This window comes from Arsenophonus endosymbiont of Aleurodicus floccissimus (assembly GCF_900343025.1).
In the GTDB taxonomy this organism is placed as follows: Bacteria; Pseudomonadota; Gammaproteobacteria; order Enterobacterales; family Enterobacteriaceae; genus Arsenophonus.
Genome location: NZ_OUND01000003.1, coordinates 1 through 57,671, shown reverse-complemented (window position 1 = coordinate 57,671; position 57,671 = coordinate 1). Strand labels below are relative to the sequence as shown.

Here is a 57,671-nt window from a genome sequence, read left to right as displayed (position 1 = left end):
ATCATAATCACGCCTAACACCAAAACCATTAACATACATAGTCGCGAGTCTAAATTGTGCATCTGCATTACCTAATTCAGCTGATTTCAAATACCAAACGACAGCCTGCTTGAAGTCCTAAGAAATTCCTTGTCCACGGAAATATTTTTCCCCCAGTTCATACTGAGCTTTATCATTACCATGTTCAGCTAATTGCTGTAATTGTGTTATTCCATTAGATTTTGTAGTTGTTATATTAGCAGATACTAAAGAACCATAACTTATTATTCCTAGCGTAAATACCAGAATTAATTTTCTCATATCGCCAGCTCCTTTTTATAACTAACACTTCAAAAATTATATACTAAGATACTAATCTTAGTATCCCTTTATTTCACACTATACAAATCACAACTCAAAAATAGATTTAAGCAATTTATTTTCCATAATATAAATTATAATAAATCCTGAAAATTCATTATTAATTAACCTGTTGATATAATTAAAAACGGAAGCACTGCAACAAATTAATAATAAATTATTCTGTTATTTTCTAAAGTGAACTCCCGTAACCTCAATTTACATGGTTTTTATTTACGCCAAATATTTAAATACCACTATAAAGTCGACGTAAATAATAGGAAACGGTTTCTTCTTCATTAGAACCAATAATTTCCATATCAGGTAAATTATCTCGTAATAATTGATGTGAGTTTTTCATAATGCAGCCTTTTCCCCCATGGTTAACATTTCATAATTATTCATTCCGTCACCAAAAGTGATACAATCCTGCAAAGTATAGCCTAATAAATCCGCTACTTGCTTTAGTGCATTTCCTTTGGAAACACTACCATTCATAGCCTCTAGACAACATGGTAATGAAAAACTAACGTTAACACGATCACCCCAACGATTTCTTATTTGTTCCTGCGATAACAGTAACTGCCGATGATCTTCACAAGTAAAATAAACTTTGCTCACATCCATCATCGAAAAATTATCGCGCTCAAAAAGTTGATAGTGAAAAACAGACTCTTGAAAATATGCTTTTGCTCCGGGCTCTCCAGATTAATTAACCAATTATCGCTAGAATAGTAGTTGGTCAGAATATTTGGATTCTCAAACTCCATTAAATAGAGCTCATGAACAATATCATGATCAAGATTATGCGTTAAAATCAGCTCTCCATTGGTGTTATGTACCCTAGCGCCATTAGATGTGATCATATAAGCATTAATCCCTAACCCATTACAGATCTGATCAACATCAATATAGTGGCGACTCGTAGCAAAAATAAAATGAATATTTTTTTCTACCAATAATTTTAACGTTTCTTTTGTATAAAGGGGTAAAGTGTGGTTAGGAGACGGTAAAGTACCATCTAAATCTGAAGCAACAACAAAATACGTCATTGTTTTTCCTTGGTTAATCAATGTTGATCAAAAAAATCACAAATTACATTAAGTGCGATAGCACGTAATGCATCGTTTTCAAATAATATTTCATGGTCTGTCCCTTCGATAATTAAAGGTAGCTTTTCCTCTCTTCCCATCTGCATTTTTTGCCGAGCGACACAAAATCTCTGAATATCCCGATTATTAACGACCTTATCTTCACTCGCTTCTAATACCATCAGCGGAACCGCAATCTCTGCCGCTTTTTCAATTAAGCTAGCACCAAATTGCAGACTCTACCCAATCCAATGATAAGTTGGCCCACCAAGACGTAGTTCAGGATAATCGGCATAATAGCGTAAATAACGCCGATAACGTTCATAACTATGGGTCAATACATTAATAATAAAGGGTAATGGCTGCCATCTACCGGTTGATACTGCATAATCATCACGGGTATTAGATCTCGCCTCAGCACATTGAATGATAAAATTTGCCAGCCAACGTGAAGCCGGTAAATTAATGCCTATCATCGGAGCACATAAAACCGCAGCATTAAAAGTCAGACTATCATCAGCAAGAATAGCCCCTCTATTGAATGGGGAGAGTGCATAACAAAGTGAATAGTGTCGTGATTTGATCTCAAGAGAAATAAAAGATTCAAAATCATCAATATAATCAGTAAATTTTTCGACGTGCCCCTTTTGCGGATCGGCCAACATTCTTCCCGAAAGACCTTGTCCACGATGATCTATGATAAAAATATCATAACCAAGATGATAAAGATCATAAGCGACTTCAGGATATTTTACATAGCTTTCACTACGCCCGGGAAAAATGACAATCGCTTTATCATGCTGAGCAGAATAAAGTTTTGCATAACGAATAGGAATATTATCAACGCCAATAAATTCTGCTTCATCATGCATCTTCCAAAAATCTAAAAGCAGACCATTAGCAAACGCTAAAAACTGAGATTCACGTGTCAGCCAACTCGCTTTTAGCATGTCAGGCGTCATAATTATTCCTAAACTTATTCAAAACCTGCCAGATGATCGCGAATCAATGTCATAAATACCTCACCAAATCGCGCTAATTTTCTTTGACTACACCATTAATCAACAGTAGTTCATTTATAGCCCGACAGGACATCGCTCCGCCATCTCTATTCAAGTGGCATCGTTAAAAACCACAAAAGGTGGAATATTTTCTTCATTAGCAATCACTTTTCTTAATTGACGTAATTTAGCAAATAATTTTTTATCGTAACGGCCTTGGTAGTTTTTATTTTGCTGATTACGGCTTTTTTTCGATAAAACTCTAGCAACAGCCAATTGTAATGGTACCTCGCCGCGCAATATCGGCCTAGCTGCTTCTATCAATTGTAATGCTGAAAAATGAGCAATATTTTGGTTCACTAAACCCATATGAATAAGTTGTTGCCGACACACACTCACCCAATGCTCATGACTCTGTTCTTTAACCAAGCCATAAACTGGCAACTTATCATGATCAAATTCACGTATACGTTGATGATTTGCGCCGCGCAAAATGTCAGCAATATAGCCGATACCAAAACGCTGCCCTGTCCGATAAATACAAGAAAGTACTTTCTGAGCATCAATTAGGCCATCATACTGTTTCGGTGGATCTAAACAGATATCGCAGTTACCACAAGGTTGGTGCCTATTTTCACCAAAATAATTTAACAATACTAGACGGCGACAGGTTTGTGTCTCGGCAAAAGCACTCATAGCATTTAGTTTATAGCGCTCAATCTCTTGTAATTGTCCAGCAGGCTTTCCGCCAAACAACAACACAACCAAGATAAATCAGCGGGATTATAAAATAAAATGGCTTCTGCAGCTAAGCCATCGCGCCCAGCTCTACCGGTTTCTTGATAATAAGATTCTATATTACGGGCAATATCAAAATAGACGACAAAACGGACATTAGATTTATTAATTCCCATACCAAATGCCACCGTTGCAACCACCACTTGCAAGTCATCTTTTTGAAAAGCATCCTGTACTTTTGCGCGTTGTGTATTATCAAGACCCGCATGATAGGGGGCCGCACTCAAACCCCGTTTATGCAATCGCTCAGCTGTTTCTTCAGTTTTACTACGGCTATTGCAATAAACAATACCGCTGTTACCCTTTTGTCCTTTAATAAAAAACCAAAGCTGATCAAGAGGCTTATATTTTTCTACTAAAGTATAACGAATATTAGGTCGATCGAAGCTACTGATATGGACAAGTGGTTCACACAGTTCAAGCCCGTGAATAATATCATTACGCGTTGTTTGATCAGCAGTAGCTGTTAAGGCAATAACTGGTAACTGTGGAAAACGACGCCGCAATTGCCATAATGCTCTATATTCAGGGCCAAAATCATGGCCCCACTGTGAAATACAATGAGCTTCATCGACAGCCAATAAAACTGGATTTAATTTCGGCAATTGATCAAGAAAATTATCCATAACCAACCGCTCGGGGGCAATATAAAGTAATTTTATGTTGCCTTGCCGACAATGCTCAATTTACCTGCTTTTGCTGTTGTCCGGTTTGGCTTGAATTAAGATAATTGGCCTCAATACCATACTGAGAAAGCTGATCAACTTGATCTTTCATTAATGAAATCAGTGGAGAAACCACTATGATTAAGCCAGGTAAAATTAAAGCGGGTATTTGATAACAGAGAGATTTTCCTCCGCCGGTTGGCATGACGACCAAAAAATCTTGATTTATAAGTATAGTATAGTATTAATAATTTGTTCTTGGCCTGGCCGAAATTACTGATAATCAAAAATCTGCTGTAACACTTGCCGAACCGGGGATGTAATATTGATAATTTCCGCAAGATAACTGGTATCCTTAATAACCGTGACTAATCAATTTTGATAAAAAGCGGTAAATAAATATATGCTACCCCCTGACTCTGATAAGAATTACAGCATCCTATTAATTTCCGCTATAAAATAAAGAAGTTAGAAGAAAAAAAAGTCACTCTTCATTATGCCAAATAACCATTTATTTTTACCTATTCATAATAGCATAACCATAGAAAAATTGCCAACCTTTGCATAATAACAATCGTTGATTAACATAATATCTAATAATTAAGAGAATATTTATGAATACGCCTGCCCTTACATTGGACGATGCACAGAAACTTATAATTGGAAAATATCTTCAAATGTAATTCAACCAATTATTAGGTTTTGAGTTTTTATCCTTTGATAGCACCGAGATCAAGTTAATTTTTAACGACAAATCACAATTGATAGGAAACTTTGAACAACAAATCCTACATGGTGGTGTAATTGCTGCAGTGTTAGATGTTGCTAGCAGTATAATTTGCTTTTGTAATGCATTAAATCGAAATAACTTCATTGTCAAAAAAAACGCTCAGAGAACGTTTATCAGCCTTTGCGACCATGGATTTAAACATTAATTACTTGCGTCCAAGTCGTGGTAAAAAATTTATTGCGAGGGGAAAAATCATTCGCCCTGGTAATAAGATTTCTGTTGCCCGAGCCGAATTGCATAATAACGAAAATAAACATATCACAATAGGCATAGCCACTTGTTTCATGAGTTAAATAAAAATAATCAAGCTAAGACCATAATAAAAATCTATTTTAAATAAACATTATATGAAGCTTACGTTATTAAGCTGGCCTTTCTACTTTGCTCAAGTTATCTTTATTTATCTGATAAATTCAGAGCCAATTCTTACGTTTAAAATAAAGATAAGGTGCTAGCCCGGCAATAATCATCAATATAATTGCTGCCGGATAGCCAAAACGCCAGCCTAATTCAGGCATAAATTCAAAATTCATACCATAACTGGACGCCACCAGCGTTGGCGGTAAAAAGACCACAGAAACAACGGAGAAAATTTTAATAATTCGACTCTGCTCAATATTAATAAAACCCATTGCCGCTTGCATAAGAAAATTTACTTTTTGAAATAGTGATTCATTATGAGGTAGCAGTGATTCAATATCACGTAAAATATCTCTCGCTTGCTCTAATTGACCTGTCGGCAATCTTGCTCGGCGGATCAAAAAATTTACTGCTCGTTGACTGTCCATCAAACACAACCGCACTTTCCAGCCAATATCTTCTTGTTCCGCTAAATTAGAAAGTGCGCTATCGAGTTCATCACCTTGTTTGCCTTCCAAAATAATCCGGCTTAACGATTCCAATACGCTATAAATATTTTCTATTACATCAGCAAGTTGTTCAATTTTAGTTTCAAATAAATCTAAAAATAACTCATAAGCATTAGCATCGATCAGCTTTTGGCTTCTTGAACGCATACGATACAAACGAAAAGCCAGCAGATCACGCTCCCGCAAGGTATATAAACGGCCATCACGAAAAGTGAAAGCAACTGTCGAATTACTAACATGTTCATCGCTATCTTGATAATAAAAAAATGAATGAATATGTAAACCATCCTCATCCTCAAAAAAACGAGCCGATACTTCAATATCGGTTAATTCAGATGGGGTTACTAATAATTGTTTCAATTCAGTTTGCACTGTTTGCCGTTCTTTTTCGTTAGGCTCCATTAAATCAACCCATACCGCATCGGTTAGTTTTTCACCTTCATCAAGCTCAAGGCGAGATAAACGGTGGTTGTCTAATTTAAATGCCAGCAGCATATTATCAGGCCTCCTTCAGAACCCCAAATAGCAAAATAATAGCCAGTTAATTAGTAACAAAAACTCCCTTACTTCAAGCATTCTTTATTGCAACTCTAATTTAGCATAAGCTGCAACCAGCCATTTGATCCCTTCGCCCTGAAAAGCTATCTGCAAGCGGCAACGCTCACCATCCCCTTCCAAATTAATAATAGTTCCTTCACCAAACTTAGGATGACGAACCCGTTGACCTAATGTATAGCCACTATCATTTCGATTAATTGGGGTACCAAGTCGTTGATGACTAATAGGGCGAGAAACCGTTGCACGTAAACGAACTTCTTCAATACATTCAGTCGGTAATTCGGCAATAAAACGCGAAGGGCGATGGTAGACTTCTTTACCATATAATCGACGGCTTTCCGCATAAGTCAGCGTCAATTTCTTCATCGCTCGTGTCAATCCAACATAAGCCAATCGCCTTTCTTCTGCCAGCCTTCCGCTCTCTTCCGCACTCCTTTGGCTTGGAAACATACCTTCTTCCATACCAACAATAAAAACCAATGGAAATTCTAGACCTTTTGCCGAATGTAGCGTCATTAACTGAACGGCATCTTGATGTAACTCCGCATGCCCTTCACCGGATTCCAACGCAACATGAGACAAAAATGCTTGCAGTGGCATTAAATCTTGATCTTCATCTTGATAACTAAATTGACGAGTAGCAGTGACTAACTCTTCAAGGTTTTCAATTCGCACTTGCGCTTTTTCGCCTTTTTCTTGTTGGTACATCGCCCGCAGACCTGAGTCGCGGATCACGCGATCAGTTTGAACATGTAACGGCATATCCGTCGTTTCTTTAGCCAATGCATCAATTAACTCAAGAAACCTTTCAATCGCTCCGGCCGCCCGACCTCCAAGGACTTTTTCAGCTAATAAATATTCACAACTTTCCCAAAGCGTGAGTTGTTTTTCGCGCGCGGCCTGACGAGCAGTGTCTAAAGTTCGTTCGCCGATACCTCGAGTTGGTGTATTAACAACTCGCTCAAATGATGCATCATCATTACGATTAGCAACCAAACGTAAATAAGAGAGCGCATCTTTAATTTCCTGCCGCTCAAAAAAGCGTTGGCCACCATAAATACAATAAAGCATTGAAGACTGCAACAAGGCCTCTTCAAGCACCCGTGACTGTGCATTGCTACGATAAAGAATTGCGCACTGCTTTAAAGCGCCACCTTTCTCATACCATTGTTTAATGCGACTAACAACATAACGCGCTTCATCTAACTGATTGAAGCCACAATAAAGCGAGATAGGTTCACCATTAGCCCCTTCTGTCCAGAGATTTTTTCCTAACCGGTTATTATTATTGGCAATCAGTGCATTAGCCGACTTCAAGATATTCTTAGTCGAACGATAATTTTGTTCTAGCCGAATAGTTTCCGCTGCCGGAAAATCTTGCAAGAAACGTTGAATATTTTCTGCCTGTGCACCACGCCAACCATAAATTGACTGATCATCGTCACCAACAATCATCACCTTGCCAGTATCACCGGCTAAAATACGTATCCAGGCATACTGGATACTGTTGGTATCTTGAAATTCATCAACCAGAATATTGGTAAAACGTTCACGATAATGTTGTAGTATATGCGGTTTCTTTAGCCACATTTCATGGGCACGCAATAAAAGTTCAGCAAAATCAACTAATCCGGCCCTATCACACGCTTCCTGATAAGCCTGATAAACTCGCAGCCAAGTAGCCTCTGTTGGATTGCCATAACTTTCAATATGCTGTGGCCGCAAGCCTTCATCTTTTTTTGCATTGATGTAACACATAGCCTGACGTGGTGGCCACTTACTCTCATCTAGATTAATGACCTTGATAATTCTACGCAATAAACGATATTGATCATCACTATCTAAGATTTGGAAATCTTGCGGTAAATTAGCATCCAAATAGTGAGCCCGTAAAAGACAATGCGCCAGGCCATGAAAAGTTCCTACCCACATACCGCCTTGATCACTACCTAATAACGCATTAATACGATGACGCATTTCAGCCGCTGCTTTATTGGTAAATGTCACCGCCATAATGGAGAAAGGCGAAACCTTATCAACCGCCAGTAACCAGGCAATTCGATGAACCAATACCCGTGTTTTACCACTACCTGCGCCAGCAAGTATTAACATATTCGTTCGAGGAGCAGCAACAGCTTCGCGTTGCTTATTATTTAAGTTTTCAAGTAAATATGAGGCGTTCATGGTTACCACTAAATTAAGAGAGCAGTCAATAAATCACTACTGTGTTTTTAATTAGATGATAAGATTATATCAGCGCAATGAGTGAAGCTAAACCGGTGATCTCAATATGAGGTAATATGTCATTCTCATTGGTGGCTAGTAAGTTGCTATTGTTAGTATTGATCCAACAAGCTTGCATGCCACTGTGTAAAGCACCTTGAATATCGGTTGTTAAATCATCACCGACAGGTAAAATTTTATCCATTACAATATTAAATTTCTGCGCGGCAAGATAATACATATCACTAAATTGTTTAGCCCGTCCATCTTGCCCCGCTTTTAAAACAAATTAAAAATAATCACCTAATCCACAAGCATACGGATCTGCATTGCCATTAGTAATAACCGCTAGTGGGAATTTTTCGGCTAAGGTAGATAAGATTTTATGGGTCACGTCTGGGACTGCAATTTGACTACGCCAATAAGAAAAGTGTGCCATTATATCGTCAGCACCACCAGCAGATCCTTCTCGATCGTAACCATACTGACAAAGTAACACCTTGACTGCTAACCAACGCCACTGTGTAACATCATGATAAATTTCAGGATACTGATTAACAATTAACGTTTAATAATTTTTCAAATCGGCAAATTGAAGTTTATTAAAGCGATCGTCATAGCAACGAATAAAATCTAATAATTCCTGCTCAGTTTTAGCAATAACAGGGCGATTATCATACAATCTATCATCCAAATCAAAGGTAATCGCTGCAATAGAAGTTAATTGCCGATAAACACGCATTCAAGGTTTCTCTCTTTTTGCCCTTGGGTGAGTCACATCATAAACCTTGGCTAAATGCTGAAAATCTAGGTGAGTATAAACTTGAGTGGCAAAAGAGTGACGAAATTTATGAGAATGAATATGACTTCTAACATTCTAACGAATTCCCCATAATGCAAAACGCTTTTGCACATTCCGAGCGGAAATACGTTTTCCTCTTTGAATTGAGATAAAAACAGCTTCGTCTTGCTTAACATATTGCTGACGCATTTCAAGCCAACGGATTAACCATTCTACCGCGATACGTCCTAATGGTACCTTCCGTTCTTTACTACCTTTCCCCATAACCCAAACTTCACCATTAGGTAAATCCAGATGTTAGCAATTCAAATTAACCAGTTCCGATAAACGTAATCCTGCGCCATACATCACTTCCAACATGGTTCTATTACGTACAATAGCGGATCTGCTAAATCAATATTTAACAACTTATTGACTTCATCTACATCGATATTTTTTGGTAAATGGCGTTTATTTTTCGGCGTTATAACGGTTTTAGCTGGATTAGCGGTTAATACGCCCTGCTCAACCAATCCAATTTAAAAAACTTCTTAATGACGAAAGACGTAAAGCGCGAGTCGCTGCCTGCAATCCTTGTCGGCGACATTTTGCAACCATCATACGAACATGTAATGTTTCCAATTGCGTCCAATTATTGATGTTCATATTTATAGCCATGTCCATTAACATGACTAGTTGACGTTGATAATTAATAATCGTCACGGGGCTTAGCTGCCGTTCTATACGTAAGTAACGCAAAAAGTCGTTAATTCGCTGCTGCAAGCTTTGCAGTGTTGAATTCATGCACGAGTTACCCAGCGTAACAGCAGATCGGGCAATAATTTAGCTAAGTGGTCAAGCATCGTCGTTCCCATCCCTTTTTGATAATGCTGAGTATCACGGCTACTAAAGATCACCATCCCTAAATTACCATAAAGACCTAATAAAGAAATAGCCACCGAACCGACATGATTTGCGTCTGGCATTAATAATAATATTTCTGGATTATTTAACGTACCAAGATAATGATTTTTTTCACCAAATCGCTGAATACGAACAGGCTCAAATGCCTGATGAGAAATCATAACTTTTTGCGCATCCATTGGTATGCCTAGCTGCCAACAATCACTAAACAAGCGAATATAAGCACCACTCAGACCAAAACTTCTTGACCATGCATATAAACGTTGCTGAAAATCGGCAAAATCGTCTGCCGTTGATAGCTGAATAACCAATTTTAACAGTCGATTAAATAGTATTTCATTATTGCGCGCCTGCTCAACCAATAGTTGCATATCCTGTTCCAGATTTTGGATATAAACTCGTTGGTGTTTCATCGACCATTCAACTAATGAAACTGCATGATGAACCAGATGAGGAACCCGTATCTGTTCAACAGCAGCTGCATTACGAATAAAAAAATGAGGATTGCTTTTTAGATATTTTACGACTGTCTGATCATCTAACAGAGGTTGAGGATCAAATGTTGCTTCTTTTTTATCCATAATAAAAGACCTCTTAACCAAACAAAACTTAGAAATGAATAACACCATCATAAACATGTGTCGCAGGGCCTGTCATAAACAGAGGATGACCCAGTCCATTCCAACGAATTTTTAGCATGCCACCAGGTAAATCAACACGGACATTTTTTTTTAATAAACCTTGCTGAATACCGATAGCAACAGCAGCACAGGCACCACTTCCACAAGCCTGTGTTTCTCCTACACCACGTTCATGTACACGTAATCGAATGTGTTCATGATCAATAACCTGCATAAATCCTATATTAGCTCGTTCAGGAAAACGTTCATGCTTTTCAAGCATCGCCCCTAATAAAGCAACTTTAGCCGTGTCAATATTTTCAACCTGTATTACACAATGTGGGTTGCCGATAGAGACCACGCCACATAATATTGTTTGTTGCTGAGTTCTAATTATATAAGTTTTCTCAGCTTTTTGCGCTTTAAATGCTACTTTATTTGGCTCAAACTCAGGAACTCCCATATTGACACAAACATCTTCATTCTCTGCTACCGATAATGTCAACCTGCCAGATTGAGTACTTACCTTGATATCGCGTTTATTGGTCAGTTTTTTAAGGCGAACAAAACGAGCAAAACAACGGGCACCATTACCACATTGAGCCACCTCACTACCATCGGCATTAAAAATACGATAATGAAAATCAAGATCGGGATCATAAGGTGCTTCAACAACTAAAAGCTGATCAAATCCAATTCCGTTATGTCGATCTGATAAACGACAAATAAGTTCAGAAGAAAAATAAACATTCTGAGTAACGGCATCTACCACCATAAAATCATTACCCAAACCATACATTTTGGAGAATTGCATTTTCTACTCCATCTTAATCAATTGGCTATTTTGTCATTACTCGATTTTTGCAATGTTTCAGTCTGTATCGATTGATGTTCTGTCTCTTTAGAAGATACCGTACTTCAGCCTTTTGCTCCGCTATTGCTTTTGCTGGAAAATAGAGTGGTCCTTTCAAACCACAAGCAGAAAGTAAGGTTAAAAATATCGATGTAATAAATAGCCAAAGTAATTTTTTCATTATGTTAACGCCTGCATGTTTAAATCATTATCCTTTATAATCTATAATCGCAGTTAGGCGTAGAAAAGCAAATAGGAAATTGACGATGACAGACACAGAATTTCATCAATTGGTTGATAAAGTGATGAATAAAATAGAAGAACAATTTGATCAGTATAATGGTAATAATGATATTGATTGCGAAACCCATGGCGGTATTATGACACTAACCTTCGAAAATGATAGTAAAATTATTATCAACCGCCAAGAACCACTCCATCAAATATGGCTAGCTACACGGTCAGGGGGTTACCGCTTTAACTATAAAACAGATAATTGGTATTGTACGCGCAGTAATAAAAATTTTATTCAAATATTAGCCTATGCTATTAGTGAACAAAGTGGTGAACCATTTTCATTTGTTCTCTAACTACGAAAGCAAACAAATATCATTCTTTATTATTAATGTATATAAAAACTAATACCTGATTCTTCTCGACAGACGTTCTCATTGAACGGTGAGTTTGAAAATGAGCCAGACAAATAAGGAATGACTTGATTTTTATCTTCTACTTTTATTATCTGATAAAATTGCGGTAAATTGAAATTGACTAAACTTGCACGGTAGGTAGAACGATAATGTGAGGATGAGTAAAAACGGCTGACATCCCTAACAAGTTCTTCTTTGTTTCCTTCACAGTGTGAATAAATTTCCACCCGGTTTTTTTCATCTAAAATATAGATATTAAAACCATGATTTTCTTCTGTATCCTCAAAGAAGAATTGTACAATCCCTTCACTGGCATAACCATCAACAACTAAAGGTAAATGATAAGTTTCTTTGATATCCAATTTTACCGGCAAGCCATGTAATTTATTATTAGAAATTGCACCATAAAATTCGACTGCATTTTCCAATTTCTGCACTGAAACATTCAAGCGCTCAAAAAATAATCCCCAGGTCTGACCTGCAATACGTAATGCCTTGAAACGCCCTGAGTCATTACAACTGCTTGATAGACGCAATTCAATGCATTCTGAAACCAGCTGTTGAACAACTGTACCGATCAACCCTCTCATATGTTGGCTATAACAGAAAACTTCAACCACATCAGGCAATTCAGCATCTTGATGCATTTTGCCCAGAATCGTTTTTAATGCTTCCAACATAGATTGCTCACCGGAGAAATGCAGTGTTCTTACCTCATTCCAAGAGTTACGATATAGTAGATCAATACTGCTCACTAAGCATTGCGGTGGATCACCAAAACTCAATATGTCTAATTTACATAAATCAAAATGGATAATTTGATCAGAAAACACCGCTGTCGGATCTTTCTCTAAATTAACAATAATGGCTAAATGGCGAATTTCACAGGGACTATATAAAGCTTTTGGTGTGGGTGCAAGTAATCGAATCGGAAAATTTGTGGTTATATCATTAATAAATTGATGTAATTTATTATCATCACATTGTGAACCACTATTATGAATATAAATATGGGATTGCTCTGTCAATAAACCATTGAAGTAAGTCCATGCCACTAATTTACTAAGATAACGGTTATATTCTAAAGGTTGGTGTCCAATGATAGAATCTATAGTTGGCGCCTTATTATATAAGTACCAACCACTGCGATTGGCACGCCCAGCAGGAACATAAATAAAAGTGAGATGACTTTCATATAGATCTGGTGAAATTTGCGGATTAACTAAAGTGACTTTGCCAGGTAATACTTCAAAGGCGGCATACAATTTCCGCGTCAACACACCAATATCTTGTGGGCTGGCACTAATGCGTAAATTATTACGACGGGCAAAGCGAATAAGATTACGATAACTTTGCATCATGGTGTCAAGTAATTCATTATGCGCATCTCGAACCTGCGCTATTTTCCAATAATTTCGCTTGTCGAGGACGCTTAATCGCTCTGTATTCCACTCCCATGAAGTAACAAGTTGAGATAACACATGCCGGCGCCAACTACCCCTCACCGAGGTACTATTTTCATCAGACAATTTTTCACAAACTTTGAGGTAAAAACAGCGACGAATCAAATCAAGACGTTTAAAATCATTGATTTCCATTAAATAACGGGTAACGCGTTCTAACATTAAACAATAGGCATCCAGACCATAGGAAACAATCTCCCCAGCATGCAAACGTTTCTTAAATTCCATTGCCAGCAACATACCATGTGGATAATTCCAGGAATAAGCTTCCAGTAAAATACTTTTCAGTACCGCTTTATAAGGAGAATCAACACTTTTATACAATTGCCACAAGCTAGCACCAAAATATTCTTCAGCCGATAATTCACCTAAGCCGCCTAAATCCAACCACTCATTTGGCGCTAATACTCCCCGCGCGTACAAAAATAAAACATACTCATCATAATTGGTTTCTTCTTCTGCGGGTACCATCATCCATAGCAAACGTTTCCCAGCCATGCAAACCGCTGTACGATAAAATTCATCCAATAGCAATATATGTTGTGTTGTTCCGCAATCTTCGTCGCTCAAACTACCACTCGTATGATGGCGAAAACGATTTTCATCAATTAAAAAGAAAGTAATATCTATACCAAGCGAGGACGCCCACTGCTCAATTAATGTACATTTCTTTTGTAACAGTTGTCTTTCTTCTTGATCTAACCATGATTGATGACATACCCAAATATCTAAATCAGAAACATCACTTTGCCCGACTGATGATGTACTTCCCATGGAATAAATACCTGTAATAGGTAATTCACCATTGGTTTGTTGTGAAGATAGTTCACAACAAAGATATGCCTCAAACTGCTTTAACCAATTAATTTGCTGAGCATCAGGCGCAAAAAAACAGACACCAGCAGGTACATTACCTTCTATATAACCAGGTAACATGGGATGATGATAATTTAATAAAACTGGCAGCAATCCATATACATGCTTGAACGCTTCATTCATAGAAGATGATGCTCGTTCCAGTCGTAATTGATTGATCGCATCCAATCTTTGCTTTAGTGTCTCAATATAAAGATACAAAAGTTTTGCCTGAATTAACTTTTAAAAAATAGTAACCTTAACTCAGCCATTGGTTCCTTGGTATTGGGGAACGATAACAGCGATAAGCTTTTTGAATAGGTTGCCAGAAACGTGATCAATTTAACATTTTGTAACAAAAGGGTAAAGTACATTACATCTACACTAAATGTAGATTTTTCACACTAAATGCTTCAATTCTTTTACCTAAAAATTTTTTTCGTTTCTAAGAATTACAAATAGATGATCTGTATAAAAAAAGGAAAGGAAAAAATTAATTAAATTTTCTTATAAAATTTTTATAATTACTCCATTAATAAATATTCAGATAAATATAAAAAAAAATTAATTAAATATGTATTTATTTGCTTTAATCCAATAACAAAAAATCACGTTGCAGCTGTTGCAAGCTATTTTTTTTCTGTTTACAAATTGCACTATGCATTAGCTATATTTATTTAAGTGTCCAGCTACAACTGGAAAAAAACTTACCAAAATGTTAAAATTGTCTACCTTTCTTTTATAATTCACTGATAATCTAATTTTACCTAAGAAAAATAAAAATATGTCAACACAAACACTGCGTATCGCAACAAGGAAAAGTCCATTAGCAATGTGGCAAGCAATTTTCATAAAAACACAATTAGAAAAGTATCATCCAACACTAACGATTGAACTTATTCCCATGAGTACTCAAGGTGATATCCTACTTGATACTCCCCTGGCAAAAATTGGCGGCAAAGGACTTTTTGTCAAAGAATTAGAAAATGCACTGTTAGAAAACGGAGCTGATATTGCTGTTAATTCTATAAAAGATATTCCTGCTACTTTCCCTAATAATTTAGGATTAATGGCTATTTGCCAGAGAGGAGATCCTCTTGATGCTTTTGTATCTAATCAGTACGATTCCCTTGATGCGCTTCCAGCTGGGAGTATTATAGGAACATCAAGCCTACGCCGCCAATGCCAACTACGTCATACTTATCCCCACTTGGTTATTCGAGATCTGCGTGGTAATGTCGGAACACGGTTGAGTAAATTAGATAATGGTGAATACGATGGTATTATTCTTGCTGCCGCTGGCTTAAAACGTCTAAGTTTAGAAACACGCATACGTATGCCTCTGCCACCAGAGCAGTCATTACCAGCAGTTGGGCAAGGCGCAATTGGTATTGAATGCCGTCTTGATGACTATCACACACAACATTGTCTAGCATCATTACATCATCATGATACTGCTATCTGTATTCAAGCAGAACGAGCCGTCAACAATCGATTGGAAGGTGGTTGCCAAGTCCCAATAGGTGGTTATGCTATTTGGCAAAATAAACAGATTTGGCTTAGAGCGCTAGTTGGTGCGCCCGATGGTTGTCAAATTATTCGTGCAGAAAGATATTTTACGCCTGAAGACGCTCAACAAGCTAGTATTGAACTTGCGGAGGAGTTACTCAATAACGGTGCCAAACAAATTCTTAACAAAATTTCGCCAGGAGCATTTTCTCGATGAGAATATTGGTCACCAGACCAAACCCCAGCGGTGAAAAACTTGTTAAACGTATTAGGTCATTAGGAAAAATGGCATTTCATGCTCCACTGATTGAAATTATGCCAAGTAATGAACTAGCCCTTCTGCCGACTAAATTAGCCGGGCTAACTAATGGTGATCAGGTTTTTTTCTTATCGCCAAATGCGGTATGGCATGCTAATTCAGCACTTTATTTAGCAGGACGAAAATGGCCTGATACGCTATCCTATTATGGTATAGGGCATTCAACAGCATCGACTTTTCACCGAATAACTAATTTGCCTATTCAACTATCTCAAGCTGGTGAAACTAGTGAGACATTAATTGAATTACCTGATTTACAATCAATATTAGGCAAAAAATCTTTGTTATTGCGGGGTAACAGTGGACGTGAACTACTCGCCGCAACGTTAAAATCGCGCGGAAGTCATATTGATTATTGTGAGTGTTATCAACGTCAACCAATAAAATATGATCGACAAACTTTCGATTTGCAATGGCGGCAAGCAAATATTAAAACAATTATTGTTACCAGTGGCGAAATGTTACATTTATTATTTAACTTAATTACAGATGATGTTAAACCTTGGTTACTTTCTCGCCACTTGATTATTGTCAGTGAACGTTTGGCCAGTACTGCTTACCAATTAGGATGGCAATCAGTCAAAGTAGCCAAAAGTGCTAATAATGATGCTTTAATTCAGGCATTAATGTAAAGCGATATTAAGATATTAATTATGACGGAACAGAATAAACCGAATGAGGTGAATGAAAACCCATCAAATGCCTCAAAAATAGCAACGCAATCTACTACCCAAAATAGTACCCCCCATAGGCAAAAGCGTTCTGGTCTGTTTGGTAGTATAATTACTATCGTTCTTATTATCATACTCGGTGGTAGCTTCTATTATTATCTTAATCTAAAACATCAACAAATAATCAATGAAAGCAGTGAATTACAACAACAAATAAATGAATTATTACGTCGACAAGAAACAGAAAAACAGCAAATTAACCAATTGGTTGAATCCCAGCGTATTAGCCAGTTAGATAAGAAAGAATATGAGCAACAACTTGAACAACGCGTCGAAGAATTACAAGCACAAATTACAACACTTTCAAGTACAAATGTAAAACGCTGGTTACTTGCCCAAGCTGATTTCTTAGCCAAAATGGCTGGCCGAAAACTTTGGAATGACTATGATCCCGTTACTGCGATTGCCTTATTAAAAAGTGCTGATGCAAGTCTAGCAGAAATGAATGATCCTAATTTAATTGAGATCCGAAAAACGCTTAATAATGATATCAGTGGGCTATCAGCCATTACCCAAATTGATAATGACAGAATTATTTTAAAGCTTAATCGACTTAGCAGTGATATCGATAATTTACGCATAAATGATAGCGCTCCCGATGGTAACCCCATGGAGGATGAAGATAGCACGGAACTTTCCAATAATCTTGCCGATTGGAAACAAAATCTTAGCCAAAGTTGGAAAAGTTTTAGTAAAAATTTTATTACCATTCGTCGTAGAGATTCTCATGAAGCGCCTTTACTTGCACCAAATCAGGACATTTACCTACGCGCCAATATTCGAGCACAACTACTTATTGCCGCCCAAGCCGTAACTCGTCATCAAGAGCAAATTTATAAGCAATCTTTAGAGCAAGTTTCAACCTGGATTCGAATTTACTTCAATACCAACAACGCGGCAACAAAAGCCTTCCTTACCGAAGTCGATAAACTGATTGAACAACCGATTACAATGGATATTCCCAGCGAGTTAAAAAGTTTATTACTACTCGATAAAGCGTTGCAAAAACGTATTCAAGGGCAAATCCCTTCTTCTCCAACACCGAAACCGCAAAAAACGCAACCAACCAACGAAAAGAGAACAAATCATGACATAAAAATAGTTCCCCCCCCTGCTCCAATAGAAGAAGCCGTAAAACCTAGCAATAAAACCGCCCAGGAGGAGGGAACTGCATGATAAAAGTACTGATCCTTTTTATTATACTGATTGCTGGCATCATTATTGGTCCCATTATCGGCGGGCACCAAGGTTATGTACTGATCCAAACCAACAACTACGATATTGAAACCAGTGTAACCGGTTTAGTCATCTGTTTTATTATTTTACAATTTATTTTCTGTTTGCTTGGCTGGTGCTATCGTCGTATTCGCGGTACCTCATCGTTTACCCATAATTGACTAAAAAGCCGTAAATATCATAAAGCACACAGTCAAACATAAAAAGCATTACTAAAATTAGCGGAAGGTGATTTTTCACAAGTCGAAAAACTACTGACAGGTCATGCTGACTATGCAGAATAACCGGTTGTTAACTATCTGCTGGCAGCAGAAGCAGCTCAACAACGCGGTGATGAGTATCGTACCAATCAATATCTTGAGCGCGCAGCAGAAGTTGCGGGTAACCATCAACTTCCTGTTGATATTACACGCATGCGTATACAACTTGCTGAAGGTAAAATTCATGCAGCACGTCACGGTGTTGATAAATTACTGGATCAGGCACCGTAACGCCTGAAGTCTTAAGAATGGCAGAACAAGCCTATCAACGTTCAGGAGCTTATCAAGCGCTTATTGAACTTTTGTCTATTATGCAAAAAGAAAAGTTATATAGTGCAGAAGAGATCGATAAATTACGTAAAGACGCCTATAAAAGTTTGATTAATCAATATATGGCTGAAGGTGGCAACGAAAATTTAAAAGATTGGTGGCAGTCTCAAGGACGTAAAATACGTCATGATCCGGTACTAAAATCGATCGTTGCTGCTCGCCTTATTGAATGCGACTATAGTGAAGCCTCAGAAAAAATTATTATTACAGGCTTAAAACAGCAATATGATGAGCATCTTTTATTGCTAGTTCCTCGTTTACAAATTAGCGATAGCAAAGCAATGAATAAAATCCTGACCAATCTAATAAAACAGTCAGGTGGTGCCACTCCCTTACTAAATAGTACATTAGGTCAATTTGCATTACACCATGGCGAATGGCAAGAAGCGGAAAAATATTTTAAGTCTGCTTTAGCGCAACGTCCTGATGCTCACGACTTTGCCTGGCTTGCTGATGCTTTAGATAAACAACATAAAGCGGAAGAAGCAGCGCAAATTCGCCAACATGGCTTACTTTTTTCATTAAAGCATGAAAATTGATCACTATCTCTTCTCTATTGTTTTGACGCCACTTCTTTTAATTTACAGAGGCTTTTTACTTTTATCGATTGATTTGACATTTTTAACGTAAAAACATCTGGATCAAATAGCATCAATAATACTATTTAGTAATTACCGGTTGAATAAAATCTTAGCTTTGCTAAATAATTAACAAAATAATTTTATTATTTACTTTAATTGCCCCACAATTCACGATACGCATTATCAAACTGTCTCTTATTAGAGACGTTATAGCAATATTTATATTTTTTCTTTATTTTTCATCAAATAAAATGTCTCTATATTGAGACAATAATTACTAGCTTTGTTGTTAAAACACGACAAAATTTTGAAAATAGATAAAAAAATAACATTTTAAATACAATTATGCTATTTTTCGCTATAAAAATGGGGAATCGATGTTGACAGATAACGAGTATAAACTAATTTATTCACACTTATTTGTTTAATTAAATATAATGGTATAATTATAGCCGCTTATTAGGTCTCTGCTGGCTTCTCACTCCGGCTTTTACCGCTACCCTTTTGATGCGTTAGGTGAGATCTCCACCAAGTAAAAACGCGTTATTCTTCATCACACAATCACCGTATTTAAGCTGTTTCGCCTTGATAATGAAAGGCTTGTAATTTTTATAGTCCATTCCGCTTGCTTGGCTGCACCTTCTGAGCTCGTGACTTACGCTGCACGCTTACTCACATATTTGGTCGCTTACATGCAATTGCGCCTCACTTAATTTGCTATGATACGCCTATGACAAAATTTTCACTCGCAGGAATGCGTCCATGCGGAACACATAAAAGAAGAAACCCTGCAATTTATTGCAGGGTTTCTTTAAAATTTGGTCGGCGAGAGAGGATTTGAACCTCCGACCCACTGGTCCCAAACCAGTTGCGCTACCAGGCTGCGCTACTCGCCGAAAAAATCTCTATTTAACTACGTTTTTTATGTAATTTTTAAAACTTATTTATATTATGGGTGCCAAAGGGGGAACTTGAACCCTCACATCCGTAAGGATACTAACACCTGAAGCTAGCGCGTCTACCAATTCCTCCACCCTCGCAAACTGCATAAAACGAATATGGGGTGACTAATGGGATTCGAACCCACGACAACCGGAATCACAATCCGGGGCTCTACCAACTGAGCTATAGCCACCGTAAAATCTTTAAAAATTCAATTCATTATATACAACATTAATCTACTACACCGTAGCAGAGCACTGATTAAATGGCGCGCCCGACAGGATTCGAACCTGAGACCTCTGCCTCCGGAGGGCGGCGCTCTATCCAACTGAGCTACGGGCGCTTAACGCCGTTGCGGGTGACGATAGTACGGATTTAATAGCATGCTGTCCAGTGATTTTTTAAATAAAAAGATTCTTTGCTTACGCTTTATCCATTTCAATCATAAAATTAACCTTACCATCATTTTTTAATTAGCAAAACAGGTTATTGCTAATCATTTTTTCATTGCTTTATGACGGAAAAGACGATTCAAAAAATAGATCACAGAAACAATCAATAAAAACACGCCGCCAACAATTAATGATAAACGCGTATCTGGATTAATTGCCATGCCAACAAGTACACACGCCAAAAAAAGCAGGGTCAAATAATTCACGTAAGGAAATAATACTGATTTGAAAGTATATTGGGCTAATTGCTGTTGATGCACTTGCCGAAAACGCAATTGACTCAATAAAATAACAAACCATGGTATCATTCCAGGCAATACGCTTGCACTATAAACATATACAAAAACCGCTTGTGGATCAGGGATAATATAGTTGAGGCCTGAGCCAACAATAAGGCACAAAATTGTTAGCATAATACACCGTGCAGGCACACCATTTGCGGTCACTTTCAATAATGATTTTGGCAGTTGACCATTCTGTGCTAAAGCATAAATCATACGCCCACCACTATACATGCCACTATTACAGCCTGATAATGCGGCTGTAAGTACCACAAAATTAATTACCGCAGCTGCCGATACAATGCCTACTTTGGCAAACATTAGCACAAATGGACTACCATTTTGACCAATCTCTGTCCAAGGAAATAACGTTACAACAATAAAAATAGCACCAACATAAAAAATCAAAATTCGCCATAAAATATTATTAATAGCTTTCTTTAATGTCAACTGCGGATTTTTTGCTTCTCCCGCAGTAATACCAACTAATTCAACGCCTTGATAAGAGGCAACCACAATACAAAGCGCAAATAAAAAACCTTGCCAGCCACCCGCAAAAAACCCACCATGCTCAGTCAAATTTGCTAAACCAATCGGTTCAAAATTATTGCCAATACCAACAAAAATCAACCCTAATCCAATCAAGATCATCACAATAATCGTGGTAACCTTAATCATAGCAAACCAGAATTCCAATTCACCGTACAAACGTACTGCGGCCAGATTAGCTAATGCAACAAGTACAAATGAAATCAACGCAAAAATCCATTGTGGAACCTCAGGAAACCAGAATTCCGCATAGACACCAATCGCTGTAATCTCTGATATACCAACAGCGACCCACATGAACCAATAACCCCATGCCGTTAAATATCCCCAATAAGGGCTCAAATATTTATAACCAAACGAGGCAAAAGCGCCAGTAACAGGTTCAAGAAACAGCATTTCTCCCATTGAACGCATAATAAAAAAGACAAATAATCCAGCAACAATATAAGCCAGTAATGCAGAAGGTCCGGCCCACTTTAACGTACTGGCAGAGCCCATAAATAAACCAACACCAATTGTTCCACCTAATGCAATAAGTTCAATATGCCTCGCTTCAAGGCCACGACTGAGACATTGTTCCGGTTTCCCCATAGCAATTTCCTGCCCTGTCAATAATCACTTAATACCATATGACCTTCATGGTCAAAATGACAGATAATAGTGCCGTAATGAAAACATGTTTTTAATAATAACGAAATAAAAATTTATAAATGTAATCAAAATAGTGTTAATTACTCAACAATGAAAAAACAGTTGGCAGCCAAATACCCTATTTAAAAGAAAACATAGCAGATGGAATTGAAATTTACTACTATTAAAACGAACCTTCACGATAGAAATAATACACAGATAAAAACTACAGTTTGCCACTATAATAGTAACCCAGAAAGCGTAATAATTTTATCTGTCGTTTGATACGACTTGGTTGAGAAAGCAATCTATATAACCATTCCAATCCTAATTGTTGCCATAATTTAGGTGCTCGTTTTACATATCCGGTAAAAACATCGTAAGTACCACCTATTCCCATATAAAGTACATCTGGATATACTTGCCGGCAATCCTGGATAAAAATTTCTTGCCTTGGTGAACCCATTGCTACCGTAACAATTTTTGCTCCACTAGCCTTAATGCGCTCAAATAATATTTCACATTGTTCCGGCTTAAAGTAACCGTCCTGGCTACCGACAATATTTACCTGCCACTGGGTACGAAGTTTATTTTCAGTCTGTTTAAGAATTTCCGCTTTTCCACCAAGTAGAAACACGGGTATAGCTTTTTGACCTGCAATTGCCATCAATGCTTCCCACAAATTAGCACCCGTAATACGTGAAACCTTTGCTTGTGGGTATTTACGACGAATCGCCCTGACAATACTGATACCATCAGCATAGAGATATTCTGCTTCAGCAAGCAACGCATTTAAGTTACGGTCTTGCTCTGCTGTTAGGACTTTTTCCGCATTGATAGCCACCAATGTTCCATGCTTAACTTCTTGATCTGAAAATAGATAATTAAGGAAATGGGGTATATCATGAAAACCCCAAATAAGATGACCTCGAATATCATATTTCGGGATCACTTGTTGCTTCATACATTACTCCAGTAAGCTATTATTTAGCTTATTTTTTACAATCATTCGTGGTATATATGCGAATTAAACCGGCTTTGGCAAATAACCAATAAACCAGTTTGGCAACAAACAAACAAAGCACAAATACCAAGCCAAAAAACACCACCCGCGATACGAAAGAGTCTACCCCTTCACGAACCAGGACAATAATATTAAAAATAGCGCCAAAACAGAAAACTTGCAGAATAACGGCTTTATAATGATTAATTTCAATCTTACTTTTTTCATAAAGCCAATCAAACCATTTAATAATCAAGCCAACGCCAATTGCACCGATAGGAATAAAAATAACCCCACCCATAACCACTAAAGAACCAATTAATGTGGGCGATATAGCTAAACCAGAGTGATTATTAAGCACTTGCCAGGTAAAATAATTGGCTGAATTCAATACCGTATCAGGTCGTTCAGGCCATAGCCAAGTGGGAATAAAAACATAAAAATCACGTACAATAGGCGCTAATCCTTGGAATTCGATTTTGTCATAATTATCTAGTAACAAAGCCAAATTTTCCCATGGCGAAAAGGTATCACGCGTTAAATAGAGAAAAGTATAAAAAGCTTCCGCACCACTAACATCTAATCCATAACGCTTTAATGCTAACCAAAACATACTAATAATGCTAATAACACCAGCGATAATTAGCATCCATAAATTAATCCAGCCACGGACGATACCGATAAATAGGAAAAGCGCAAAGGCGATAATAATATTAGCCCGTGTTCCACCGACAACTAGATAAGTAAGTACGCCAAAAGCAACTGTGCTAAAGAGAAAAAATAACCAGCGACACTGGGTCGGCTTTAAAAAATAGACAATTAACATTGCCGGAATGAAAAAATAAAAAAACGTTTTAATGCTACACTTGAAACTTCACTAGAAAAAATCTGACTATAAGACTGTAAACGAAACAGTAAAAAGCCATTTTGTAAGAAAAATATTGCTACTGTCACTATAGTAATGAGCATCAACAAGAGACAAGTTAGCCACGTTTCTACCCCATTCATAGTAAATAACGACTGTTCAGATTGTTGGACACCCGTTCGCAAGCGGGTTTTGTAAGCGATATAATAAATAATATAAAAACTGATGGATGAGAGCAGCGCATTCAATAATGCATTGGTTGATACCACATTAACATCAAATTGAAAAACAAGTAATCCCGTTAATGGAAAACCAAAGTAGAACGTTAATAAATAAAGTAGAGAGAAAAAGATATTAAAATTGAAGCGTACTTGTCGAAATTCACGATATGTTAGTGCCAAAATTAATATCAGAGAGATAAAATAGACAATCGATAGGCCACCAAATTCCATCATAGTCATTACTGCTCTCCTATCGATGTTAATGCAGCTTGCCATCCTTTAATAAAATTAGGGTTGAAAAAAGCTATTTGGCTTCTATCCGTTAACATCATTTTCTGTCGCAGGGTATCCAGTTGCCGTTCATCTAATTGATCATCATAAAATAGAAAAGGTACTGACTGCTCAATAAGATCCTGCCAAAAGTAATTTTGCCGGCTAATAATAAAAGGAATGCCAAACTGAATTAATAAGCACAATGTGCCTATACCTTGCTGTCGTTTGAAAATAAAGTAACCTAAATGACAACAACGCAGTAAAGTGAGATAATCATCAAAAGCCATTTTTTCCTTAATAATTGTCACTTCTTCATTAGGAAAATAATTTTCGGCCGCCTGGGCAACTTCGGCAATATATACTTGATTATTAGCGGGATATCCCATAGGAACAAAAATTTCGACCGGCTGAGAAGCAAACTGCTTTTTGATAGCCTGCAACGCTTCAATATGTCGATTGGATTTATCACCTGAGTTACCAACCAAAATTGTCACTTTATCCGTTTGATTAATCGATTTTTCATAAACAGTTAAGGCTGGATCCATTTTGGTTGGAAAATAGAGTAGTGATGTTGGTATAGTTGGATTTAACTGAGAAAAATAATTTAAATCCCCTCGGGTAGCAAAAACATGCTCTACCGGTCTAAATGCCAGACGCCGAAAATAATAAAATAATTTAAATTTCAATGCAGCTGAGTCTTCATAGAGATCAGCTCCCCAAATATGCCATAAAAATTGTTGTCGGCGGATCTTACCAAACAATAATGCCAACCAAATTAATACATTAAACTGACCATGAAAAAAGAATTGGCAATTTCTATCTGCTTTTGCTTGCATAGCAATAACTTTAGCAATTGCTTTTTTATTATCAAATTGGTTAATGTGTAGTCTTGGATAGCGTGATACTAGGGTGAGGTCACGGTTAACAACCATAAACTGTCTTTTTTCTGGTGATGGTATTGACGAAAATAAAACATCATTAAAAAATGCTAACACTGTTTCGTTATGATGTGGGATGTCAGAGCCTAATACATGGATTAAGGTTTTCATGTGCACCTGTGGTAAAGATAGAATATGCCACTACAAAGCATAAAATAAACAATATAAGTTGCCATATAAGCCTGGGCAGCACCTAACGCGCCGTAAGCTGGTATTAACCAATAAGCAAACCCTGTTAACAGCGCAAATTGAGTCATCTCCGTTAAAATGTAAAACCGTAATGCGGCCTTAGCAATAACTAAATAACCAAATACATAAGCGCCTACTTTCAATACATCACCAATCAACTGCCAAGCAAAGAGATCGCGCATTATAATAAACTTATCGGAAAAAAGCAGCCAAATTGCTAGATCTCGTAATAGCCATACGGTAAAACTGGCTAACGCAACCGCCGGTAAAACAAACTTCAAAGCTTTAAAAATTTCTGCACTAATCTCATCTCTATGCTGTAATTTAGCTAAAGTTGGCAATAAATAAACGGTAAAAGATGCGGTAATAAACTGTAAATAAGCATCTGAAATACTACTCACTGCCTGCCAAATACCCACCTCATCCCAACTATAACGCTCAGCCAATAAATTTCTCATCATAATATAAGCAACCGGCAACGTGACTAAGGTTATTAACGCCATTAAGGTGAATTTAGCTAAGTGATGACCAATGGTACTATTCCACCTTGGTTTAAAATATGACCAGTTCAGCTGTTTATGATGTAAGATCATAATCGCGGCTGGTACAACAATTAATGCAGGAACTAAAGCCAATCCTATTAGCTCCCCTTGATAACCACTTAATCTAAAACAAAAATAGTAAGCAATCACGCCTGATAAGCTACCGACGATAATCGATAGTGCATTACCTTTCGCATCACTGTAACCTTTTAGTATTGCCAAAAAGTAATTCGCATAAGCGATACCCATTTGTATCAATCCTAACGCACAAATAACCATTTGATAATGGGTATAACCAAATAGTGCCAGACTGATAAATGAGCTAAATAGTAAAAAAATAAGCGCTAATAGGGTTGAAAAACCCAAAATAATTAATGATGAGGTACCTAATACAGCGTCTAGTTTTTTTGGTGTCTGATGATATTCAGCGACATATTTAGTCACGCCATTGAAAATCCCTGCACCAGATAAAACACCAAGTACAGTAATTAGTTGACGGAAATTTCCCGCCTGACCAACACCGCTCGGACCAAAAGAGACTGCCAATAATTTGATAACAACTAACCCTGCCCCAATTTTTATTAAGGTTGAAATAGCTGTCCAAACAGACGCTTTAGCTAATAACATACTAAGCAAAAAAACATTGGATTTGATTGATCACTTGTTGCTGCTCTTCATCGGTAAGATTATAAAACATCGGTAAACGAACTAAACGATCACTTTCCTTCGTCGTATAGCAATCATCACCATGAAAACGGCCAAATTTATGACCTGCTGGACTAGAGTGTAAAGCAACATAATGGCATACTGACAAAATATTTGCTGCTTGCATATGCTTATTAAACGCGGTTCTTTGTTCAATATTTTTTAATTTGATATAGAACATATGGGCATTATGTTCTATATCTGCCGGTATAACCGCCAAATCTAATTTACCAACTTCAGCGAAAGGTTTAATCGCCTGATAATAGTTTTTCCATAACGCTAGCCTACGCTGATTAATTTTATTCGCCTGCGCCAATTGCGCCCATAAATAAGCCGCTTGTAGATCTGACATTAAGTAACTAGAACCAATGTCTCGCCAAGTATATTTATCAACTTGGCCACGGAAAAATTGACTGCGATTCGTACCTTTTTCCCGCACAATTTCTGCTCGCTCAATAAGTGAAGGTTCATTAATCAGTATCGCTCCCCCCTCACCTCCGGAAGAGTAATTTTTTGTTTCATGGAAACTATAACAACCAATATGCCCTATCGTACCAAGCGCTTTCCCCTTATAAGTGGACATAACACCTTGAGCCGCGTCTTCAACAACATAAAGATGATGTTTTTCTGCCAATGCCATAATGGTATCCATCTCACAAGCCACACCAGCATAATGAACATGGACAATAGCGCGAGTTTTGGCCGTGATCGCCGCTTCAATTTTAGTCTCATCCATATTCATGGTATCAGGACGTATATCGATAAAGACAATCGTTGCGCCCCTTAGGACAAAAGCATTAGCAGTAGAAACAAAGGTAAAACTTGGCATAATGACTTCATCGCCAGGTTTAATATCAAGCAAAAGCGCCGCCATTTCCAAAGAGGCGGTACAAGAAGGTGTCAACAGTACTTTCGGGCATTTGAAATGCTTTTCCATCCATTCTTCACAACGCTGAGTAAAGTGCCCATCACCACATAATTTGCCACTCTGCATGGCTTCTTGCATGTAACTTAATTCAGTACCAATAACCGGTAGTTTATTAAATGGAATCATGTCGTCCTCGATATAACCAATAAGCTGTGCTTTCAATTTGCGTACCCATTTGTGAATAGAGACGCATAGCGAAAATATTGCTAATTTGAGTCGCTATCCTTAATCGCTCTATCCTTTGCTGCTCACACCATTGACAGGCGGCTGCTAGTAATTGTTTACTAACCCCTTTGCCCTGATGGGCTCGAGCAGTGGCTAATAAACCAATACGCGCCTCTTTTTCAGTTGGCAGTTTCCTTATGGTGACAAAACCTTGAATATTTCCTTGCTTATCGTTAACTAATAAACAAAGATCATCAAAAATACCCTTAACTGCTTTTTCAAGCCAAACAGAATAAAAACGGGCATTATCTGTTAATCGATACCAGGGCGGGCGAAAACGACTATATGAAAAAGCCGTAGCCGCAATACTTTTCAATATTTCAATATCCTGTTCCGTCGCCACAGCCAGATCTAAACTGTGATTTTTTGCCCTACTGGCAATATTTAGACAAAAATCGATTTCACTTTCTACCAGCCAAAAATCCATCGCCAATATTGCATCAATCAGTTTAGTATCAGCGGTAGCAATTTTAGCTTGCACAATATCGTAGTCAGCTAGTTGATCTAATGAGACAATTGGCGCATCGGGTGCAAAATGTAACTTGGCCATTTTACGCTTAAAGAAATCGCTTTCCCAACTGAGTATTTCAATATTGGCGTGGATAGACATGCAGCAAATCCTGTAAATATTGACCATAACCGGTTTTCGCCAGTTTTTCCGCTGATTTTCGAACCTGTTCATCCGTCAACCAACCGTTACGCCATGCTATTTCCTCCAGACAAGCGATTTTAAATCCCTGCCTTTTATCAACGGTTTGCACAAACATACTCGCTTCAATCAAACTGTCATGGGTGCCGGTATCTAACCAGGAAAATCCGTGGCCTAACAGCTCAACATTTAGCTCTCCACGCTCAAGATACATTTGATTCAGACAAGTGATCTCAAGTTCTCCACGTAGCGAAGGTTTAATTTGTTTAGCAAAGTCAATTACTTGATTATCATAAAAATAGAGGCCAGTAACCGCCCAGTTAGATTTAGGTTGCTGAGGTTTTTCTTCAATAGACAGCACTTTGAACTTTTCATCAAATTCAACTACGCCAAAACGTCCAGGATCCATCACCTGATACGCAAAAATTATTGCTCCCGACTGACGAGCCACCACAGATTTCAATTTATCGCTAAAAGCCTGCCCAAAATAAATATTGTCACCTAATATCAAGCAGCAAGCATCATCACCTATGAAACTTTCATCGATCAAAAACGCCTGCGCTAATCCGTCCGGCGAAGGTTGTGCAGCATAACTGAAATGAACACCGAAGGCATCACCATCGCCAAGTAACCGTTGATAATTAGGCAGATCTTCAGGCGTGGAAATAATCAATATTTCTCGGATACCTGCCAACATCAGTACCGAAAGCGGATAGTAAATCATCGGCTTATCATAAATAGGTAACAGTTGTTTAGAAACTCCTCGTGTAATAGGGTACAAACGGGTTCCAGAGCCACCAGCCAAAACAATGCCTTTCATCACCTCTCCTCGTTTCCTATTTTGTCACGATGCCTAGACGTTCACCTGCATATGAACCGTCTTGCACATGGCGCCACCAGGTTTCATTGTTCAAATACCATTCAACGGTTTTACGAATACCCGATTCAAAGGTCTCTTGTGGCTTCCATCCTAACTCTTGTTCTATCTTGCTAGCATCAATGGCATAACGCACATCATGGCCTGGACGATCCGCTACATAAGTAATTAAATCACAATAGTGAGCCACGCCTTCAGGCTTAACCGGGCGTAACTCTTCCAGCAGGCAGCAAATTGTCTTTACTACATCAATATTTTTACGTTCATTATGGCCACCAATATTATAAGTTTTACCCGCATCGGCTTGACTGATGACTAGGTGCAATGCACGGGCATGATCTTCAACATACAGCCAATCACGTATCTGTTCACCTTGACCATAAACAGGCAATAATTTACCAGCTATGGCGTTCAAGATCATTAAAGGAATTAATTTTTCAGTAAAATGATAAGGACCATAATTATTTGAGCAATTGGTCACCAATGTTGGTAACCCATAAGTACGCTGCCAGGCTCTAACTAAATGGTCACTGGAAGCCTTCGAAGCTGAGTAAGGGCTACTCGGTGCATAAGGGGTTATTTCGGTAAATAGCCCCTCAGTGGTATGCAGATCACCATAAACTTCATCGGTAGAAATATGATGGAAACGAAATGACTGTTTTTTCTGCGGGTTCAAATGATTCCAATAATTGCGAGCAGCCTCCAATAAAAGATAAGTACCGATAATATTGGTTTCGATAAAGGCAGCTGGCCCATCGATCGAGCGATCAACATGACTTTCTGCCGCTAAATGCATAATGGCATCAGGTTGATATCGCTGAAAAATTTCATCAATTGCCGGTCGATCACAAATATTTATTTGAGTAAAAGCATAGCGATGACTTTCTCTCACTGACTCTAAAGATTCCAAATTACTCGCATAAGTCAAATTATCAACCACTAGTACACTATCGTTAGTATGCTCAATGATATAACGAACAACTGCCGAACCAATAAATCCAGCCCCACCAGTAATTAAAATACGTTTCAACGCCAAACTCCTTTGGTATCAACTACCCATTTTTGTCGGATTCGTTCACCCTTGATCGCCTTAAATTGTTTATGGTCAACCAGTAACAAAATAATATCTGTATTAGCAACGGCAACCTCAGTTGAGACCAATTGACAAAGAGCTTTCAGTGCATTTGGCAATTCATTAATATTAGGTTCTACTACATAAGTGGTACCAGTATGCCAATCTGCAATCATTTTAGTGATTTGCATAGCGGGGCTTTCTCGTAAATCATCAATATCCGGCTTAAAGGCGAGACCGAAACAGGCAATTTTAATTTCATTTGCCCGTTTGCCTGTCTCGGTTAAACAATCGGCTAATACTGTCTTGACCTGATCGACCACCCAAATTGGCTTGCTGTCATTAACCAAACGGGCTGTCTGGATCAAACGAGATTGCTTTGGATTCTGAGCAACAATGAACCAGGGATCGACCGCAATACAATGGCCTCCAACACCTGGACCTGGCTGTAAAATATTGACCCGCGGGTGACTATTGGCCAAATTAATCAACTCCCAAACATTAATCCCTTGTTCTGCACAAATAAAAGAGAGTTCATTGGCAAAAGCAATATTGACATCGCGAAAACTATTTTCTGTCAATTTACACATTTCTGCCGTTTTGGCATTGGTGATTAAACATTCACCGGTAAGGAAAATACGATATAAATCACTGGCTCGTTGGGATGATTTGATCGTCATCCCACCAATTACCCGCTCATTTTTTATCAGCTCAACCATGACTTTTCCCGGTAAAACCCGCTCAGGGCAATAAGCAATATCAATATCTGAGTTTTCACCCTGTTGCTGTGGAAATGTCAGATCAGATCGCATATCTACTAGCCGCTGTGCCATTTGCTCAGTCGCTCCAGTTGGCGAGGTAGACTCTAGAATAATCAAATCGCCTTTTTTCAATAATGGCGCTATTGATTCTGCCGCTGCCATGACATAAGAGAGATCAGGCTGATGATCATCTTTAAACGGTGTAGGAACCGCAATTAAAAACGCATCTGCCCTTTGCGGTGTAGTAAACGCTTTCAAATAGCCAGCTTCTACGGCTGCTTTTACCGTTTTATCTAAATCTGGTTCAACAATATGAATTTTACCTTGATTAATCGTATCAACCGCATGTTGATTAACATCAATCCCAATCACTTTTTTCTGCCGGGCAGCGAAAGCGGCCGCAGTCGGTAAACCGATATAACCTAAACCAATAATAGAAATAGTTTCAAAACTCATAATGTCACCTGATTTGTCTTCAACGCTTCAAGAATTCGCTGGCAAGCTTTACCATCACCATAAGGATTATGCGCCCGGCTCATTTTCTGGTAAGCATGGTCATCCGTAAGTAATTGTGTTACCGCTTGAACAATATTTTCTGTTTGCGTGCCCACTAAACGTACCGTACCAGCTTCAACCACTTCAGGTCGCTCAGTAGTATCACGCATCACTAATACTGGCTTACCTAAAGCTGGTCCCTCTTCTTGAATACCCCCTGAATCTGTAAGGATCAAATAAGCGTTATTCATTAAATAAATAAAAGGTAAATAATCCTGTGGATCAATCAGGTTGATATTATTAATACCCTGCAAGATGCGTTGTACTGGTTCACTCACATTAGGATTAAGATGAACCGGATAGACAACTTGAACATCAGCATGATTTTTGGTAATTTCAGCTAATGCATGACAAATACGTTCAAATCCGCTACCAAAACTTTCCCGCCGATGCCCTGTAACCAGCAGCATTTTTTGATTTTGGTCAAGAAAAGGGTATTGCGTGGCAAGGCTTGCTCGTATAGTGGTATCATTGATAACTTTATCTCGCACCCAGAACAACGCATCGATTACAGTGTTACCTGTAACAAAAATACGATTAGCGGGGATCGATTCATGCTGTAAATTTTTTCGTGAATACTCGGTAGGCGCAAAGTGATACGTTGCCAGATGACTGGCAATTTTACGATTGGCTTCTTCCGGCCAGGGAGAATATAAGTTACCAGTACGCAATCCTGCTTCAACATGACCAACCAGAATACGCTGATAAAAAGCAGCTAGGCTGGTTGCCATAGTGGTAGCGGTATCACCATGAACCAATACCACATCGGGTTTAAAAGATAACAATACGGGTTTCATTCCTTCAAGAATACGGCACGTAATATCAGTTAAATCTTGTCCCGGGGTCATAATATCTAAATCATAATTAGGTGTTATCTCAAAAAGATGCAATACCTGATCCAACATTTCTCTATGTTGAGCAGTTACGCAAACTTTCGACTCAAAAGCCTCATCGTTTGTCAAAGCATGTACCAGTGGAGCCATTTTTATGGCTTCAGGACGAGTACCAAACACAGTCAATACTTTCACAGTGACTCTCTTTTTATTTTAACCTCATTTACTAATGAGATGTATCATCAATAATGATTTTACCTTCACATATTAATAGTTTGTTGAAGTCCTCTATTGCTATGTGTTTAGCAAATAATTAGGTATTACGCCTTAACAACACAATACCTATTCCACTTAAGGCACCAATCATTCCCCAAATGATCATTATTAATGCTCGACGAGGGCTATCACGTTTAACGGGATCTTCTGGTGTTCTTAAATAGCGATAAGTTTGAAAATTATTCTCGAGAGCGGATTCTACATTTAATGTCGTTAACATCGCTATATTTTGATCATAGTTTTCATCATAATTAGGTCCTGTTGCCTGTAATGTCTCAATTTGTGCTTGTAATAATGAAGTACCTAATAGAAACATTTCTGAATCAGACAGCTGATCGATGAGGACATCAACTTTGTTACGTGAAATACCTTATTTTTGCGCAACTTTGAACGATTGCTGTAGGTTATTTAAACGCCGTTCATAATTTGCCTTTGCGACCATTTCCTGGCGTTTAATTAATGCTTTTAAAGACTGTGCCTTTGCTGCCCACGCGCCTTTAATCTGTTCATTAAGATTAAAACTAGCTCGTTTATTGGCAAAAGAAATATATTCACGTAGTAATCGGTTTGCATCAGTAGCCGTTTCAGCAACTAATTTTACATTATCATGAAGTATCTTATTATCATCTTGGGGAGTGAATTGAATATCATCAATTAATTCATCAAGTAATACAGTATCAGCCTTAGCATTTCCTTCCATGCGGGTTTTATAGTAATCACTATTTAACCAAAACTCTCGCCGGGTATCATAAGAACCTACTTGAGTAGTAAATTCTTGATAAACCTGATTCGAAATTGTTGGCAACTGATTATCCTGTGTTTCATTAATATGCAAATCCAAATTTTGTAAAAATTGCTGCTGGGAATAATATGCGCCTAAATTATTAACTGTAGGTAAATCAGCGACCGCATTAGCACTCCATTTTTGTTGCATCATGTAAGAAATGATCAATGCAACAGCTACAAAAATAAATGCTAAAGAGATAATCCATATTCTTCCCTGCCATAGCGCACAAAATAAACTTCTAATATCTAACTCATATTCAAGAGACTGTGAGTGAGAATTAGGTTTGAGTTGTGTTTCTGATTTTGTCACTGGTATGAAACTCCTTTAAACATTTGTTTATTTATTTTGCTATACGTTGCATCCGACGTTTAACACGTTTCACAAAACGCGCCACTTTCCAAGCACGTTTAATACAATAGCCATAGATAGCAAATATAAGCAAAAATAATACCAACATCACCCATTCAGGAATAAAATTTGAACGTTCACCGATCATACCTACCGCTGCTAAAATAGCTGCCGATACTGTAATCAAGATAAACGCCTGACTTGAGGTAAAACCTGAACGCATAATTAAATGATGAATATGTTGTCTATCTGGTGAAAAAGGACTCATTCCTTTACGCAGACGCCGATACATAATGGCAATCATATCCATCAGAGGAATAGCAATAATCCAAAGGGCTGTCACTGGTTTAATCGAAGGTTGCTCAGCTTGTGTCGACATCAACAGCAACCAAAGAATAGTAAAACCAATTAATGTACTACCCGCATCCCCCATAAACACTTTATAACGCTTTCCTAATAAACCTAAATTCAGGAATATATAAGGGAGAATGGCCGCAATAACAGCAAAACACCAAAAAGCTAATGCCATATTGCCATTTTGATAAAGCAAAATGCCTAATGCAGCAAAGGAGACACAAGAAAGTCCACCAAGCAGACCATCAATACCATCAACCATGTTAAAAGCATTGACTGCGCCCCAAACAGCAAATAACGTCATTAAATAGCTTAAAGGCCCCAACGTTACATGCCATGGCCCAAAAGCATAACCTAAGTTATCTAACGTTAGACCAGCAAAATAAATCATGACCAACGCAACAATAGCTTGAATAGTCGCTCGAATTTTAACACTAATATCAAAGCGATCATCGAATACTCCAACAAATACCAAAACCCCAGCACAAATCCAATACAACCATTTATGTGAAATATATTCGGGCGTAATCATGAATGCCAAACCGATACCAAAAAAAACCGCAATACCACCAACCAAAGGAATTTCTCCTTGGTGTTTTTTTCGATGATTAGGTTCATCTACTAGACCAAATCTTTTTGCCACTTTTCTCGCAATAAATATGAAAATCAGAGAAAACAAGAAAACCCAAAAAACGTCGATTAGTAAATTTAGTGTGTGCACAATATTTACTCTCTTATAATTTTTTTAGAAATCATTCACTGCACCCATTTCCATGTATAGACTGTAAGTGTACTTTAATTTAGCGTATATGTAACAATAACAAAACATTTCTATCATCTTGCACTGTTTATTAGTAAGCAAAATCTATACCAAAACAGATGCTATCGGATAACAAAAACGAACAAAATAAAACGCCACATAAAAGTGGCGCTTTTCAATAAATCATTAAACAAACAGTAATTTAAGAACGCTTCATAAAATCGAAAAATTCATCGTTCGTTTTTGTCATTGCCAATTTATTAATTAAAAATTCCATTGCATCAATTTCACCCATAGGATGAATAATTTTACGCAATATCCACATCTTCTGTAACTCATCCGGTAAGGTCAATAATTCTTCCTTACGAGTACCGGAACGATTATAATCAATCGCCGGGAAAACGCGTTTTTCCGCTATTTTCCGCGACAAATGTAACTCCATATTGCCGGTGCCTTTAAACTCTTCGTAGATTACATCATCCATTTTGGAACCGGTATCAACTAATGCTGTAGCAATTATCGTTAGGCTTCCACCTTCTTCTACATTACGTGCAGCACCAAAAAAACGTTTCGGGCGGTGCAAAGCATTTGCATCCACCCCACCAGTCAATACTTTTCCAGAGGAAGGAACCACGGTGTTGTAAGCACGAGCAAGACGCGTAATCGAATCTAAAAGAATGATGACATCTTTTTTGTGTTCAACTAAGCGCTTAGCTTTTTCTATTACCATTTCAGCAACCTGAACATGACGAGATGCAGGTTCATCAAAGGTTGATGCAATGACCTCACCTTTAACCAGGCGTTGCATTTCGGTCACTTCTTCTGGTCGCTCATCAATTAGCAACACCATCAAAACACAGTCTGGATAATTATTGGCAATATTAGCTGCAATATTCTGTAATAACATGGTTTTACCTGCTTTTGGTGGAGCAACAATTAAACCACGCTGCCCACGCCCAATCGGTGCGGCCAAATCCAGAACACGAGCAGTCAAATCTTCTGTTGAGCCATTGCCACGCTCCATACATAGACGATTATTAGCATGCAGCGGTGTCAGGTTTTCAAATAGGATTTTACTACGGGCGTTTTCAGGTTTATCATAATTCACTTCATTAACTTTTAGTAGGGCAAAATAGCGTTCGCCTTCCTTAGGAGGGCGAATTTTTCCTGATATGGTATCTCCTGTCCGTAGATTAAAGCGACGAATCTGACTAGGAGAAACATAAATATCATCAGGACCTGCTAGATAAGAGCTGTCAGCAGAACGAAGGAATCCAAATCCATCCTGCAAAATTTCTAGCACGCCATCACCAAAAATATCCTCTCCACTTTTCGCATGCTGCTTCAAAATCGAGAAAATAATATCCTGTTTTCTCAGGCGGGCTAGGTTCTCTAGCCCCATACTTTCGCCAAGAGTAATCAATTCAGATACCGGCGTATTTTTAAATTCGGTAAGATTCATAATGGTGGGTTCTTAAACTTGGGGTATACTTCTTGAACTATGAACAATAAATAGTATAGCAATCTCTAAATGCCTATTTAAATAAAAATACAAAAACCTTAACGATTCTTGATGAATATATCTTAGGATATAAATTCATGTAGTCGCAGTAATTTGTTAATTTACTACCCTAGATAACACTCTTTATACAGCAAAGACAGAATAAGACTATAAGAATTCATCTCAAAGTTGATGAGAAAATCTCACTTTTTACTTCTTAGGCCCCCTACACAACAGCACCAAGCAAATAACAAATGGAACATGTTTGTCTAAAAGAATTATTTCTATGAGAGTCAATGGAATTCAAACCATTGTAAGATATAGATTATCCAGAGATAACAAATATGTCTATACAATAACAGATTCAATATGTACACATTAAGATAAAAACGCGTATCATATTAAATATTGACGCTAAATTACCATGCTTCAAAGCAGACGTCTAGCTATGAATTGTATAAAAAGCAGACATCTAATAGCAAATTGAGAAAAATATTAGCCTACTAAACGTCTGTTGTTAATATTTTACGGAAAATTAGATGTTTTTGTCTAAAAATTCTTTTAATTGAGTTTTAGACAAAAGACCAACTTGCTTATTAATCAGCTCACCGTCTTTAAAAAGTGCTAAAGTAGGAATGCTCCGAATACCGTATTTAGTCGCTGTTTTAGGATTATCGTCAACATTCAATTTTCCAATAATTAATTTAGCTGCATATTCATCAGCAATTTCGTCTAAAATGGGAGCAATCATTTTACAAGGGCCACACCATTCTACCCAAAAATCAACTAATACTGGCTTTGCTGCCCCTAGGGCTTTTGTATTAAAATCTCCATCAGATAGATGAATAACTTTGTCGCTCATTGCGGATACTCCAAGGATAAAATTTTTATGCCGTTTCAGTCTAACATTAATTTAACCATATTTGCTTTATTTCAAACAATCTTCTTTCATAAAGCAACCGTTAACTGATATTCTAACACACTATGAGTAAAACACATTTGACAGACAAGAAGTTTATAGACTTCGCCTTACACCCTAAAGTTATTGAAGCTCTTAATAAAAATGGCTTTCATAACTGTACGCCGATACAAGCGTCAACATTGCCTTTTACTGTCGAAGGACGTGATGTTGCGGGGCAGGCACAAACAGGAACTGGTAAGACATTGGCTTTTCTTACCTCGACATTTCATTATATACTAACACATCCAACAAATTCAGAACGACAAGTTAACCAACCCAGAGCGCTAATTATAGCTCCTACACGAGAATTAGCGGTTCAGATATATACTAATGCAAAAGAATTAGCCGCTATAACTGGCTTAAAAATGGGTTTAGCTTATGGTGGTGATGGCTATGACGAACAACTGGATGTGCTCCAGTCGGGTGTAGATATTCTTATCGGTACGACAGGGCGTTTAATCGATTATACCAAACAAGGCCACGTTCATTTAGGTCTCATTCAAGTGGTTGTACTTGATGAAGCCGACCGTATGTATAATCTTGGTTTTATTAAAGATATTCGCTGGCTGTTTCGTCGAATGCCACCCGCCACTCAACGCTTGAATTTACTCTTTTCCGCAACACTTTCTTATCGTGTTCAAGAACTGGCATTTGAACAAATGAATCAACCCGAATATATTGAGATAGAACCTCAACAAAGAATAGGTCATCGTATTAAAGAAGAACTTTTCTATCCTTCTAACGAAGAAAAAATGCGTCTGTTACAAACGTTAATCGAGGAAGAGTGGCCCGAAAGATGTATAATTTTTGCTAATACCAAACATCGCTGTGAAGATATCTGGGCTCATCTTGCTGCTGATGGTCACCGCGTTGGCTTATTAACTGGCGATGTAGCACAAAAAAAACGACTACGCATTCTTGAACAGTTCACTCAAGGCCATTTAGATATCTTAGTTGCAACAGATGTTGCTGCCAGAGGTTTACATATCCCATCTGTCTCTCATGTATTTAATTATGATCTACCTGATGATTGTGAAGATTATGTTCATCGTATTGGTCGTACCGGCCGCGCCGGTGAGAGTGGTCATTCAATTAGTCTGGCTTGTGAAGAGTATTCTTTAAATCTACCTGCTATTGAGGAGTATATTCAGCATCAAATCCCTGTCAGCAAATACAACAGTGAAGCATTATTACAAGATTTACCTACACCAAAATCACGTCATCGTCCACGTACTAATGGAACACGTCGTAACAATAATAGTCAAAGCCGACAGAACAATTCACGCAACAATCGTAAACGTCCGAGCTAATAAATATTATGTTAAAATCATCGCTTTATGCAGCAATCGATCTTGGTTCTAACAGTTTTCATATGTTAGTAGTACGAGAAATTTCTGGTTATGTACAGACCCTTGCTCGCATCAAGCGTAAAGTCAGACTGGCCGCGGGTCTCGATGAAAATAACTATTTATCTCAACAAGCCATGGATCGTGGCTGGCAATGTCTGCATCTTTTTTCCGAGTATTTACAAGATATTCCTACTGAACAAGTGCAAATTGTTGCTACTGCAACACTTCGTCTCGCTAAGAATGCCGACCTCTTTATTAAGCAAGGAGAAAATATTCTAGGGCATCCCATCAGAATAATTACTGGAGAAGAGGAAGCTCAACTCATTTATCAGGGGGTAGCATATACTACTGGCGGTTCAGATAAACGACTAGTGATAGATATTGGTGGTGGTAGTACTGAAATCATTACCGGTACCAATGTTAAACATAATCAACTTGTTAGCCTTAATATGGGTTGCGTTACCTGGCTTGAACACTATTTTAAAGATCGTAATCTAACCGCAGAAAATTTTGCGCAAGCTGAAACTACCGCGCATAAGATCATTAGACCTATCGCAAACCAACTTATTGAGCAAGGTTGGCAAATTTGTGTCGGCGCTTCAGGTACAATACAGGCGATTCAAGAAATCATGCTGGCCGATGGCATGGATGAACGTATTACGCTATATAAATTACAATTATTAAAAAAAGTGGCGATCACCTCGGGAAAATTAGAAGAGTTGGAAATCAAAGGGTTAACGCTAGAAAGTGCACTAGTTTTTCCCAGTGGTTTAGCTATTCTAATTGCCATATTTGTAGAATTAAAAATCGATCATATGATATTAGCAGGTGGAGCATTGCGTGAAGGATTAATCTATAACATGCTTGATCTACCCACAAAACAGAATATACGCGCAGTTACACTCGCTAATATTCAACATCGTTTTCAAGTTGATATTGAGCAGGCTAATCGGGTAAAAAGGCTAACCGAATATTTTTATTCACAATTAAAGAAAAGCTTTTATCGTGATAATCACCAAGTTGATGAGCTATTAAAAGGTGCCAGTGCTCTACATGAAATTGGCTTAAGTATTGACGCTCGTCATGCTACTAACCATGCCCATTATCTCATCAGCCATCTTGATATGCCAGGTTATACGCTTATGCAAAAACGCTTGTTAGCGGCTTTGCTAAAAAATCAAACTGGCCCAATTGAGTTTGCGGAATTGACTCAACAAAACGCAATCCCCCTCCAACATGCTATTCTTCTTTGTCGCCTTTTAAGACTGGCGATTATTTTTACTCTTCCTCGTCGTGACAATACCATACCGTTATTACGCCTTAGAGCAAATAAAGAAACCTTGATCCTAACATTACCTCATCAATGGTTATTGGAACATCCACTTTGTTATGAAAATTTACAGCAAGAAATTCAATGGCAAAGTAATATCAATTGGCCTTTGATACTAGAAGGACAAACTGAATTAACTCAATAAACTCAATCTTTTTTAGTTAGTAAAATTTATTTTTTATTTAACCCCAATCTTGCTCCGATATCAGCAATCGCAGACTGTCCTTTTTCCATTCGCTGTTCTACTGTAACTATCTTTTTATTTTGTTCCCAGAGCAAATCATCTTGCGGTAATTCATGTAAAAAACGACTAATTTCTGGCCGAATAAGTTCGCCATATTGACGTCGCTCCCGACAATGAGTAAAAAATAACGCTCGTTGAGCACGGGTTATCCCCACATAAGCAAGACGGCGTTCTTCATCGATATTATCTTCATCAATACTAGTTTGATGGGGTAACAACCCTTCTTCCATACCAACTAAAAAAACATAAGGAAACTCTAATCCTTTTGAGGCATACAGAGTCATTAATTGTACCTGATCTAAATCTTCTGTCGTTTCTCCACGCTCCATCATATCCAGCAATGTAAAGCGCGAGACAACCTGCGATAAGGTCATCGCCTCATCGATATCATTGCTATTAACTATTTCATCCATCCAACCAAACAGTTGATTAACATTTTTCATCCGCATCTCAGCCGCTTTGCTACTAGTTGATGTTTCGTATAACCAGCTTTTATAATCAATGTCATGCAGTAGATCTCTGACAGCAAGCAGTGGCTCGCGTTCAGCACGTTTGGCAATATTGGCTAACCAATGTGTGAAATGTTGCAATGCTATCAAACTACGGCCGGTTAAAGTTTGTTTAAAGCCGACATCAAAGCTAGCATTAAACAGGCTTTTTTGGCGCAAAATCGCCCATTCACCCAATTTTTGGATAGTTTTTGGCCCAATTTCACGTTTCGGTGTATTAACAATACGGAGAAATGCACTATCATTATCTGGATTAGTGAGGATCCGCAAATAAGCCAATATATCTTTAATTTCTGCCCGTGAAAAAAATGAAGTGCCACCTGAAATACGGTAAGGAATACGATTTTGTAACAATAATTTTTCAAATAGTCGTGATTAGTGGTTACCACGATATAAAATAGCATAATCTTTATATTCGGTTTTATTGATAAAATGGTGGGCAACCAATTCGCCGATCACTCATTCTGCCTTATGCTCTTCATTATTAGCCGTGATAACTTTTAGTGCTTCACCATAATCCAATTCAGAAAATAACTTTTTATCAAAAACATGCGGATTATTAGCAATCAATATATTAGCGGCTTTTAAAATCCCAGCCAGAAGAGCGATAATTTTGCTCCAATTTGATCACATTAAGCTGAGGAAAGTCGTTTTTTAGTAACGCTAAATTTTGTGGTTGAGCACCACGCCAGGAATAAATAGATTGATTATCATCACCAACAACGGTAAAATATCCACGTTTACCCACTAACAATTTAACCAGTTGATATTGGCTAGTATTGGTATATTGATATTCATCCACCAGCAGATAACGAATCTTCTGCTGCCAACGAGAACGCACCTCTTCATTCTCATCGAGCAAGCGAGTTGGTTTAGTAATTAAATCATCAAAATCCAGCACATTGCAGCTCGATAAATATAATTCATAGCGCCGATAACATTCAGCAAACAGCTGATCTTTTTCCGATTTTAGCTGCGTCATAACTTGTCTGGCAGTTAATAAATCACTTTTCCAATTAGAAATTGTTGACGCTAATTGGCGTAACAGATCTTTATCATCTGCCAATAAATCAAAGGTTAGCTCTTTTAGCAAAGCCATTTGATCGTGTTCATCAAACAATGAAAAATTGGCTTTTATGCCTAATGCGCTATGTTCCCGTTTAATAATTTCCAATCCTAGGGTATGAAAAGTTGACACAATTAATCCTCTGGTTTCTTTTTTTCCTAGCGTTTATCCTGCCCGTTCTTTCATCTCTCTGGCGGCTTTATTGGTAAAAGTGACTGCCACCACCCACCTGACGTGGTAAATATCCGCAATGACGAATTAAGTAGGCTATTTTATTAGTAATAACGCGAGTTTTTCCTGAGCCCGCCCCCGCCAGCACTAAACAGGGACCGTCAACATATTCAACCACTTGTTGTTGATTGTAATTTAATCGCATAGCTTATTAACTGAGTATTTGTCATTATTCATCATAAGTTAAAATTGTATCAAAAAGAAAATCAGTAAAAAATGTCATAAAAAACCCGCTATTGGATAATGAAAATATAATCGCTGAAAACCCATATCAGAGATAAAGTTGCTCTACCCTCGAATCATGACGAATTAGAGCAACTTTTCCAAAGCTATTTCATAGCGTTAATAAAAAAATTTAAAAACAATTAGTTAGGTTTTTATTGTCGTTGATTTACTCCACGCTAAACTCTCTAGTATATTTGAACTAACTATGAGTGTAAAACTACCATTGTAGTTACTGCTTAAAAGTGGGAGTATTTATGACAATTACCCACTAACCCTCTTTTAAAAAATCTGCACAAATGCAGTAAAAGCTATGAGTACTTTTAGCGTAATTTTCTAATCTAATCAGATACAACTAAATAAAGGAAATTCTTATATGCCAAATAATTCAATGCGCTATGGTACTGACAAAAACGATGATCTATTCGGTAGTGACAGTAACGATATGTTATTTGGTAATAACGGCGATGATAAATTATCCGGTGGTAAGGGGAATGATATTTTATTCGGCGGTTGTGGTAACGATCACCTATTTGGAGATAGTGGTAATGATAATTTATACGGTGATAAAGGCGCTGATAGATTAACTGGTGGTGAGGGTAATGATACTTTTAACTACTTATCACTAGATGATTCTTTGTCTGAATCGCCAGATACCATTACCGATTTTGAGATGGGTAAAGACAAAATTGATATTTCCACACTTAACATAGACTCTGATGATAATTTTACTGCTATTCAATTAGTTGATCATTTTACTCATAGAAAAAATGAAATGTTATTTAGTTACAGTGAACAAGAAAATCTAACGAAATTAATGTTGGATCATGATGGTAATGGAATCGGTTAATTCCAAATCAACATCATAGGAAAGATGAATGATATAACTAACATTAAATTGTTTATGTAAATAATTTACCGGCACTAGATAAAAGTTTGTCTATCTTGTTCTCCTCTTTTTTACTTTCTACTATTTATTGTTCCGTAATTAATGCTAGTGTCGTTATTTTTTTACTGTTCATTATGTTAATGATTAATGCATTAATCATAGGCAGTGAATGTTGTATCATATCGCTTTATATTCCCTTTCCACTCGAATACTGACTCTATCAGCAGATATTTCGGTTTGAAACTCCCACCAAATACGGGTATATAGCAATACCCGATAGTGGTTTGCATTATTATGACAAGCGAAAAATCTGTGTCCGTTTAAATTATATTCTACTTAGTATGTGCTCTCTAACTTCAATCGTATAATGGAAAAACTTAAAAATTGCGTAGCTATATTATTATCCTATCAATATCTCGGTAGAAAAAGTCTACCGTTTACATTATGCAACAGAACCAATACCTTTCATATCAGTCATATAATTACGCAGTTATTACCTATGACCTCAATGGGATGACTACAGATCGCTGCATTGATATCCCGCAATTGCCTATTATCAATGTGGCTAACGGCCATATTTTTCGCTAAGTCACCTAGCTGTAAAGTTGCCATAAAATCCTTGAGTAAGGGTATTGCAGCAAAAGAGAATAGATAATTACCATATTCTGCAGTATCGGAAATAACGACATTCATCTCATATAAACGTTTCCGCGCAATGGTATTGGCAATCAATGGTAATTCATGTAATGATTCATAATAAGCAGACTCCGCAGTAATACCGGCTTGCAACATAGTTTCATAGGCTAATTCAACCCCAGCTTTTTGGTCATCGCAACTAATAAAAGACCATGGTCAAAATAATCCTGATCTAAAATTTCCCCATTATATTCTGGATAATTTTCAAACGCTATTTGCCTGGTTTCTGCCCGCCAAGACAGTAAATTTTTATCATTATTATTCCAATCTGCCATCATCGTAGATGAAAATTTGCCGAACATAATGTCGTCCATATGTTGCTGAAATAATGGCGCCATGATTTCTTTTAGCTGTTCAGATAATGCAAATGCCCGCAATTTAGCTGGATTAGATAAACGATCCATCATCAATGTAATACCACCGTGCTTTAACGCTTCGGTGATTGTTTCCCAACCATATTGTAATAATTTTCCTGCATAACCCAGCTCAATACCGTCTACAACCATTTTATTATAACAAAGCAAGGAGCCGGCTTGAAGCATGCCACACAAGATGGTTTGTTCACCCATTAGATCTGATTTTACTTCGGCAACAAAATAGGATGCAAGCACACTAGCGCGATGACCTCCGGTAGCAGCAGCCCATGCTTTCGCAATGTCTATTCCTTCATCTCGCGGATCATTTTCCGGATGAACGGCAATCAACGTTGGGACGCCAAAACCACGCAGATACTCTTCACGTACTTCGGTTCCCGGGCATTTCGTCGCAACCATAATAACGGTAATATCCTGAAGGATTTGTTCACCCATTTCAACAATATTGAAACCATGTTAGTAGCCTAATGCTGCAACTGGTTTCATTAATAGCTGAATGGCTTTTATCACAGCAGCATGTTGTTTATCTGGGGTTAAATTAATGACTAAATCGGCTTGTGGAATTAATGTTTTGTAACTACCAACAGTAAAACCATTTTCTACCGCCTGACACCATGAAGGGCGCTTTTTCTCAATAGCTTCTTTGCTCAATGCATACGCAATATCCAGACCTGAATCACGCATATTCAATCCCTGATTTAGACCTTGCGCTCCACAGCCAACAATCACAATTTTTTTATCTTTTAAATAACTGGCTCCATCAACAAATTCATCTCGGGCCATAAAACGACATTTACTTAATTACAATAATTGTTGGCGCAGATCTAAGGTATTAAAATAATTAGCCATCGATTAATTTACTTCATAATTTTAGTAACTTATTGTATATTTTCTATTGTTTTATTTTCAGGTTATTTAACAAAGAAGCGTTTATATGATCACTATATGCGATCAAAAATATTATATTGCAAAAATTGCAACATTAGCTTGTCACTTTTTATCACAGGAGGCGTGATGAATATTCGCGATCTAAAGTTATTTTTACATCTAGCTGATAGCTGTCACTTCGGACGCACTGCTAATGCAATGCATATCAGTCCATCTAAATTATCTCGCCAAATACAACGTCTAGAAGAAAGTTTTGGTCACATTTTATTTATGCGTGATAATAGAACCGTACGCCTCACCGAAGCAGGAAAACAATTTAAACAATTTGCCCAACAAACACTGTTTGAATATCAGCAACTTCGTCACTCACTTAACCAACAGAGTGCCTTATTGACCGGTGAATTACGCCTATTTTGCTCAGTCACTGCCGCCTATAGTCACTTACCTAAGCTCCTTGATAACTTTATCCTTTAATCGAAATTAAATTAACCACTGGCGATGCAGCGGATGCTGTCAATAAAGTTGCCAGGCAAGCTGCCGATTTGGCAATTGCCGGTAAACCTGAAAAACTACCTGATAATATTTTATTTAACAAATTAGGTGAAATTCCGCTGGTTTTGATTGCCCCGTCATTAGCTGGAACGATCCGTCAACCAATTACGCAACCACAACCGAACTGGCAACAAATTCCCTTTATCCTGCCAGAGCACGGACCTACCCGCCAAAAAATTACAATTTGGTTTCAACACCAAGCTATTAATAATCTGTTAATTTATGCTACCGTGTCAGGCCATGAAGCTATTGTATCGATGGTTGCGCTCGGTTATGGTATTGCATTAATACCAAAGGTTGTGGTTCATAATAGCCCAAAATCGATCCGCCATCGTATTCTACAGCTTGACCCTATTTCGCCCGTTGAACCTTTTGATCTTGGCGTTTGTGTTTTAAATAAACGTCTTAATGAACCATTAATTCGAGCATTCTGGCAGTTGCTGACTGTTGCCAATATGCGCAGTCAATAACTGACCATGCGCCGCTTTTGCAGCGAGATGGTGCTCAAAAAGGGCTTCAGAACCGGATAGTTCAAATGCCGCTAAAACACGCCCATAATCAGTGTTATAACTGGGATAATGGAAAAGGGTAATATCCAATAGCTACCTAATGTTTGCAAAAACTTAAGTAGCGCGCCAGGTGACTCTGAAAAAACAAAACTTAATAGCCTCCACCCACCATATAACGCACATGGAGCCTAGCCATTTCATCATGAGAAAGATCGGTAACGTCATAATCAGCTTGTTGTAGTAAGTCAGCAACAATGTCAACAGATTCGTCAACCCCATAGCTCAACCGGACACCAACAAAAATACGCTCTTACTCTGAATTTATGTCGCTATAGCGATAATTAAATTCAGTAACACTACGCTTACCTAATACTTGGTAGAAACGCAAAAAACTTTCTTGTTGCTCAAGGATGGTGACAGCGAATAATGCTTCTCGTTGTTCGCCTAATTCACAACGCTCTGAAACATAACGTAAACCATGAAAATTGATATTAGCACCCGTTAAAATATGCGCTAAACGTTTACCTTTTATGTCATGCTGCTGAACATATTTTTTAAAACCGGCTAATGCCACTACCCCTGCTGGCTCGGCGATAGCACCGAACCTCTTCGAATAAATCTTTAATCGCAGCACAAATATTATCACTATTGACCGTAATAAGATTATCGACATATTTTTGACACAGCTGAAAATTTTCATCGCCAATACGATTAACGGCTACCCCCTCAGCAAATAAGCCAACACTGGGTAAATCTATCGGATACCCGGCTGCTAAAGCGGCCTTGAGACAAGCGGCATCTTCTGCCACAACAGCAATAATTTTAATTTCAGGCATTAATTGTTTGATCAAGATCGCTACACCGGCAATCAATCCTCCACCACCAACCGGCACAAAAACATGATCAAGGTGAGGAGCTTGTGTAACAATTCCATCGCTATTGTTGTTTGACCCGCAATCACTACCGGATGATCAAAAGGTGGCACATAGGTGTATCCTTGCTGATGAGCAATTTCAATCGCTTTAGCTTTCGCCTCATCAAAATTTACCCCATATAAAAGCACTGCAGCCTGCAACCGCCGAACAGCATCAACTTTAATATCAGCAGTGGCTAATGGCATCACAATCAATGCCGGGATCCCTATCCGACTGGCCGACTAGCCGATAACACAACACCTTGCGCATGATTACCGGCCGAAGCGGTAATGACACCATTAGCTCGCTGCTGTGCTGACACAAACCAGAAATCATGCTATAAGCGCCACGTAACTTAAAACGATGCATTAATTGAAGATCTTCACGCTTAACCAAAATGACATTATCAAACACCGTTCGGAGATTTTTTTCATCTCCTGTAATGGGGTGATTTGTGCTAATTGATAAACTGGCGCTTTTAGCGACGCGGTTAAATAATCCACTGCCGATGGTAAACTTTGCAAAGAAGAAAGCGCCATTTTATTCCCCCAGCTTCGTTTTATCACGCACTGGCCCCTTATCTGCAGTTGTTGCTAATGCAGCATAAGCGCATAGTGCAAAAGAAACTTTACGTTCACGCTTGCGTGACGTCCATGCTTTTTCACCACGCTTTAATTCAGATTGCTTACGTTGATGCAATATTTCGTTATTGATATTTAAGGCAATCTTGCGAGCAGGAATATCAATAAGATCGCCATCTTCAATCAACGCAATCAAACCGCCACTTGCCGTTTCTAGCGAAATATAGCCAATTGATAATCCAGAGCTACCACCAGAAAAGCGATCATCAGTAACTAATGCACAGCTACTCGCTAATCCCATTGATTTAAAATAAGAAGTTGGATAAAGCATTTCCTACATGCCTGGCCCTCCTCTTGGTCTTTCATAATGAATTACCATTATGTCACCAGCCACTATCTTACCACTCAATATTGCTGCTACAGCCTCTTCTTGACTATCAAATACCTTTGTCAAACCACGAAATGTCAGACAATTTTCATCAACACCAGCGGTTTTGACAATACAGCCATCTTCAGCAAGGTTGCCAAATAAAACCGACGGCCCTCCATCCTGATTATATGCATGAGCTAAATTGCGAATACAGCCTGTTTGACGATCAAGATCTAAAGATGGCCAACGACATATTTGTGAAAATGCTTGAGTAGTGCAAATACCAGCCGGCCCTGCTGGCATACATCTGTTTCACTGCATCATCTTGCGTCAATATGACATCATACTGCGCTAACATTTGAGTGACGTTCAAACCAAGAATATTTTTTACCTGACGATTAAGTAATTGCGCGCGATCTAATTCACCTAAAATAGCGATCACCCCACCGGCTCGATGAACATCTTCCATATGATATTTGGCAATACTCGGTGCTACTTTACACAAATGCGGTACTTTACGTGATACCGATCAATGTCTGCCATAGTAAAATCAACCTCAGCTTCCTGCGCTGCCGCTAATAGATGTAATACCGTATTAGTCGATCCGCCCATGGCAATATCAAGGGTCATCGCATTTTCAAATGTAGCTTTACTGGCAATATTGCGTGGTAAAACACTGTCATCATCCTGCTCATAATATTTTTTCGTGATCTCAACAATACGTTTACCCGCAGCCAATAATAACTGTTTACGATCGCGATGTGTTGCCAGTCAAGAACCGTTGCCAGGCAAAGATAATCCTAATACTTCCGTCAAACAGTTCATTGAATTAGCGGTAAACATGCCTGAACATGAGCCGCAAGTCGGGCAGGCTGAATGTTCAATTTGTTCGCTTTATTTATCACTGACAGTCGGATCTGCACTTTTGATCATAGCATCAACCAAATCTAGTTTAATAATTTGATCAGAAAGTTTGGTTTTACCTTCTTCCATCGGGCCACCTGATACAAAAACAACCGGAATATTTAAACGCAACGCGGCCATCAGCATTCCTGGTGTGATTTTGTCACAATTAGAAATACAAACCATCGCATCCGCACAATGTGCATTAACCATATATTCAACTGAATCTGCTATAAGTTCTCTTGACGGCAAAGAATACAAAATACCGCCATGCCCCATAGCAATACCATCATCAACAGCAATGGTATTAAACTCTTTTGCCACACCACCAACGGCTTCTATTTGTTTAGCAACTAACTGACCAAGATCACGTAGATGCACATGACCAGGGACAAATTGAGTAAATGAATTGACAACAGCAATAATTGGCTTACCAAAATCAGCGTCAGTCATTCCTGTTGCCCGCCAAAGTGCCCTTGCACCAGCCATATTACGACCATTGACCGTTGTAGCAGAACGATATTCTGGCATTTTTATTCCCTTGGTATAAAAATTGACGATAACTAGTCGCCAATAAACATCTATTAATTTGAACTAACTATTAACGGGATCTAACCAATCCCATTTGTCTTTTGTCGAACCATCAAATAAACCAAAAAAGCCTGCTGGATACGCTTGGTTACTGGGCCACAATGACCGGCTCCGACTTGTATACCATCAACGCTACGAACTAGCGTAATCTCAGCCGCTATGCCGGTCATAAAAATTTCATCAGCCAGATACAACGATTCACGTGATAACATCTGTTCACGGACTTCAAATCCCAATTCAGTGGCCAACTTAATAATCGCATCACGTGTGATGCCGGTTAGCGCCGACGAGGTAAATGGCGGTGTAAAAAGTACGTTATCTTTAACTTCAAATAAGTTCTCACCCGCCCCTTCGGAAGTATAATCATTAACATCTAACGCTATTCCTTCCTGATAGCCATGGCGTCGAACTTCGCTACCTACCAGTAAAGAGGATAGATAATTACCACTAGCTTTAGCCACAATCGGGATGGTATTGGGTGCGGCACGATGCCAGGACGAAACCATTGCATCAATACCTTGTTCGAGTGCTTTTTCACCGAGATACGTTCCCCAAGGAAAAGCAGCAATAATGACATCAGTTTTGTAACCTAATGGTGGATTAACTCGCATACCAACATCACCAATAAAAACAAGTGGTCTAATATAGGCACTAACCAACTTATTTTTACCAATCGTTTCGCGACAAGCCGCCATCAACTCATCAACACTTTGGCTTAAAGGAATGCGATAAATTTTGGCTGAATCATGTAAACGCTGCATATGCTCACGATGACGAAAAATTACTGGCCCTTGATGAGAGTGATAACAGTGAATACCTTCAAAAACCTAAGTACCATAATGTAAAGAGTGAGACATAACATGTATCTTTGCCTGCGCACAAGGCACCATTTCTCCATTAAACCAAATATAATCTGCTTTTTTTGTCATTTTTTACCTTACATTACGATTGATTGTTTGGCAGCTTGTTACTTGATTTCAATATCAAAAACATCTGCTAATTTAATTAACTGGGAACAAAGTAGATTTAGTGGACGCTGACTATTAACCGTTATTGCAATGCTAACGTTATTTCCATCTAATACTTTACTCATACTTATTGCATTAACCTGAAAACCGCGATGACGAGTCCCCCAAAAAATGCGCTCTAAGACCTCTGGTCAAAAGCGCGCTGCAATATTTAATTGATATTCTCTCATCAAGGTTTCTCCATCATTTTTTCATTGCTGGCACCAGGAGGAACTAATGGCCAAACATTTTCTAATTCATCAACAGATACCTGTAGCAAATATGGGTCTGCATGACTGAATAATCTATCCAGTGCGTCATTAATTTTTGAAGTATGCGTAATACGCTGACCAGCAATATCGAATGATGTGGCTAATGCGATAAAATCTGGATTATTCGTTAACTGAGTTTCACTGTAGCGTTGTTGAAAAAATAACTCTTGCCACTGACGTACCATGCCCAAACGTTGGTTATCGATAAGCACAATTTTGATTGGTAATTGTTTGCGCTTTATGGTGGCTAGTTCCTGAATATTCATCATAAAAGAACCATCACCTGAAATAAAAATAACCGCTGCATGAGGGCGGGCTAACTGAGCGCCGATTGCAGTTGGAATACCAAATCCCATTGAGCCTAATCCACTTGAGGTAATAAAATTTTCTGGAGCTCGAAATGCCATATGCTGTGCTGTCCACATCTGATGTTGCCCAACATCTGTTGTAACAATGGTGTAAACATGCATACGTTCTGAGATTTGTTTTAATATAGCAGGGGCATCGATAGCATTCCCTTTATGGTTATAATTCCATTCATGCTCTTTTTTCAACGCGCTGACTTTGGCTTGCCATGAAGCAATATTTAATGGTCTAGCTAATCTCGGTAACAATAGTTTTGCATCACCGAGCAAACAAACATGCGCCTGACACAATTTATTCAATTCAGCATGATCTATGTCTAAATGGATGACTTTGGCATTAGGGGCAAATGTATTCAATTTACCGGTCACACGATCATCAAACCTGGCGCCAACCGCCAACAATAAATCACATTCCTGCACAGCAAAATTTGCCGCTTTACTGCCATGCATACCCAACATTCCCAAATAATGCGGATCATCTGCTGTGACAGCACGAGCCCCCTTTAATGTAGAAACTGTAGGTAATCCTGAGATAGCAATAAAATCCCTCAATTCAGCGACTGCCCCTCACATACAAAATAGGTTGTTTCGCTTGCTCCATAATTTCACATGCAGCAAGCAGCTAATTGATAGGCAGAATAAAATCGGTTTTGTTCAACTGGCATCAAATAAGGTACCAAATGAGTTGTCTGCAACTGTATATCTTTGGAAATATCAATTAAAACTGGGCCTGGACGACCCGTTGTTACAATACTGAAAGCCTCGGTAATAACCTGTGACAACATATCAGCAAAATCCACTAAGAAACTGTGTTTTGTACAAGCTAAAGAAAGACTTAAAACATCAACTTCCTGAAAGGCATCTGTGCCAATAAGCTCCAAAGCCACCTGTCCTGTTATGGCAACGATAGGCACTGAATCTAATAATGCATCGGCTAAACCAGTGATCAAATTGGTTGCTCCTGGCCCTGATGTTGCAATACAGACTCCTGGTTTATTCGTTGCTCTTGCATAACCGATAGCAGCCATAACAGCACCTTGCTCATGGCGACATAAGAGATGTTCTAATGTTCTAATGTTCTAATGTTCTAATGTTCTAATGTTCTAATGTTCTAATGTTCTAATGTTCTAATGTTCTAATGTTCTAATGTTCTAATGTTCTAATGTTCTAATGTTCTAATGTTCTAATGTTCTAATGTTCTAATGTTCTAATGTTCTAATGTTCTAAATCACTATCATACAAAGCGTCATAAACAGGCATAATGGCCTCCCCTGGATAACCACAAATCTATTCAACCCCTTGGGTAATTAATGACTGAGCTAACCATTGTGCTCCATTCATTGTTTTGATCCAGAAACCTAATTTGTTAGTTTATTTTTCTAAACTTTTACCGACAACTAAAATTTAACGCTAAAAAAACTCCGTGCCTTTCGGTGCTGGGTTCTTGTGAAATCTAGCTAGTTATTCTGCCTTTCTTCTTCCAAGTGCTGCCCAGCACGGTGGGATAATCACCACTACGCTCACAATAATTAGGTTAATTATTAGGGCAAACATCTTCGTTATAATATCCGTTCTTTGATCTTGATAATTTATTTATTTATTTAGAGTCAACACGTTGACACTTATTTGACAATACTTATTTTATTTTTTTATCGAAAAATAAAAAATTACGATTAAAATCAATAAATAAATCTCAGAATAAAATAATTCTATTGAAAACAAAAAATAATTGAAATAAAAAACCATTAAATGCAATTAATACAAAAAATTTAACCAAAAAGTCATTTCATTATAAAATGATAAACCACGACTTATTAATTAATGTCAGAAATTGTAATACAGACAACTAATAGCCAATTTTCATTATCAAAAATGTCAGCGCTGTCCTAAAAAATTACCACAAAAGTAAAAATTTCGGATACTTCTCTAACAACCTTCCCATATTCACCAAAAGCTAGTTTGTACCTAATTTACTAACTAAGAAAATAGTGACATGACATTTTAGGGAGGAAATATGGCAATAGCGGTTATTTACACTAGAGCTTCAATCGGTATGAATGCCCCACGAGTAACAGTTGAGGCCCATATTAGCAATGGGCTACCTGGACTCACCCTAGTAGGGTTGCCAGAAACAGCCGTCAAAGAAGCGCGTGATCGTATCAGAAGTGCTTCAATAAATAGTGGTTTTCAGTATCCATCTAAAAGAATAACTATCAATTTAGCGCCGGCTAATCTGCCAAAAGAAGGCGGACGTTATAATCTAGCTATCACACTCGCCATCTTAGCGGCATCGAAACAAATTACATCAATAAAATTAAATCAATTCAAATTCCTTGGCGAATTAGCACTTTCTGGTCAAATTCTTCGAATAACAACGGCACAAACAGCGTTAAAAAAATCAGCATAAATTGATCACTTCCCTAGAAAACACAAATGAATTAAATTTGTTACCAACAGAAAGTGTCTATTTTTATGAGCATCTATTAGCTGTTTGTCATTTCTTACATGATCAAAATACTTTACCTCACAATCAAGAAACACCTATCACCAACCATAAGCACTCTAACATAACAGATATCAATGATATTATTGGCTAACAACATGCCAAACGCGCATTAGAGATAACAGCCGCAGGAGGACATAATCTTTTACTACTTGGCCCACCAGGCACAGGTAAAACCATGCTTGCCAACCACCTTATTACTATCTTACCTAATCTAACCAATCAAGAAGTGCTAGAGGTAGTGTCAATAAGAAATTTATGTGATTCTCATTTGATAACGAAAAATGGCTTACACCGCCATTTAGAGAACCTCATCACAGTGCTTCTATAGCAGCATTAATTGGTGGAGGAAGCTTACCCAAACCGGGAGAAATATCCTTAGCCCATAATGACATTTTATTTCTTGATGAACTCGCCGAATTTGAACGAAAAGTGCTCGACACACTTAGGGAACCGCTAGAGTCTGGAGAAATAATAATTTCACGCGCAAAAGCTAAAGTTAATTTCCCAGCCAATATTCAACTTATTGCCGCTTTAAATCCCAACGCGATGGGCCACTCACTATAAAGGCATATATAACCGAGCTAGCCCTAAAACAGATCCTCCGTTATCTAGCAAAGATATCTGGACCATTCTTATATCGTTTTGATCTCTCTATAGAGGTACCTCTGTTACCGCTAGGTACTTTAAGCCTCTCTGCACCTACAAATGAAACCAGTTTCAATATAAAACAACGTGTTATACAGGCAAGAAAGCAATAAATTAAACCTTCCGGTAAAATTAATGCAAAACTAAATAGCAAAGAAGCCGCACTTTTTTATAAACTAAAACCAAATGACACCTTTTTTTAGAAACAACATTAAATAAACTTGGCCTCTCAATCAGAGCCTGGCATCGTATACTGAAAGTTTCACGAACCATTGCCGATTTAAAACAGCAACAATACATTGAAAAAATTTATATTATTGAAGCAATTAGCTATCGCAGTATGGATAAGCTACTTATTCAATTACAAAAACAAATTGAATAATTAAGGGGTATTAAAACCCCTTTTTTTAGAACTATGATGATATTAATCATCAGTATCGGTATAGTCTTCAGAGGGATCCAGTTGTGGTTTACCTCCAGATAAGGTATGAAAACGCTTAGGTCGGCTAATATGAGTCATATACTTAGACCATACTTTTTCTTCTGGTGTCAAAGGTTCGCGTTCACCGCGACACATAGCAACAAAAAGTTTTTCTTCTTCTGTCTGAGGTTGACGCTTACCTAAATCAAGTTCATTGAAAGCTTGACCGCAACATTCTAACAACTGAGCTTCTTTAATGGTGAAATCACCATGACGAGAAAAACCTCGAGGATAATTTTTATTATCAAAAAAACGATTAGTCGTGATAAAGCTTTCTGCCATCTAACACACTCCTAGCTCTCTAATGTCACACTCATTATGGCGCGGAGTATTAGTTAGCAATTGGATTCTGTAAAACAAAACATTTAAATCGTTAAGATTAAAAATTCTGGAGATTGCTGTGGATACTGAATTATTAAAAACTTTTTTAGAAGTTAGTAAAACTCGACATTTTGGTCGAGCAGCCGAATTATTATACCTAACACAGTCAGCGGTAAGTTCTCGAATACGTCAATTAGAAACGCAATTAGGTACTATTTTATTTGCCCGTCATCGCAATAATATTCGTTTAACTACCGCGGGCGAACGTTTGATTCCGTACGCTGAATCGTTAATAAATACCTGGCTACAAGCTAAAAAAGAAATTTCTTATCAATCATTACACACAGAATTTTCAATAGGCTCAACAATATCACTATGGGAAGGATGCTTAACAAATTGGATACAACTTATCTATCAAAAACATAAAGATCTTCATCTTGAATGCAGAATATCCACGCGACAATCTTTAGTAAAACAGCTTCATTCACGCGAACTTGATTTACTTATTGCAATCGAACCGCCAAAAATGGATGAATTTGAAAGCGCCATCATTGGTGAAATAAAATTACAATTAATGACAAATAAAAAAAATTTAACTTTGTCGAGATTCAATTACATCAAACTTGAATGGAGTCCTGATTTCAATACCACTGAAAAATCATCTTTAGTTGAAAATTCGCCGACACTACTCACAACATCGGCTAATCTTGCGCGGGAGCTATTATATCCAACAAAATCTGCCTCTGTTTTACCAATTCATTGGCTTAATCAATATCATGAATTAAAAACACTATCGAAAGTTGTCTATAGCAAACCAATTTATGCTATTTGGTTACAAAATAATGGACAAGAGACGTTTATTGATAAATTAGCAAAAATACCTATTAAGAATAACTAATTATGAATGAGTAAAACATAAACTTTTAGTTACATTACCTATCATTAACAAAAAATATTTATTATGGCTAAAAAATACAAAAAAAAAAACGATCCTAGCCTTTTTGTATTTAATATTTACCAAAAATAATATGATAGAACAGAAATACATCAATTTTAATAACTAAAAATTAAAATAGAAATATAGCTTTTGGCGGCCCATAAAAAAACCCATTCTATTAAACTGGGTTTTTAATATTTAATAACATTATCTATAAAGCCGTAAATGGCAGGGGCGGAGAGACTCGAACTCCCAACACCCGGTTTTGGAGACCGGTGCTCTACCAATTGAACTACGCCCCTAATAGGTGGCGGTGCGGACGGGACTGGAATCCACAGACCCCGGCGTGACAGGCCTGTATTCTAACCAACTGAACTACCTCACCTTCACTAACGGTCTTTCCCATTAGCATTAAATCAAAGCCTGGAAGTTCCGTACTCTCACATGGGGAGACCCCACACTACCATCGGCGCTACGGCATTTCACTTCTGAGTTCAGCATGCATGGGGTCAGGTGGGACCACCGCGCTATTACCACCAGACAAATTCCTTTTTTATCCCGTCTTATTTCGCTGCCTTCCGGCCTGCTCACCTACCTCAGTAGCGACCACGCCTCTGCCTTCAGCAAAATCCGACCATATTCAATCTCAAAACAAGCTAAAATTCTTTCTCTCTCAAAACACCTTCGGTGTTGTCAGGTTAAACCTCTCGGGGTCATTAGTACTGGTTGGCTCAACGTATCAATACGCTTACACACCCAGACTATCTACGTCCTCGTCTTGAACACCCCTTATAGAACATTACTGTCAGGGAAGACTCATCTTGAGGCAAGTTTCCCGCTTAGGTGCTTTCAGCGGTTATCTCTTTTGCACTTAGCTACCAAGCGATGCCATTGGCATAACAACCTGTACACCAGTGGTGCGTCCACTCCAGTCTTCTCGTACTAGGAGAGCAGCCTCCTCCCTCAATCTTCCTTCGCCCACGACAGATAGGGACC

At 38.0% G+C, this 57,671-nt stretch carries 31 protein-coding genes, 4 tRNA genes, 2 rRNA genes and 17 pseudogenes; 12 read left to right on the top strand and 42 right to left on the bottom strand.

Annotated elements, in window-relative coordinates; genetic code table 11:
• Positions 1 to 117: 117 nt before the first annotated feature.
• From ARADI_RS18285 to recQ, 4 genes and pseudogenes are all read right to left on the bottom strand, one after another.
• A complete protein-coding gene (locus ARADI_RS18285) occupies positions 118 to 300 on the bottom strand; it encodes a hypothetical protein (RefSeq protein ID WP_238149378.1) in 183 nt (60 codons plus the stop codon).
• A gap of 286 nt (positions 301 to 586) precedes the next feature.
• Positions 587 to 1,391, bottom strand: a pseudogene (gene yigL / locus ARADI_RS10260) (sugar/pyridoxal phosphate phosphatase YigL).
• A gap of 17 nt (positions 1,392 to 1,408) precedes the next feature.
• A pseudogene (gene pldB / locus ARADI_RS10255) lies at positions 1,409 to 2,392 on the bottom strand (lysophospholipase L2).
• A 14-nt stretch (positions 2,393 to 2,406) separates the two neighbouring features.
• Positions 2,407 to 4,254, bottom strand: a pseudogene (gene recQ / locus ARADI_RS10250) (ATP-dependent DNA helicase RecQ).
• Positions 4,255 to 4,767: 513 nt separating this feature from the next.
• Here recQ and ARADI_RS18280 point away from each other — a divergent pair.
• Positions 4,768 to 4,977, top strand: coding sequence for a hotdog fold thioesterase (locus ARADI_RS18280; protein ID WP_439647103.1), 210 nt, complete (start codon positions 4,768 to 4,770; stop codon positions 4,975 to 4,977).
• Positions 4,978 to 5,097: 120 nt separating this feature from the next.
• On the opposite strand, the gene corA is transcribed toward ARADI_RS18280, so the two are convergent.
• The 7 genes and pseudogenes from corA to lptM all read right to left on the bottom strand — a co-directional run bounded on the left by corA (position 5,098) and on the right by lptM (position 11,693).
• Complete coding sequence (gene corA, locus ARADI_RS10240) at positions 5,098 to 6,048, bottom strand: magnesium/cobalt transporter CorA (protein ID WP_119712000.1); 951 nt, start codon at positions 6,046 to 6,048, stop codon at positions 5,098 to 5,100.
• Positions 6,049 to 6,132: 84 nt separating this feature from the next.
• Positions 6,133 to 8,295 (bottom strand): DNA helicase II, encoded by a 2,163-nt coding sequence (gene uvrD / locus ARADI_RS10235; protein WP_119711999.1) that lies wholly within the window; start codon positions 8,293 to 8,295, stop codon positions 6,133 to 6,135.
• Between the two features lie 64 nt (positions 8,296 to 8,359).
• A pseudogene (gene yigB, locus ARADI_RS10230) lies at positions 8,360 to 9,076 on the bottom strand (5-amino-6-(5-phospho-D-ribitylamino)uracil phosphatase YigB).
• Positions 9,077 to 9,919: pseudogene (locus tag ARADI_RS10225) on the bottom strand (tyrosine recombinase XerC).
• Positions 9,916 to 10,620 carry a DUF484 domain-containing protein gene (locus ARADI_RS10220; RefSeq protein ID WP_119711998.1) on the bottom strand — a complete coding sequence of 235 codons (705 nt, stop codon included), beginning with the start codon at positions 10,618 to 10,620 and terminating at the stop codon, positions 9,916 to 9,918. Before ARADI_RS10220 ends, ARADI_RS10225 begins: the two are co-directional and overlap by 4 nt.
• A 28-nt stretch (positions 10,621 to 10,648) precedes the next feature.
• Complete coding sequence (gene dapF / locus ARADI_RS10215; RefSeq protein WP_119711997.1) at positions 10,649 to 11,473, bottom strand: diaminopimelate epimerase; 825 nt, start codon at positions 11,471 to 11,473, stop codon at positions 10,649 to 10,651.
• Between the two features lie 25 nt (positions 11,474 to 11,498).
• Entirely contained in the window at positions 11,499 to 11,693 is a 195-nt protein-coding gene (gene lptM / locus ARADI_RS10210) for an LPS translocon maturation chaperone LptM (RefSeq protein ID WP_119711996.1), read from the bottom strand.
• Positions 11,694 to 11,778: 85 nt separating this feature from the next.
• On the opposite strand from lptM, the gene cyaY reads away from it, so the two are divergent.
• Entirely contained in the window at positions 11,779 to 12,102 is a 324-nt protein-coding gene (cyaY, locus tag ARADI_RS10205) for an iron donor protein CyaY (protein WP_119711995.1), read from the top strand.
• Between the two features lie 32 nt (positions 12,103 to 12,134).
• Here the strand turns inward: cyaY and ARADI_RS10200 are convergent, their stop codons facing one another.
• Positions 12,135 to 14,702, bottom strand: a complete 2,568-nt coding sequence (locus ARADI_RS10200) for a class I adenylate cyclase (RefSeq protein WP_119711994.1) — start codon at positions 14,700 to 14,702, stop codon at positions 12,135 to 12,137.
• Between the two features lie 562 nt (positions 14,703 to 15,264).
• On the opposite strand from ARADI_RS10200, the gene hemC reads away from it, so the two are divergent.
• From hemC to ARADI_RS10180, 4 genes and pseudogenes are all read left to right on the top strand, one after another.
• Complete coding sequence (gene hemC / locus ARADI_RS10195; protein WP_119711993.1) at positions 15,265 to 16,206, top strand: hydroxymethylbilane synthase; 942 nt, start codon at positions 15,265 to 15,267, stop codon at positions 16,204 to 16,206.
• On the top strand, positions 16,203 to 16,940 hold the full coding sequence (hemD, locus tag ARADI_RS10190) for a uroporphyrinogen-III synthase (protein ID WP_119711992.1): 738 nt from the start codon (positions 16,203 to 16,205) through the stop codon (positions 16,938 to 16,940). The genes hemC and hemD overlap by 4 nt, the downstream gene beginning before the upstream one ends.
• 21 nt (positions 16,941 to 16,961) lie before the next feature.
• Positions 16,962 to 18,215: a uroporphyrinogen-III C-methyltransferase gene (gene hemX / locus ARADI_RS10185; RefSeq protein WP_119711991.1), complete on the top strand. Its 1,254-nt coding sequence runs from the start codon at positions 16,962 to 16,964 to the stop codon at positions 18,213 to 18,215.
• A pseudogene (locus ARADI_RS10180) lies at positions 18,212 to 19,404 on the top strand (heme biosynthesis HemY N-terminal domain-containing protein). Before hemX ends, ARADI_RS10180 begins: the two are co-directional and overlap by 4 nt.
• 861 nt (positions 19,405 to 20,265) lie before the next feature.
• On the opposite strand, the gene ARADI_RS10175 reads toward ARADI_RS10180, so the two are convergent.
• The 18 genes and pseudogenes from ARADI_RS10175 to trxA form a co-directional block, all read right to left on the bottom strand.
• Positions 20,266 to 20,342 (bottom strand) — tRNA-Pro (locus ARADI_RS10175).
• Positions 20,343 to 20,505: 163 nt separating this feature from the next.
• A tRNA-His gene (locus tag ARADI_RS10170) sits at positions 20,506 to 20,581 on the bottom strand.
• Between the two features lie 73 nt (positions 20,582 to 20,654).
• A tRNA-Arg gene (locus ARADI_RS10165) sits at positions 20,655 to 20,731 on the bottom strand.
• A gap of 153 nt (positions 20,732 to 20,884) precedes the next feature.
• Positions 20,885 to 22,261: a bifunctional threonine/serine APC transporter ThrP gene (gene thrP / locus ARADI_RS10160; protein ID WP_119712213.1), complete on the bottom strand. Its 1,377-nt coding sequence runs from the start codon at positions 22,259 to 22,261 to the stop codon at positions 20,885 to 20,887.
• Positions 22,262 to 22,526: 265 nt separating this feature from the next.
• On the bottom strand, positions 22,527 to 23,264 hold the full coding sequence (gene wecG, locus ARADI_RS10155; RefSeq protein WP_119711990.1) for a lipopolysaccharide N-acetylmannosaminouronosyltransferase: 738 nt from the start codon (positions 23,262 to 23,264) through the stop codon (positions 22,527 to 22,529).
• A gap of 28 nt (positions 23,265 to 23,292) precedes the next feature.
• Positions 23,293 to 24,629 (bottom strand): annotated as a pseudogene (wzyE, locus tag ARADI_RS10150) (ECA oligosaccharide polymerase).
• Entirely contained in the window at positions 24,629 to 25,711 is a 1,083-nt protein-coding gene (locus ARADI_RS10145) for a TDP-N-acetylfucosamine:lipid II N-acetylfucosaminyltransferase (RefSeq protein WP_119711989.1), read from the bottom strand. Before ARADI_RS10145 ends, wzyE begins: the two are co-directional and overlap by 1 nt.
• Positions 25,708 to 26,958 (bottom strand): lipid III flippase WzxE, encoded by a 1,251-nt coding sequence (gene wzxE, locus ARADI_RS10140; RefSeq protein ID WP_119711988.1) that lies wholly within the window; start codon positions 26,956 to 26,958, stop codon positions 25,708 to 25,710. Before wzxE ends, ARADI_RS10145 begins: the two co-directional genes overlap by 4 nt.
• Position 26,959: 1 nt before the next feature.
• Positions 26,960 to 28,090 (bottom strand): dTDP-4-amino-4,6-dideoxygalactose transaminase, encoded by a 1,131-nt coding sequence (rffA, locus tag ARADI_RS10135; protein ID WP_119711987.1) that lies wholly within the window; start codon positions 28,088 to 28,090, stop codon positions 26,960 to 26,962.
• Positions 28,077 to 28,799 (bottom strand): dTDP-4-amino-4,6-dideoxy-D-galactose acyltransferase, encoded by a 723-nt coding sequence (gene rffC / locus ARADI_RS10130; RefSeq protein ID WP_119711986.1) that lies wholly within the window; start codon positions 28,797 to 28,799, stop codon positions 28,077 to 28,079. Before rffC ends, rffA begins: the two co-directional genes overlap by 14 nt.
• The gene (gene rfbA / locus ARADI_RS10125; RefSeq protein WP_119711985.1) at positions 28,777 to 29,658 is read right to left on the bottom strand and encodes a glucose-1-phosphate thymidylyltransferase RfbA; all 882 of its coding nucleotides are present in this window, start codon (positions 29,656 to 29,658) and stop codon (positions 28,777 to 28,779) included. The genes rffC and rfbA overlap by 23 nt, the downstream gene beginning before the upstream one ends.
• Before the next feature lie 16 nt (positions 29,659 to 29,674).
• Positions 29,675 to 30,751: a dTDP-glucose 4,6-dehydratase gene (gene rfbB / locus ARADI_RS10120; protein WP_182853190.1), complete on the bottom strand. Its 1,077-nt coding sequence runs from the start codon at positions 30,749 to 30,751 to the stop codon at positions 29,675 to 29,677.
• Positions 30,742 to 32,004 (bottom strand): UDP-N-acetyl-D-mannosamine dehydrogenase, encoded by a 1,263-nt coding sequence (gene wecC, locus ARADI_RS10115; protein WP_119711983.1) that lies wholly within the window; start codon positions 32,002 to 32,004, stop codon positions 30,742 to 30,744. Before wecC ends, rfbB begins: the two co-directional genes overlap by 10 nt.
• Positions 32,001 to 33,131 (bottom strand): non-hydrolyzing UDP-N-acetylglucosamine 2-epimerase, encoded by a 1,131-nt coding sequence (gene wecB / locus ARADI_RS10110; protein WP_119711982.1) that lies wholly within the window; start codon positions 33,129 to 33,131, stop codon positions 32,001 to 32,003. Before wecB ends, wecC begins: the two co-directional genes overlap by 4 nt.
• A 118-nt stretch (positions 33,132 to 33,249) precedes the next feature.
• Positions 33,250 to 34,308, bottom strand: a pseudogene (gene wzzE / locus ARADI_RS10105) (ECA polysaccharide chain length modulation protein).
• A 31-nt stretch (positions 34,309 to 34,339) separates the two neighbouring features.
• Positions 34,340 to 35,422 (bottom strand): UDP-N-acetylglucosamine--undecaprenyl-phosphate N-acetylglucosaminephosphotransferase, encoded by a 1,083-nt coding sequence (gene wecA / locus ARADI_RS10100; protein ID WP_119711981.1) that lies wholly within the window; start codon positions 35,420 to 35,422, stop codon positions 34,340 to 34,342.
• Positions 35,423 to 35,663: 241 nt separating this feature from the next.
• Positions 35,664 to 36,923, bottom strand: a complete 1,260-nt coding sequence (gene rho / locus ARADI_RS10095) for a transcription termination factor Rho (RefSeq protein WP_119711980.1) — start codon at positions 36,921 to 36,923, stop codon at positions 35,664 to 35,666.
• Between the two features lie 574 nt (positions 36,924 to 37,497).
• Positions 37,498 to 37,824, bottom strand: coding sequence for a thioredoxin TrxA (gene trxA, locus ARADI_RS10090; RefSeq protein ID WP_119711979.1), 327 nt, complete (start codon positions 37,822 to 37,824; stop codon positions 37,498 to 37,500).
• A 122-nt stretch (positions 37,825 to 37,946) separates the two neighbouring features.
• Here trxA and rhlB point away from each other — a divergent pair, with 122 nt between their 5' ends.
• Complete coding sequence (gene rhlB, locus ARADI_RS10085) at positions 37,947 to 39,233, top strand: ATP-dependent RNA helicase RhlB (RefSeq protein ID WP_119711978.1); 1,287 nt, start codon at positions 37,947 to 37,949, stop codon at positions 39,231 to 39,233.
• An 8-nt stretch (positions 39,234 to 39,241) separates the two neighbouring features.
• A complete protein-coding gene (gene gppA / locus ARADI_RS10080) occupies positions 39,242 to 40,747 on the top strand; it encodes a guanosine-5'-triphosphate,3'-diphosphate diphosphatase (protein ID WP_119711977.1) in 1,506 nt (501 codons plus the stop codon).
• Positions 40,748 to 40,773: 26 nt separating this feature from the next.
• Here gppA and rep read toward each other — a convergent pair.
• Positions 40,774 to 42,797, bottom strand: a pseudogene (rep, locus tag ARADI_RS10075) (DNA helicase Rep).
• A gap of 453 nt (positions 42,798 to 43,250) precedes the next feature.
• Between rep and ARADI_RS10070 the strand changes: the two are divergent.
• A complete protein-coding gene (locus tag ARADI_RS10070) occupies positions 43,251 to 43,724 on the top strand; it encodes a M10 family metallopeptidase C-terminal domain-containing protein (RefSeq protein ID WP_119711976.1) in 474 nt (157 codons plus the stop codon).
• Between the two features lie 481 nt (positions 43,725 to 44,205).
• On the opposite strand, the pseudogene ilvC reads toward ARADI_RS10070, so the two are convergent.
• Positions 44,206 to 45,682, bottom strand: a pseudogene (gene ilvC, locus ARADI_RS10065) (ketol-acid reductoisomerase).
• Between the two features lie 165 nt (positions 45,683 to 45,847).
• Between ilvC and ilvY the strand changes: the two are divergent.
• Positions 45,848 to 46,743 (top strand): annotated as a pseudogene (ilvY, locus tag ARADI_RS10060) (HTH-type transcriptional activator IlvY).
• Here the strand turns inward: ilvY and ilvA are convergent.
• The 6 genes and pseudogenes from ilvA to ARADI_RS10030 form a co-directional block, all read right to left on the bottom strand.
• A pseudogene (ilvA, locus tag ARADI_RS10055) lies at positions 46,690 to 48,235 on the bottom strand (threonine ammonia-lyase, biosynthetic). The pseudogenes ilvY and ilvA sit on opposite strands and share 54 nt — an antisense overlap.
• A gap of 1 nt (position 48,236) precedes the next feature.
• A pseudogene (ilvD, locus tag ARADI_RS10050) lies at positions 48,237 to 50,081 on the bottom strand (dihydroxy-acid dehydratase).
• 63 nt (positions 50,082 to 50,144) lie between these two features.
• Positions 50,145 to 51,070 (bottom strand): annotated as a pseudogene (locus ARADI_RS10045) (branched-chain amino acid transaminase).
• A gap of 38 nt (positions 51,071 to 51,108) precedes the next feature.
• A pseudogene (locus ARADI_RS10040) lies at positions 51,109 to 51,288 on the bottom strand (ACT domain-containing protein); the annotation flags it as partial.
• 50 nt (positions 51,289 to 51,338) lie between these two features.
• Positions 51,339 to 52,852, bottom strand: a pseudogene (ilvG, locus tag ARADI_RS10035) (acetolactate synthase 2 catalytic subunit); the annotation flags it as partial.
• A 394-nt stretch (positions 52,853 to 53,246) separates the two neighbouring features.
• Positions 53,247 to 53,339 (bottom strand): IlvGEDA operon leader peptide, encoded by a 93-nt coding sequence (locus ARADI_RS10030; protein WP_119711974.1) that lies wholly within the window; start codon positions 53,337 to 53,339, stop codon positions 53,247 to 53,249.
• A gap of 460 nt (positions 53,340 to 53,799) precedes the next feature.
• On the opposite strand from ARADI_RS10030, the pseudogene ARADI_RS10025 reads away from it, so the two are divergent.
• A pseudogene (locus ARADI_RS10025) lies at positions 53,800 to 55,318 on the top strand (YifB family Mg chelatase-like AAA ATPase).
• 42 nt (positions 55,319 to 55,360) lie between these two features.
• Here the strand turns inward: ARADI_RS10025 and ARADI_RS10020 are convergent.
• Entirely contained in the window at positions 55,361 to 55,699 is a 339-nt protein-coding gene (locus ARADI_RS10020) for a MaoP family protein (RefSeq protein ID WP_119711969.1), read from the bottom strand.
• 118 nt (positions 55,700 to 55,817) lie between these two features.
• On the opposite strand from ARADI_RS10020, the gene hdfR reads away from it, so the two are divergent.
• Entirely contained in the window at positions 55,818 to 56,636 is an 819-nt protein-coding gene (gene hdfR, locus ARADI_RS10015) for an HTH-type transcriptional regulator HdfR (RefSeq protein ID WP_119711968.1), read from the top strand.
• A 265-nt stretch (positions 56,637 to 56,901) separates the two neighbouring features.
• Here the strand turns inward: hdfR and ARADI_RS10010 are convergent.
• The 3 genes from ARADI_RS10010 to ARADI_RS10000 form a co-directional block, all read right to left on the bottom strand.
• Positions 56,902 to 56,977, bottom strand: a tRNA-Trp gene (locus ARADI_RS10010).
• A 119-nt stretch (positions 56,978 to 57,096) separates the two neighbouring features.
• Positions 57,097 to 57,216, bottom strand: a 5S ribosomal RNA gene (rrf, locus tag ARADI_RS10005).
• A 153-nt stretch (positions 57,217 to 57,369) separates the two neighbouring features.
• Positions 57,370 to 57,671 (bottom strand): 23S ribosomal RNA (locus ARADI_RS10000); the annotation flags it as partial.

Excerpts from the sequence above, each read along its gene's own strand:
- corA (WP_119712000.1), bottom strand. The coding sequence starts at position 6,048 with ATGCTGCTGGCATTTAAATTAGACAACCACCGTTTATCTCGCCTTGAG.
- rffA (WP_119711987.1), bottom strand. The coding sequence starts at position 28,090 with ATGATTCCATTTAATAAACTACCGGTTATTGGTACTGAATTAAGTTAC.
- rffC (WP_119711986.1), bottom strand. The coding sequence starts at position 28,799 with ATGTCTATCCACGCCAATATTGAAATACTCAGTTGGGAAAGCGATTTC.
- ARADI_RS10070 (WP_119711976.1), top strand. The coding sequence starts at position 43,251 with ATGCCAAATAATTCAATGCGCTATGGTACTGACAAAAACGATGATCTA.
- dapF (WP_119711997.1), bottom strand. The coding sequence starts at position 11,473 with ATGCAATTCTCCAAAATGTATGGTTTGGGTAATGATTTTATGGTGGTA.
- rho (WP_119711980.1), bottom strand. The coding sequence starts at position 36,923 with ATGAATCTTACCGAATTTAAAAATACGCCGGTATCTGAATTGATTACT.
- ARADI_RS10030 (WP_119711974.1), bottom strand. The coding sequence starts at position 53,339 with ATGTTTGCCCTAATAATTAACCTAATTATTGTGAGCGTAGTGGTGATT.
- ARADI_RS18285 (WP_238149378.1), bottom strand. The coding sequence starts at position 300 with ATGAGAAAATTAATTCTGGTATTTACGCTAGGAATAATAAGTTATGGT.
- wecC (WP_119711983.1), bottom strand. The coding sequence starts at position 32,004 with ATGAGTTTTGAAACTATTTCTATTATTGGTTTAGGTTATATCGGTTTA.
- hemD (WP_119711992.1), top strand. The coding sequence starts at position 16,203 with ATGAGAATATTGGTCACCAGACCAAACCCCAGCGGTGAAAAACTTGTT.
- hemX (WP_119711991.1), top strand. The coding sequence starts at position 16,962 with ATGACGGAACAGAATAAACCGAATGAGGTGAATGAAAACCCATCAAAT.
- wecG (WP_119711990.1), bottom strand. The coding sequence starts at position 23,264 with ATGAAGCAACAAGTGATCCCGAAATATGATATTCGAGGTCATCTTATT.
- ARADI_RS10220 (WP_119711998.1), bottom strand. The coding sequence starts at position 10,620 with ATGGATAAAAAAGAAGCAACATTTGATCCTCAACCTCTGTTAGATGAT.
- cyaY (WP_119711995.1), top strand. The coding sequence starts at position 11,779 with ATGACAGACACAGAATTTCATCAATTGGTTGATAAAGTGATGAATAAA.
- rhlB (WP_119711978.1), top strand. The coding sequence starts at position 37,947 with ATGAGTAAAACACATTTGACAGACAAGAAGTTTATAGACTTCGCCTTA.
- trxA (WP_119711979.1), bottom strand. The coding sequence starts at position 37,824 with ATGAGCGACAAAGTTATTCATCTATCTGATGGAGATTTTAATACAAAA.
- ARADI_RS10145 (WP_119711989.1), bottom strand. The coding sequence starts at position 25,711 with ATGAAAACCTTAATCCATGTATTAGGCTCTGACATCCCACATCATAAC.
- ARADI_RS10020 (WP_119711969.1), bottom strand. The coding sequence starts at position 55,699 with ATGGCAGAAAGCTTTATCACGACTAATCGTTTTTTTGATAATAAAAAT.
- rfbA (WP_119711985.1), bottom strand. The coding sequence starts at position 29,658 with ATGAAAGGCATTGTTTTGGCTGGTGGCTCTGGAACCCGTTTGTACCCT.
- gppA (WP_119711977.1), top strand. The coding sequence starts at position 39,242 with ATGTTAAAATCATCGCTTTATGCAGCAATCGATCTTGGTTCTAACAGT.
- wzxE (WP_119711988.1), bottom strand. The coding sequence starts at position 26,958 with ATGTTATTAGCTAAAGCGTCTGTTTGGACAGCTATTTCAACCTTAATA.
- lptM (WP_119711996.1), bottom strand. The coding sequence starts at position 11,693 with ATGAAAAAATTACTTTGGCTATTTATTACATCGATATTTTTAACCTTA.
- uvrD (WP_119711999.1), bottom strand. The coding sequence starts at position 8,295 with ATGAACGCCTCATATTTACTTGAAAACTTAAATAATAAGCAACGCGAA.
- hemC (WP_119711993.1), top strand. The coding sequence starts at position 15,265 with ATGTCAACACAAACACTGCGTATCGCAACAAGGAAAAGTCCATTAGCA.
- thrP (WP_119712213.1), bottom strand. The coding sequence starts at position 22,261 with ATGGGGAAACCGGAACAATGTCTCAGTCGTGGCCTTGAAGCGAGGCAT.